Source organism: Methylobacterium sp. GC_Met_3 (assembly GCF_026540775.1).
Classification (GTDB): Bacteria; Pseudomonadota; Alphaproteobacteria; order Rhizobiales; family Beijerinckiaceae; genus Methylobacterium.
Map to the genome: position 1 here is coordinate 1 of NZ_JALNUL010000009.1, position 57671 is coordinate 57671.

Below are 57671 nucleotides of genomic sequence, written 5' to 3' on the forward strand. Positions count from 1 at the left end.
TGAGTCCTCGATCTCCGGATCCGGGATGGTGGCCATTAGACGCCTCCTTCAGGGCCGCTTTGCCTTCAAGGCTTCCTCGACGAGGCGGCGGATGGCTTCAGATCGGCTGGCAGGCCGATCTCCGTTTCGCCCGACGCTGCCCTGATGCCCTCCATCTGAGCGACGAGGTTGTCGATAACCTCAGTCACGACTGTGGGCCAGGGTAGGTTGCGCGCGTGAAGAAACTCTGCCGCTTTCACGACGGCCTCAAGTTCATTCATGGAAAGCGCCTGCCCCGAGTCCCTTGCGTGAAGCACCCGCTGGGCGAGCTTTACCGACAGGCTTAGAACATCGCGCACGCCAGCAGGCTGAGCATCGTCGCTCACTTCAGATAGCCCTTCGCCTTCAGGTGCTCGGTGAGCCAACCCGTCAACGCGCGCAGCCCAACTGACGCTCAGTCGTTCGGATCTGAGCTACCTGCTTCCGCTGGCGCGCCGACAGGGGAACATCCGCCTCGTCGTCGAACTGACAGCCCGCGTTGCCGAACGCCTGGATGGCTTGCGGGGTGCGGAAGCAGTAGCCCGCGGCTTTGAAGATCGCGTTCCGCTCGGACCACAGCTCCTCGCACGACGACGAGGTGGATCCGCTGGGCGCGCTTCGACCGCTCGCCACCGTGCGGCAGCAACCGACGTACCGGGCGCTCACCCATCCGGTCTGGCCGGAAGGCAGCTGGATGTCACCCAGCCGCCCTGGCGGCCGAGTTCGGTGAAAAGGGTGTCGGGCCCGAGTCGCGCGAGGCGGACGCCTTGGGTGCCGCTCGGTAGGCTGCGCAGCGCCAGGAAGTTGTCGCCGTAGGGATCGAGTCCGACGGGATAGCTGAAGGCTTCTTGCTGAACCTGGGCCAGCGCCGGCGTAACACACCCCAGCAGCAGGGCGAGCGCACCGCCGGCCCAAAGGCCGAAGCGAGGCTGTTTTTGACCCCGTGCTTCCGCAGCGCTTCCGCGATCCAGTCGAGGGTGCATCGCGGGCCGTGCTAAGTAATTGAGAAGATTGGCGCACCCGACACGATTCGAACGTGTGACCTTTGCCTTCGGAGGGCAGGGGAATGGTTTCTCCGCATGCTACCCCAATTATATTTGCGTTGACGAAACAGTGTCTTAAGACCTATGACCCTTGCCTGAAGTTCCGGTAAAGGGCGGCGAATTACCCCCGCCGTGCTACCCCGGTGCTACCCGGAGGCTCGGGCGTTGGCGGATCGGAAGCTCACGAAGTCGGTCGTCGAAGGGCTTGAGGTCAGGCCCACGGACTATGTCGTTTGGTGCGCCAAGCTTCCGGGCTTCGGTTGCCGCGTGCGGCCGTCGGGGTCGAAGTCTTTCATCGCCTTCTATCGTGTCGGTGGCCGGAACGCGGCCGTGCGGAAGGTCACGATCGGGGCGTTCGGCAAGGTCACGGTTGAGGAAGCTCGGAAAGCCGCAACCGAGATCCTAGCGAAGGCCGAGCTTGGGGAAGACGTGGCCGAGACCCGTACCCGTCAGCGGGCCGAGATGACCGTCGCTCAGCTATGCGACGAGTACCTGATCGAAGGCGTCGAGACGAAGAAGGCGAGCACGCTCGTCACTGACCGCGGTCGGATCGAGCGCCATATCAAGCCGTTGCTCGGGCGGAAGCGCCTCAGTGAAGTCACGAGTGCCGATATCGAGCGGTTCGTGAAGGACGTGGCGAACGGGAAGACCAAAGCCGACGTAAAGACCGGCAAGCAAGGCCGGGCTCGGGTCACGGGCGGCAAGGGAACCGCTACGCGAACCGCTCGGCTTCTCGGCGGCATCTTCACCTATGCGGTGAAACGGAAATACATCGCAGCCAACCCTCGGCAGGGCGTGAAGCTCTACGACGACAAGAAGGGCGAGAGGTTCCTATCGGAACCCGAACTGAAGCGCCTCGGCGAGACCCTGCGCGAAGCCGAGACGGTCGGACTCCCGTGGCAGTTCAACGAGGGCAAGGCCGAAAAACACCGGCCGGTGAACGCCGAGCATCAGCGCGAAGTTATTTCGCCGTTCGCGGTCGCGGCGATCCGCCTGCTAATGCTGACCGGCTGCCGCCTCGGTGAAATTCTTGGGCTCCGATGGACCGAAGTCGACCTTGAAAACGGCCTTCTTCACCTTCCCGACTCGAAGACCGGCGCAAAACGCATCATGATCGGTGCCGCGGCCGTCGCCGTGCTCGGGAGCATCCCCCGCACCGGCAGATACGTGATCGCGGGCGCCAATCCTGACCGGCCCCGGTCGGACCTGAAGAAGCCATGGGCGCGCATCACCGCCCACGCCGATTTGGACGGAGTCAGGCTTCATGACCTCCGGCATTCGTACGCGTCGAAGGGAGCAGCGTCGGGCATGGGCCTTACGATCGTCGGCAAATTACTAGGGCACCGTTCGACGGCCACGACGGCCCGATACAGCCACTTCGCCGACGATCCGCTCAGGCGGGCTTCTGACGCGATCTCAGAGGCTATCGCGGCGGCGATGGGTGCTCCGACTCAAACCGCCGCCCGCGAGGCGAACGATGGCTGAACTTCCACCGAACTGGGCCGGCTTCTTTGCCACCATTGAAGGGCGTGAAAGCGCCTTCTCGGCCCCTATGATCGGCGGGAAGCCGGCCTGGGTAGGCGAGGGAATTGGGCCGGGCGCCGAGCAAAACTTCGGCATTCTGGTCGAGCTTCTCCGAAGCGACGCCCCGCTAGCCCGCGAGGTACGAAGCTGGCTAGCCGATGTTTTTGACGAGAAAGCTGAGAGTGAGTTCCAAGTCAAAGCACTTGTACGGCGGCGCCGCGGCAAGCCGCCCACTGCGCCGGAGCAGTATATCGAGGTCACTCGACATTTTCGAGAATTGATCGAGAAGGGCATGAGCCGGCAACGCGCCTTAAAAGTAGTGGGATTGAAGGCCAAGATCACGCGAAGCACGGTCGAGAAGGCCATTGCGAGGGTCAGTGAGGCCGAAAGGATCGGCCATGCTGACGCCTGGGGCCATGATGTGTAATTTCGCGATTAAACCGGACTACACTTTTCGTGACGCGTCCGAGGAAGCGTGAGACATTAACGGTCATCGGGCGCCACCGCGGCCCTTACCGGGGATGACTGGATATGACGACCACAGAAAGCTTCCTTCGTCGCAACGATGCCGCCGCGTACCTGAAGGGGCGGTATGGGGTTGGAACGGCGGCGACCTTGGCAAAGCTCGCCTGTCTTGGCGGCGGCCCGCTGTATCGGAAGCTCGGACGCTTCCCGGTCTACGCCGCTGCTGATCTCGACGCATGGGCGCAGTCTCGGATATCAGAGAAGGTCGCGAGCACGTCGCAGCTGGCGTAATCTGCCCTCGATCATTTATATCCGCCAATATCTACTGATACGACGGATATAACTGACAGTATCCATTTAATTTAACAATTGCCAATATCGCACATTAGATCTATCAATTGATCCGCAGCGCGTTGCAGAGATCTAACATTACAAAATTTTGACGGCCCGAGCATCCCGCCGGGCGCAATATGGACGCACGCCAGTGCGCCGAGGGGGAGCCCATGAATGAAGCACAGCGCGAAGAAGTGATCAGCTTGGCCGAGTACCTCGAGGAACAGGCCGCAAAAGGATGCGACGGCGTGGATATCGGTCTGACCGATGCCGGACTTGCCGCGAAGGCTCTCAGAGTCATGGCCGAAATTTTTGGTCAAGGACTCGTCGCCCCATCACCCGAGACGGGGTAATGGAAAAACAAATCAACGGAGTTGAACTATGAATCATCAATCTTCTATCGAAGCATACTCGCAAACCATCGAGTCCCTGACGCACATGTATCTTGGTGTCACTTCTAAGTATTATACGGAATCGGTGCGGGCGGATAGCATCATGAGCAAAAATCAGGGCAGCCAAATGCATGATATCCGTTGCGAGGTGGCGCGTTTGGCGCATCAAAGTTTCAATGAAAAAGCTGAAAGTGCTAGTCATTTTAACGCCCGCGTTATGATTTTTCAAAACACCGTCAAAATCTTTGGGTTTGGTCACATCGTCGTAGCGAGGGCGAGCAAGGCTATTTCGAGCGACTCTTTTCGGCTGTGTCGCTCTTCTGGCCGGATGAACCCTTTCTACTAATGCAATCATAAACTAATATATCACGGCACTTCAGCATCGCAAGCGCTGGAGTGCCGTGATTGAAATGTTGAAAATATTTCGACCAATTTATATTTAGAGGTCAACCCGTAAATTAGTATGATTAATATCAAAATTCTTCTCTATGGAACTAGCAGACGTTCCGAGAATCAATACGGCAAACAAATACCAACTCAGACTCAACTTTGAGTTAACCATTATGACGGATGCGCTGGCCACCTTGTCCCCCTTTACCTCGGCCGCCCCTGCGCTCGTCGCTCAAGGCTACTCGCCACTGCCGATCGCCCCCGGCGCGAAATTCCCCGGCTCGCTCGGGCTCGACGGCGAACCCCGCGCGATGCGAGGTTGGGATCGCTTTTGCAAAAAGCCGGTGCCGCCGAACATTATTGCTGGCTGGTCGCGGCTTCGCGCCGCCGGAGTCGGCGTCGCGCTCGGCCGGGGGTTAATCGCTGTCGATATCGACCGTGACGATATGGTCGATGCGATCCTCGCGGTCTTGCCGCCCTCGCCGGTGATGAAGGTGGGCCGTAAAGGCATCACGGCTTTTTTTCGAGAGGGCTCGACGCCGGTTGCCTCCCGCAATTTTCACGGGTTTCTCGATCTCCTCTCGACGGGCAAGCAAACCGTGCTTCCTCCGTCGCGGCACCCGAGCGGCATCGATTATGCCTGGGCGACGGAGCGCACCCTTCTCGACATGCCACTGTCGGAACTGCCCGAGTTCCCGGTCGCCGGTATTGAGATTATCGAGTCCGTTCTCGTTCGTTTCGGTTGGGACCCGAAACCCGTTAAGATCGAGCGTGCGTCGAGCCCCGCCGGGTTCGCCCCCCTAGCGCCCGGCGGCGATTTTGGCGGCAACCTCAACGACCTCAACAACGCCGCACTCGCAAACCTCGACGCATGGGTGCCTCACCTCGGCTTGCCGAAGACGTACCCGCAATCGGGAGGCTGGCGAGCAGTCCCACGCTGGCGGCCGTCGAGCACGGGAAAGTCTGAAGCCGCTCGCGACTCCAATCTCGGCTTTCATTCATCCGGCATCAAAGACTTCGTGAACGAGCAGGGCTATCGGCCGCTTCAGGTTGTCGAGAAGGTTTTTGTCGGGCTGGACCGGCACGACGCTGCCCGTTGGCTCGCCGAGCGGATCGGCTACAGCCTGCCCGAGGCCGAGCCGATCATCGAGCTTGTTGCCGGATCGAAGGCGCCGAGCCGCCGGGGCGAGGTAGCGCCGCCGGAGATGCCGGAACGCCGCCCCCTCGCCGAGGTCAAGGCGTCCTTGGCATCGGCGTTCGACGAGTTCGCGAGCCGGACCGTCGTCGAGCATCGTCACAAGCGTGCGGCATATGATGAGGCCATTGCGGCCTATGACGAAGCCATTGCCGAGAACGCGCGCGGCTGCTCCGGCGGGCGCCTGGCGTTCACGCCCTTGCCGCCCGAGCCCGTTGCGCCCGTCGTGACCGCGCGGTGCCTCGGCGCCGAGACGGGGGCGGGGAAGACTCGATCCTTCGAACGCGCGAGCGCCGCAGCGTCGCGGTCTGGGTTTCGCGTCTATGGGGCATTCCCTCGTCACGAGGTTAGTGAGCAGGTCGTGAAGAACCTGCGGAATAGGCATGGCGTCGCCGCGTTGTCGCTTCGGGGGCGTCATGCTCCCGATCCCGAGATGCCAGGTCGTCTGATGTGTTGGGCGCCGGAGGCTGCGAAGCTGGCCGAGGAAGCCTGCCTCCCGGTCTATGATACGGTTTGTGCCGCGCGCGACGGCTCCCGGTGCCCGCACTTCGGGTCGTGCGGCTACATCCAACAGCGCGCCGCCAAGCCAGACTTGTGGAACATTCAACACTCGAGTCTTGCCACGCCTCGGCCGGAACACGTCGAAGCCCCGAACGGTCTCGTGATCGACGAGACCCTGAACGTCATCCCTAGCGTAAACGAAACTCAGCGGCTCGGAGTGGACGTGCTGGCCCATATGCCGACGGAGGTCGAGAACGACCCCGCGCTTTCGGCGAGGCTCGCCGACATGCGATCGAAGCTCGTGAAGGCGCTCAGGGGCTCACCTGAAGGGCATCTTGCCCGCCAGACCCTAACAGGTGCCCGGATCACGGCCGAAGGCGCCAGCGGGGCCGCGAGGGCAGAGCGGCGGCGCGTCCGCACGTTCGGCATGTTTCCGGGGATGGACCCGCGCCAGCAGGCCGTCGTCGCCAAAGAGGCCGCCAAGGTGAACGGCGAGACGATGGCCGCGTCCGGTCTTTGGCAGGAGATCGCCGAGTTCCTTCGCCATGACGTTCCGGTCAGCGGGCGCATGAAGATCGTGCTCGACGGAAAGACGAAGGGGGCTGGTGTCGAGTGGCGCTCCCTCAAGCGCATTCACGACAGCTGGCTCACCGGCCCGGTTTTGCTGACCGACGCGACTCCGGTCGGCAGGGCGTATGTCGAAGCAGCGCTCGGGCGGGATGTCGTGGTCGAGGTCGCGCCCATGCTCGCGGTCGACCGAAACCCTCACGGGCGGATAATTCAGGTTGTGCGCGCGCCGACCTCGACAAACAAACTCGGGCTGAAGAGCGACAAGCCGACAGCCGATGGCCGCCGGAACCGCGAGGGGGTGCACCGCTACATCCTCCGCGAGGCCGCAAGGGCGTGGCCTCGGACCGTCGTCGTCATCGCGTCCGGCAAAATGGAGGCTTGGCTTCGCGGCCATACGGATTGGCTTGCGAACGTGGATTTCGAGCATTTCGGTAACGTGTCGGGAATTGACCGCTGGCGAAAGGCGGCGACCCTCATTGTCGTCGGGCGCCATGGCGTCCCGAGCCGGTCGTTAGAGGCCGATGCGGGCGTGTTGACGGGCATTCCGGCTCAGGCCCTACCGACGGGTCCGCGCGGCGAACCCTGGCTTCAGCGCGTCCCTGGCGCGATCCGGCTTGTCGACGGGTCGACGCACGTAGTCGAGCGGGAATTTCACCCCGACCCGTCGGTGGAGATGCTGCGGTTTCGCTCGAACGAAGGCGAGACGTTGCAGGCGATCGGCCGCCTGCGGTCCGTGTGGCGAGATGGCATAGAGCCGTGGGAGGTTCATATCCTGAACGATCAGCCCTTGCCGATCGAGGTCGACGAGGTTCGGCAGTGGGCCGACGCTGCGCCGGGGGCCTGGGCGGACCTGATCCCCGACGGCGTGCTGTTCGAGAATCGGGCCGATATCCTCAAGGCGTGGCCGGGGCGGTTCTCGGAAGATCAAGCCCGTGGTCGTGTGGCCGAAACTTCGGGGGTTTCTCCTATATGGGACTCTAATAGGGGAAATCCCCGGAGTTTGCGGGCAACCTTCCGGCGTAAGGGGAAGGCCGAGGTTGTGGCCCACCTACTCCCCACCGGCCCTCGAACGGCGGCGGCGTTCGATGCTTGGCTTATCGCGAGGGGCTTCGAGGGCGTGGCCGAAGTCGTGGTCGAAGGCGAAGGCCGCCCCGTGGATCGCGTGCTAGTTTCGGCTGTAGTTCGTTCGATGAACGAGAACGAACATGCCTCGCCAAACGACGTATGGGCTCGCGTCGAAGCTCGGCTCGGACGGCCCGCGAACGCGACTGAACGGGCGGCCTTGCCGCTTGCAGCTATGAACGAAGGCGATCAGCAGTTCGTCGATCGCAAGGTCAATGACGATGGGCTTCCGCTCGACTTCGGCAATGAACGGTTCGAGGCGGCATAGGCTGTCGAGTGGGCCAAGGCGAACCGGCTGGCGGGGCGTGGGTGCGGCCGTCCTTCGAGTGGGTCGGGCGTCTCCTCGCCGAGCGCGCTGAATGCTTTGCGATGAACTGCTCGATGCGGCCTGATGCGATCGAGGTTGAGAACTTGTTCGGCAGACGATCCGCTAATGCAACAGCGTTGCAAACCTTCTTAACTGCAAAATAGGGTTTGGGTCCTTCCACGGGGGTACCGGTTGAGGGTAACGCGCGAGCTCAGACTTCCGCCAAATACAACAGAATTTTACTAGATTTCTGACTCCCAGACAGAATTTTTCGCAATCTTCACAGCTTGCGCTGGCCGGCAGTTCGAGCGGGGTCCGATAGCTGCCCTTGGCTGACAGGTGCCCGTCTGCTCCGTATGCCGTATTAAAAAAGCTGACCGGATGGTTGCGACCGAACCCAGCCACCAGGACCGTTGTCTCCGCTTCGCGAAAGCAGCCGCTCCCCAGCCCTCGAGCAAACACGGTTAGAAGCGTTAACCGTATGGTGGCTGGGCCATCGGCGACAGCCAGTCCCCGCGAGGGGCGCCCGTCGGCCCATGCGACACCGGCCTCCAGCCTTTTTGCTTGAGTGTGAGGTGCCGCTGGGGAAAACTCGCCTCAACCAAGGGTGGAGACAACATGCCAGGATCGACGTTTCAAACCAATCCTGTAGACCTACCGAAGGTCCTTGATGACTGCCACCGGGGCGTCATCCAGCTCCCGGATTTTCAGCGTAGCTGGGTGTGGGACGAAGACCGTATCAAGAGCGTGATCGCCTCGATCTCCCAGGCGTTTCCGATCGGCGCCTTAATGTCGCTCGACACGGGCGGGCCGGTGAACTTTAAGCCGCGTCCTGTCGAGGGCGCTCCAACGGAAGCGCATGACGTCGTTCCGCAATCGCTCCTGCTCGACGGCCAGCAGCGCATGACGTCGCTCTACCAAGTGACGCTGCGTGGGAAGGTGGTGGAGACCGTCACCCCCAAGAAGAAGCGGGTCAAACGCTGGTTCTACATCGACATCCGCAAGGCGCTCGACGCTGACACGGACCGCGAAGAAGCCATCATTGGTATGCCCGAGAACCGGATTGAGCACGGCGATTTCGGTCGCGCGGGCGAGCTGGATCTCTCCTCGGCGGAGCAGGAATACGCCAATCTGATGTACCCGGTATGCCAGGTGTTCGACTGGGACAGCTGGCAGGACGGCTTCGATGAGTATTGGGCCGGTGACGAGCACAAGGCCGTCAAGGCCGCCTTCCGCACCTTTAAGAAGGAAGTACTCGAGAACTTCAAACACTACCGCGTGCCGGTGATCGCCCTCGATCGCTCGACCTCGAAGGAGGCGGTCTGCGTCGTCTTCGAGAAGGTGAACACCGGCGGCAAGGCACTCGATGCCTTCGAGCTAGTTACAGCCATGTACGCAGCCTCCGGCCATGAGCTGCGCAAGGACTGGTACGGCGACGAGAAGACCAAGGGGCGGCACCGCCGCCTGGTAGATACACTGCGTTTGGCAGATACCGAAAAAGGCATCCTGGCCGGGGTATCGAACACCGATTTCCTGCAGGCGGTGTCGCTCTTCTACACGCGCGATAGACGTCGGGCGGCGGTCGAGGCCGGCAAGGAAGGCAAGGAGCTGCCCGCGGTCTCCGGCAATCGCCAAGCCCTGCTCGATCTGCCTCTGGAGGCCTACATCCGCTACGAGACGCAGGTGGAAGCCGGCTTCGTCCGGGCGGCTAAGTTCCTGCACATGCTGCACATCTACCGCATCTTCGACCTGCCCTATCAGTCGCAGATCGTGCCGCTGGCGACGATCCTCGCAGATATCGGCGACGCCTGGGAGCACGAGGCCAACCGGGCAAAGCTGTTCCAATGGTACTGGAACGGCGTCTTCGGCGAGCTGTACGGCTCGACTGTCGAGTCCCGGATCGCCCGCGATTTCGTCGAGGTGCCAGTTTGGCTGAGGGGTGGCAAGGCGCCATCGACGGTCAGCGAGACGATCTTTCGCGCCGACCGCCTTAAGACCATGCGGATGCGCCTCTCAGCCGCCTACAAAGGCGTGAACGCGCTCCTGATGCGGAAAGGCGCCGAGGATTTTCGCTCCGGCCAGAAATTTGATCACACCGTGTTCTTCGGCGAGAATGTCGACATCCACCACATCTTTCCGCAGGCCTGGTGCAAGAGCAACGGCATCAGTCCAGCCGTCTACGACTCCATCATCAACAAGACGCCGCTGTCGGATCGCACTAACCGGATCATCGGCGGTGCGGCGCCATCCGAGTATCTGGCCAAACTTGAGAAGGGCAGCAGCACCGCCCCATCGATCGCGGGCGCAACGCTCGACGGCCATCTGCGCTCCCACCTGATTGATCCGGCGCAGCTCAGGAGCGACAATTTCGAGGCTTTCATGGAGAGTCGGCAGAAGGCGCTCCTTGAGATTATCGCGCAGGCGATGGGCAGGACCGCTTACACCGGCAATGTCCCCGAGGAGGGGCTGGACGTCGAAAGCGACGCCGAGACCACTGAGGCCGGGCTCACGATGGCACTGCAGTCAGCCGCGTGAGATGTGCGGAAGCTTGTATCAAAAGGCGTTCCGCCGACAGCTCATGCCTTCCAAGTGTCCTTGAGCCGCCGCTCTCCTACAGCTGCATTCGGCTGGCGCGCGGCGATCGACCCCGGCCTGCCCGATGCGACTGCCAGCTGGCGCTGATGCGGTTGCCTGGGCAGCGGCCTGACACGAATCCTCGACCGTCCGCTTCCGCTTCCGCTTCATGTTTCAGCGGAAGCGGACTGGCAGATATCCACCCATCTGAGCCATTCCCATGGGCGGTCGGCGGCGGCCGATTCTGGCCGAAAGCCGTCTAGCTGGTTTCGGTAGCGCGATGCGCCATACCGGACACACAAGCATCGCCGCTACCACCATTAGGGGCGCTCGTTTGCCGAAGTTTGAATAGCCGACAGAGCTCCAGCCGGTTTCGCCAGTGGACCTGCGGTTCAATCGATCACCAGGAGAACAGTCGTTTACTGCACACTATGAGAAATTTCATTTCACCGCCAACCAAGCTTAAACCCCATAGGTTGCAAGGAAGTCGTCGAACTCCGGCCGTTCATTGGCCTCAATCGAGCTGTAATCATTCTCACCGCCGCGGAATTGAGATCTCAGTCGGCGGGGAAACTCGCCGTTTCCGGCCAGAAGATCGACGTATCGACCGATCCATTCAAACTGCGCTTCACCTTTGAGAACAGTATTTATTTGATCAGTTACCGCTGTAGCAGTATCTTCATTGATAATTTTGTTCGCAGCAATCTTTACTTCAGATGCAACGATCCGCATGTCCTTGCGGCCGCTTACTGGGAATATGAAAGCCCCATGCTCGGCCAGAAATCCACATAGCTTAGGCAGATTTGGGAACCAGTAAAATACTCCCACCCCACCGCCAATACCGCCTGGCGCATCACCCCAACAGTAGAAGCCCCAACTCTCGTCCGTTAGATGCATGTTAGTCAGGATACTCTCAGAAGTCTCATCCGCTTTCTCAACACGATCCACTAGCCATTGATCATAATCTTGCATCAGATTTCCTAAGTTGTCCATTTTAATAGCTTACTACTTTATCAGAGATCTTTATGCGGCTGCCCGCCCCTGCACATCGCGCAGAACGCTCACGAGCTCGTGGACTTCAGCATCACTAAACAGGCCAGAGACACCGAGCGGGTTTCGGTCAGTGAAGGGCGATGCGTAAAGGAGGCGGGGGTCCATCACGCCGCGCGCGGTCAGGTGATCGATTACCATCGTAATGAACTCATGCTGGTTCGCTGTGAGGGTTTTGCCCGCGGAGAAGCCATCAAGCGCCTGTTTGGCTGCTGATCGGTCGAGTCCGACCATGGAGCGAACAAAGATCCCTAGTCCCCCCTCCTGGCGCACGCGATTGATGTCCTCAGTTGATCCCACACTGGCCTCGGAGAAGATGCGTTCCAACTCATCTAAGTCAGTTTTGGTGAGGGGGTCATTGCGGCGGAGCTTGAGCACCGCCAAGTGGCTCTCATTGTCTTTGAGAAACTGCCGCGCCTTTGCACGGAACCGGCCCATATCGGTCCCGATCGGCCCACCGTTGATCGTAACGCCTGAGGACATCCCGATCTCGTCCTCGAAATCGGTGTAGACTAGCGAACGGCTGCCGACTTCGATGAGCTTGATGAGGCCTCGGAGGCGGCGGCGCACCGTTTCCAGCATCGGCGCCTGGACGTCCTGCCAATAATCGTCTGTCTGCACCTCGAGAATGAGCGGCAACTCCGCGGCCACCATCGGCACGTTCTGCAGCTCTTCGAGCAGCCCGGCAATCTCGATGATGCGCCTCTTCAGGCCGTCAAAAGCCTTTTGTTGTCGAAGCAGCGCTAACTGCGTGCGCAGCACGAGCAGATCGAACTGCTTGGCCTCCAGATCGTCGTCCACGAGCGCAGTCGGCAGGCCGGCTACCTCAGCGATGAGCTCAGTCTTCGCTGTAAGGTCCAGGCCTTCCCAAGCAGCAGGCTCCGCGTACTTCTCGACGAAGCGTCGCTTCGGCCGTACAATGAAGTTGTCGACGCTCATCCCGGTAACCTCTGCCTGGAGGCGCACGGCTGTATCCTGCCGCAGCACCTTATGAGGTTCATCACGTGCGGATTCGGCATGATCGATGGTGTCGATCAATTCCACTCGGGAGGTGAACAGCCGCTTGCTCAGCGACTCTGCGGTGCTGCCATCTACCTTTTCAGGGTTCTGATTGAAGAACTCGAAGTTCTGACAGAAATCAAAGACGTAGAAGAACTCTTTATGCCGACCTGGCCCAAAAAGGTCTGGACACAAGCGCGTACCGCGCCCAATCATCTGCCAAAACTTGGTCTTCGAGCGCACGATTTTGAACAACACGAGATTAACGACCTCCGGCACATCAATGCCGGTATCAAGCATGTCTACAGATACGGCAATGTGCGGCGCCTTTTCCGGGATCGAAAAGTCATCGATAAGGGACTGCACATACTCGGTCTTGTAGTCGATAACGCGCGCAAATGAGCCCTTCAGGTGTGGGTAGTTCGTGTCGAAGCGCTCGATAATGAAGTGAGCGTGCTCGCGGTTCTTGGCAAAGATAATGGTCTTGCCGAGCCGGTCACCGTTGGCGACCTTCAGGCCGTGCGTCATCAGGTGCTCCAGCACCTTGTCGACCGTGTCGGCGTTGAAGAGCCATTTGTTGACAGCACCTGGGTCGACGTGGTCCGGGATGTTTCCATCCTCATCCCATTCCAGCGCGTCCCAGGTCTCCTTCTCCTCGTCGCTCAGGTCATCGTAGGTAATGCCCTCACGCTGGAACTTGAGCGGAACGGAGATGGCGCGCGGCGGTACGAGATAGCCATCGTCGACGGCCTCATCAAGGGTGTAGGCGTCCGTTGGAATACCTCGCTGCAGAGCAAACAGCCGGTAGGTATCCCGATCAACTTCGTCCTTAGGCGTTGCCGTGAGCCCGACAAGCAGGCTGTCGAAGTAGTCGAAGATGGCGCCGTATTTCCGGTAGACCGAACGGTGGGCCTCATCGATCACGACCAAGTCGAAGTGCCCCACGCCGAACCGGCGCTTGCCGTTCTGAGTCTCGTCAATCAACCCCATCATCGTCGGATACGTCGACACGTAGATCCGGCCCTGAGCATCCTTGTCGGTCACCAGATTGACGGGTGAGGATGAGGGCAGAAATTTCTTGAATGCATTGATGGCCTGCCGGACCAGCGCCACCCGATCGGCCAGGAACAGCACGCGCTTCGCCCAGCTGGCGCGCATGAGCAGGTCGCATAGGGCGATGACCGTCCGCGTTTTGCCAGCGCCGGTCGCCATAACGAGCAGGGTCTTCCGCGAGTTGTCGCGCTCGAAGGCCTCAGTCACACGCCGGATGGCGCGCTCCTGGTAGTAGCGCTCGACGATAGCCCGATCGATCGGCTCATTTGCGAGGGGTTTCTGCAGGGTCCGGCGCTGGATCGCCAGCTGCAGCTCGTCCTTGGTCAGAAAGCCTTGGACGGGGCGGGGTGCATAGCGCGCATCGTCCCACACCCAGTGATCGTAGCCATTAGTGTAGAAGATCACCGGGCGCTGGCCAAACATCGCTTCCAGACAGTCAGCGTAGAGCTTGGCCTGCTGCTGACCGACACGAGCATCGCGGCGGGTACGCTTGGCCTCGACGAGGCCGAGCGGCTTCCCGTCGTCGCCCCAGAGAACGTAATCGACGAACCCATCTCCGGAATTGTTGGGCATCCCGGTCACGGGGTATTCCCGATCCTCGGGCCGGCTTAGTGCCCAACCAGCTTCGTGCAGCAGCAGATCGATGAAGGCATCGCGGGTCTGCGCTTCGTTGTAGTCGTGGGTATCTGCAGCGGCTTCGTTGGCGCGGCGTACTGCAGCAACTTCGGCCTGCAGTTGGGCAATCTGCGCCTCAAGCCGCGTGCGTTCGGTTTCGCTGACGAGCCGCTGCTGCTCGGCCTCCTCACGGGCCTTCGCGTTCTCGGCAAAGCGGCGTGCAATCTCTTGCAGCTGTCGCAGCGTGGCCGTTGCAACCTGCGCCGTGCGCGGCAGGGCGTCCGGCGAGAACGTAAGCTGAGGGTCAGGCTTTTGGCCCCGCGCGTAAGTCCGGGTTAGCCAGTAGGCGACGTGGAAGAGCTCACGGAGCGCCGTGACGGCCGTCGCCAAAGCGACCGGGCGGGTCTCGTGAACGGCGGCATTGCCCACGTCCTTGATGATCCGCGATTTAGCGACCAGAGCGGGGCCGACCAAGTTCCGGAAGGTCGGCTCATGAATGCGCGCCGACAGCGTGCTCTCGTAGGGGTCCCTCAGGCTACGGTCATGGTCGTAGAGCCACTTGACCGTCACTTCGAGGGCGAGGCGAGCATAGAAGCAGGCTGCGCGCGGATCTGTCTGCGCTAGGCTTTCAGCCTTGACGGCATGAGCGTAAACGTCAGGAAACTCGGCGCGGAGGTATTCAAACTGTGTCATGATCTAACCAGCAGCTCTCTTTGGCATCTCGTCGTGATAGAGTTGAGTTTCAGCATATTCTGAACCATGTCTATTGCGAAAGAATTTCTGCTGAAAAGCTGTAAAAACATTATTTAACTCGTCGCGGTGCGCAAATTGCTTTTCTTTGATAGAATCACTTGCGGCGACATACGCTTCAAACACACGCTGAAGTTCAATAGGAGGAAGTATAATTTGCAGAGACCTTACATCAGATTGATTTATACTTGACTGGTTGACGGCATCTTTCCCCATCATTGCAATTTGCCTGCGGATGAAAGCTGTCTGCAAAAATTTAATGCAAAAGACGGGACTTATTCTACTTTTATCCAAGCGAAGTCGCATCATATTAGACTCAAAAACTGTTTTCTCCTCTAGCTCAGGAACAAGTGCCGATTTTCCAAGGTATTCTCTGCTGTTAACACGATTAATGACAATATCATTTTGGCAAAGGCGATATTTTTCCAACTCATTCGTATTCACAACTAAGCGACGTAGCGTCGACTGATCATTGACAACCCCATCATAGAAGTTGTTGATACGCATAATTCTAGTGCCATCACCATAAAAATCCGCCGATTTGTACAGCCCGTTTGTGGGACCATCAATAATCAGCTCACCAAGACTAACGCTAGGAAATTTTTTGGGATTATTGTTCGGATCCCCGAAGAGGTTGGTAAAATGCGCCGATAGTAGTTCTTCAAGCAGGGCGATCGCCTCGGCGCGGTTTCTTCGTAGATCATCAACATGATCCAAAATATTAGCAATGCGTTTTTGTTGAGAAATTATAGGTAGGGGTATTTCCAAACTCAAGCATTGTTCGATGCTTAAGTTTGCGATGTTGGTGGTCTGCCGTGCGCACTTTCTCACTTGAGGCTGTGCTATATCTGAGGAAAACCATCTATACAAATAACGGCCGTCAATTTTATCCCCGATAGGGCGAAGAGCAGATATAAACCCCCCCAGTGTGGCTGGCCAATCCAGCTCAGGAACCCAGCAACATTTACCTACCAAGTTCCAACTGTTTGCTGTTGAAACGAGAATGTCGCCAACACGAAGTAGTTGGTCCTTTCGCCTCACAAAGCGAGATGGTAAACCCCAGACATCGGAGATATCCAGATCCCTTTGTATGTTCTTTGTGCGCATGCAAGCGACAACGTCGTCTTCGTCGATGGATATAACATCCTCCGGCTTGAAGGTTATGCCTCGCACAAACTCTGCAACATCGCCCAACTTATAGGATCTAGAGGACATAGCCATTACAACAATTCCTCAAGCTGATTTATACCAACAGATATCTTCAGTTCTACGCTTTTCAATCGCGCAATGATAGCTGGTACATCTACAACAATTTCTTCAACATGATCAATATCTTGATATCTAGTTAGCGATAGATCGTATTTCTTGTCACATATTTCTTTCTTTGAAATACAAAAACTCTGTCCGGTTTTCGGTCTTGTAAGTTCGGCATCGTTCCGTTCTTCCCACCTCATAAGCAGATCGGGCAAATTATTTTTGTCGTGATCCTCTTCATTTAGTGAATTTAGTGGCACTGGGCCGAATTTATCCTCCGGCAGAAGAAGTTGTCTCTTATCGTCTAGCGAGCGACCATCGGCTGTAACATCATAGAACCAGACGTTGTCGGTACCGCCGACGCCAGTTTTCGTAAAAATCAGAATAGCTGTCGTAACACCCGCATACGGTTTAAAAACGCCTGAAGGTAATTTTATAACGGCTTCAAGTTTATGCTGTTCGACTATCATTTTACGAATTGATTGATGCGCCTTTGACGAGCCGAATAACACACCGTCTGGCACGATTACTGCCGCCCGCCCTCCGACTTTCATGAGGCGGAGGAATAGCGCTACGAACAGCAGCTCTGTCTTTTTAGTTTTGACAATCTGCTGCAGGTCTTTGGCACAAGCCTCGTAGTCGAGAGATCCGGCAAAGGGTGGATTAGCTAGGATCAGGCTGTATCGACCCGCGTCGGAGGCATGGTCTTCGGCCAGCGAGTCACGATAGATAACGTGCGGGTCCTCCACACCATGCAAGATCATGTTCATCGACCCGATGCGCAGCATCGTCGGATCGAAATCGAAGCCGTTGAAAGCCTTCTCGTGAAAGTGCTTGCGTAGCGACGGATCGCGCATGACCTCGGGATGTCTCTTCCGAAGGTATTCTCCTGCTGCGACCAGGAAGCCGCAGGTGCCGGCCGCGGGATCGCAAATTACGTCGGCGGGCTTTGGCTGGGTGAGCTCGACCATGAGCTGAATGATGTGACGGGGCGTCCGAAACTGTCCATTCTGACCGGCACTGGCGATCTTGCCGAGCATGTATTCGTAGACATCGCCCTTGGTATCCCGGTCCTCCATGCGGATTGCGTCGAGCTTCTCTACCGCTTTGGCCAGGAGGGCCGGCGTAGGCACACCGAGCCGTGCATCCTTCATATGCTGGCCGAACGATGAGCCCTCGCCGCCGAGCGTCTGCAGGAACGGGAACACGTGCTGATCAACGACCGCGAACATCTCGCGGGCCTCGAACGACTTGAACCGCGACCAGCGCAGGTCAGCGTAGAGACGACCCTTTTCGTCTTTCCCGTCTGGGAAGATGCGCCGCTCAATTGGGATCCCAAGGGTCGACGCCTTGCGCTCTTCAACGGTTTGGAGCTCATCCAAGCGCTTGATGAAAAGGAGATAGGTAATCTGCTCGATGACGGACAGCGGATTTGAGACGCCACCGGACCAGAAATCGCTCCAGATGCTATCGATCTGGGATCGAATTGTTCCTATTAGCACTTCACCCAACTCCACATGATTTTATAATGCATACAATTAGTTTTTGTATTCGTCAGTGTCACATTTATCTCTCACACATCATCTTATACCATCGTCTGAGTTATGGTGCTGGAGATATTTATCAGAACATCTTCCATCCGGCGGCGGAGTATGGCAATCTCACATTGCAGCCGCTCGTGCTCACGCGCGAGGTCGAGAATGTTGTCCTGGGCAGCGAGGTCCAGCATAGGCACAGGCAGCTCCTTGATGTCTCCCATAGCGACGTTGGGGATTGAGGTACCCCCGGCTTGGCGCTGCAGCAGAGCCTGCACCATCGGGGATCCGAGGTAGCGAGCCAGCACTTCCGGGCTCTTAATCGGGCCGCCCTTGCGCAGCCGCAGGATAAGAAGGGACTGCGCGGGCACAACAGGCGTTGCATCATCGCAGTTGGCCACGTCACCCCTGACCAGCCCGACCTTGCCGATCGTTCCTTTGACCGACAGCAGCACGTCGCCCTCGCGCAGCATAGTGCTCTCGATCTTACGCGTCGCCGTTGTCGGCGCCTGTCCCATCCTCTGTGGCGGGTGCAGGTAGCCGTCCTGGATGTCGGCTAGCATCGCCTCTCGGATCTCCATCATGCTCTGTTCGCCGGACGCTTTCGGCAGCGCCTGCGGCCGGAAGATCTCCGCAACATCCGCAAGCCGGACCGTATCTCGACTCTCCAACAGGTTCTGGCTGGCCTGCGCCTCAGGATCTAGGACGTAGCGGTCAACAGAGAGATTGAACCCGGACTCGCGGATCTGCGCATAGGGGATGTCAGCGGCGTGTTGGTTCGGCGTAACCGCCGTCAGCAGATCGAGAGCCTGTACTGGATCCTTGACCCCGGCAGCGTCTATAAAGCGCACACCGCGTGTGGTGTGGTCGTCAGCGCCGGCCTGATCAAACACCAGGACCGACATGACCACGCTGCTGCGCGGGTAGGTGCCGCGTGGCAGTGCCATGACGGCTACCAAACCATGCTGCTCAATCAACACCTGCTTGAGAGCGGCCTCCCGACTGTTCGTCCGGAAGAGAAAGCCGTTGCCAACCACCACGAAACAACGGCCTTGCGCGAGGCGCGAGCCCCAGAGCGCCCCATAAGCTTCACTGGTCAGCGTGTCGTCAGCCCGAAAACCAACCGCTCCCACGGTTGAACCAGTGGCGCTGATCTTCGTGCCGAGCGGCGGAAAAAGCAGCGCTTGGCCGAACTCTGGCGCTCGCGCGGTCTCACCGCTGAAGTCGGAGAGGTTGCGCACCTCGACCGTAAGCGGCCTGGAACAGGCGCGTGCTAGGGTGCGGATGAGGGTAGCCAGAGCCAAGTTTTCGACGTCGAGGTGCACTGGCCCTGTCTGGGCGAGCTGCCAGGCCACCTGCGTGGCGTAGGACAGGCCACATCGCGCGACTGCCGGCCTCTCCGGCCGGAGCAAACCGGCAAGCAGGGCTGCGCTCTGTGTGGAGGTCCACGACTCGGCCACACCCATCTCTAGGATCATCGTGGCTAGATCGTCGGCGGTTAGCCCAAGCGACAGCGCTGAAAGCATCGCACGCCGAAATTGCTCCAGAGCGGTCTGCCCCAAGGGCTTCCAAAAGGTCTTAACTTCGGAGGCCACCGGGTCGGGCACAAATGTCCGGACCGCGTGCTCCCATTTGGCAAGCATGTAATCGACTGATACATCAGTGAATGGCAGGAGATCCCCCCGGCTCGCTGGTGACGCCTGCGACCAGGCCAGCAAGACGGCTGCGAACGGTGCGGAGTTGTATAAATTCAAGCCAGCATCTCGGATGACTGCATGCAGCGACCACTTTACCTGATCGAACGGCGTCATGTTCTATACTTTCCTTCTTAGCGCCGTCCGTAGGCGGTGATCAGCATATCGTCGTCGCTGATGACCACCACACCACCCTTGTCACGAACCTTCAGAAGCAGGCCACGTTCGCGATCCAGCTCCCCGATGCGCCGGTCCACTTCTCGACGGTCGAGCACGTATTTGTCCTGCTCGCACCGACCATGGGTGAGGGCCAGCTCGACCATGGCGCCGTCGATGCCGCGCTGATTCATCCGGGTGTGCATGTGTCTCGTCGTGATCAGCATGATGAGCTCCTGTTGACCTTCATATGCCCATTCGTGACTGATTAGTCAATGATTGATTTTTGTGATGGCGCCAGATTTTTGGGAGAATCGAGTTTGAGCGTGCAGGACAGCTCACACCGAGAAATCCCCCCATGGAGCGGCTCAATGATGCGTTAGCTCAAGCGAGCGGATTGGCAATGAAGGTGTCGGTGCCGTTCTCGCGGTGCTTGACCTGATCCGGATCTTCGGCCCGGAGCTGCTCGGCCGCGGCCTGATCCGGGGCCTCGACGGGCATCCTTCAGGCATCTCAGCTAGTCACTGCGACCCTCCAACGGCGGGCGGAGGGGGTCATGAGGCTGCCTCCGGGGTAGGTACCTCGAAGATGGGCTCGGCGGCGTCAGCAGACAGCGGCGCCTTGGCTTTGAACCAAAGGTCGCGCCGAATCGGCAGGCCGAGCTTGCCACGGACGGTCAGGAGTTCCGAGAGGCGGACATAGCCGACTTCCAGGTAACCGAGGCCCAGATCGCAGAGGCCAAAAGCAATGTCGGGCTCGCTCGGGTCGAGCTCAGTCAGTGATCCGCCCCATTAGAGAAGGCTCTAAAAGAGAGGATTGCCGGCCCGGCCGTTCTTGGCGTGACTGCTGAGTAGCGACTCGATCAGCCCCGACAAGCGCAGTTAGGATGGGTCTACTCGCGTCATCGAAAACAACTGATGCGAGCCCTTGATATGCCCGAAACGATTCTCAAAGACTACAGCACGCACGCTGAAGTCGCTGACCTTCTCGGCGTGAGCGTCACGACATTGCGCGAGAGGGAGCGGAAGGACGAAGGCCCGGCCGTTGTTCGGTTCAGCGAGCGCAAGGCTCTTTACCCCAATATCGAACTCGTGAAGTTCCTAAAGTCTCGCACCGTCGGGGGTGTCGCGTGAACGCTCTCTCACCCCGCCCCGCAAAGGCCGGCACGCCGCGCCCGAACCATACCGTCGAACCAGCCTCACGCCATCTCGCTTGGGTTGCAAGCGACCTCGACAAGGCCGCGAAGGCGCTCGCCGGGCGCGAGTTCATCGTCGCATCCGACAAGGCCGAGCTTCGTCGCCGGATCGCCAGCGCGACTGCCACGATCGCGAAGGTCTCAGCCGAGCTTGCTTCGCCCGACTCGGGCCTGCTCGTGCGCGGCGCCGGCAGCGATCACCCCGCCGTCGACGGAGGACTTCGCTCGTGAGTATTCTCGATGCCGTCTTTGGGCGCCGCGCACGTTCGGCTGTCCCCCTCGCATCTGACGAGATCGTCGCCGAGATCGAGATCCGGCGCGGAACCCTCGTTTCGGCGAAGGCTCGCGTTGGGGCCGCTGCAGCAAAGCGCCGGGCTGCCTGCGATGCCCTCGATCCGACCGGGATCGTGGCCGCCGAGTCCGACGCCACCCTGGCGCAGGCAGAAGTCGAGACCGCCGAGAACGCGGTTCGGGCGCTTGAAGCGGCGCATGGTGACGCTCTCGCCCGCGAGGCGACCGCCGCCCTTACGGCACGCCGCGCGGCGGCAGACCACAAGGCTCAGTCCGAGGGCGCGAAGCTGCTCGCCGCCTATGATGGTTTCGCCGCGCAACTCGCCGCCGTTCTGGCCGCGAAGGAAGCCCTCGATCGGGAGGTCAGCGAGACCAACCGCGCATTGAAGGAAGCGGGCCGGCGCGACGAGGCGATCGCCTCGATCGACCGCCGCTTCCGCTTCCAGCCCGGCAAGCAAGATCCGGATCGGGTCGAGTACGTCGACGAGCTTCAGGAGAAGGTCGGCGATGAATGGAGCCGTGCCACTCAGCTTCGGCGCTCGAAGGACGGATCGATGGAATCGATCTACCCGACTCGGACGATTACGCGCGAGGTCCGCCGCCCCGGCCGGAAGCGGCCCGACAACCACCTTCCGTTGCTCGGCGAGATCCGCCTTCCTCCCGGCCGGATCGGCGGCAAGTCGCATTGGCCGCGCGAAGCTTAGTCGCGGCATTATCGCCCGCCCAACGGCACGCCCGGCGCTCTCAGCACCGTCGGCGTGCCGGCATGATCGAAGTCGAGGAACGAGAAATGTTTGAGAGCGACATGCGGATCGAGGTCGAGCGCCGGCTTCAGAAGGCGTGCGACGACCGCGCCAGGGCTGGACTCCCGCCGCCTGTGAGCGTCGACGCGCTCCGAGCGATCGTCCGTAGCGACCTGATCGAAGAAATCGAGGCTCGGCGCGCGGCTCAGAGAACCGCCGCCGCGAAGCCCGGCCCGGCTTCACCCAAGGCCACCATCGTCTCGCCGCCGACCCTGACCCGGCAAGCGCCGGCCTCCAAGCCCCCGACGCCGCCTCCAGTGCCGAAGCTCTCGGCCATGGAACTGATCGCGAAATACACCGAAGGAATGGATCTGCGGGAGCCGGTATTTCCCTCGCTTCGCGCGCCGACCCGTGCGCCGTCCCCGAAGTCGGTTGTCGATCAAGACGAGTTGGCGGCCCGTGCGATCCTCGACGCGGCTCGGGTCGCACGAAACCGATAGTCGGGCGCCCTCAACATCAGCCGCGAGCGCGCGATACGTTTAGCCGTCGATTAGAGCCCTATGGGGCGAGTTCGCGCGACGGCGGCGGGGAGATTGCCGCTCTTGGGGCCGAAAGCAGCTCACGGGCCTTCCTGGGGGCGATCGGCGTCTCACCGCTTGGCGGCTTCAACCAACCGGGCGTTCCCTAGCTCATAGGCGAGCGTATTCAGAAGACCTTTGCTCCCAACGGAGATGGCACCCGTAATTTAGAAGGCTGTATAACGGATTATCGCGACAATAGCAGGGATCGCTGGTCGTAGCTCCTACGGCGACCCGGCGGACTTCCCTGATGACCGCAGGGCATTTCCCCCGATTGATAGCTGCTGCAATCCATTTTTTCTCGCCAACTTCTTCATTATAGATTGCCGTCTTTTATTTGTTTAGCTTCCCAAGCTTCAAAATCTCTAATTGATTTCGCAAAATCCTCCCTTTCACGGCGTTCTTCAGCAATTTTTTTATCTTCTTCAAGTATAAAAATAATGGACTGCCTGATTATTGGAAAGAAACTCAGACATGTCTCCTCACTTAGTTCATGAATAGCGGGACTCATAATCGAATAAATCCTAGAATTACTAGTCAGATAAGCGGGTAAATGCTCATGAAGAGCTTCAATTTTCTCAGACATTCTTTTCGCACGAAATTCCTCTTCCTCGAAATACAGTTCGTCCTTCCGGTCATTGAATCTGTTTTCAATTATTCTCTCAAAAATTCTTCTCAGATAAACAAACGATCCAATGCCCACGCCATGGGCCGCTAACCCAATAGCTTTATGAAATTCGCTGCTATCTTGCTTATTCAATAATCCTTTGTAGTTTTTGCTTTGATCGTTCGCAATGTCAGCGAGAGATGGGTATTGACCTATTTTTTGAACCGTAAGATTATTGATCATAAATATAAAATCTAGCACATGATAATCGTCTCTAGCGCAAGTCAATTTAACGGTATCACTTCTCGATACTCTATTAGCCATATTCGACCACGCCATGTCATTCGACAAATAGTGCCCTTTGATCGTGAATGTTGTTGTTTTGTGACAGTAAGGACAATGTCCATCGGCTTTAGATTTACTTTTAGAATATAAAACGTTCACATCTTCTGAAGGAAAGGATAATTTTATTGGAGTATATAGAGGAGTATCAAGCAAAAATTTCTGAATGTTCGAAGAATTGTTGGTGCTGCTCACTTCGGCTGCTCGATCCTGAGAGGTGCGGCCGCCGCTCCGTGCGACGAACGATTAGCCAGCCACAATGCCGCGATCTTGATCTTGAAGGCAACTAACTGCGTTGGATCGAATGATCATTCGCATACGATCTCATACCGGCTCGGCAAACCGCAACAATAGGTTAGGCCTTGGCCGCTATGGCCCTTGAAACCAGCCTTCGAGCCCCGCAGTCCGAGATCGGAAAGGCGTTCGGGATCGAACGCTACCAGACCGGCAATCTGCCGCCCCTGCCGAGGATCTTCCCGAACACCGCCGCGCCGATCGTCCGCATGCACGACGGCGTCCGCGCCCAGTCAACGATGCGTTGGGGTCTGCCGTCCCCTGCCTTCGCTCTGAAGGGTCGGAAGGTCGACCCCGGCGTCACGAACGTGAGAAACACGGCCTCGCCGCATTGGCGCCGCTGACTCTCGCCCGAGCATCGGTGCCTCGTGCCGCTCACGAGCTTCAGCGAGAACGAGAAGGCCGTCGACGGATCGTACCCGCCCGTGTGGTTCGCGCTCGCTGGGGATCGCCCTCTGACGTACTTCTCCGGCATTCGGGTCGAGGGTTGGGCCTCGGTGCGCAAGGTAAAGGACGGCGAGACGACCGACGACCTGTTCGCCTTCCTGACGACCGAGCCGGAAGCCGTGGTCGGCGTGGTTCATCCGAAGGTGATGCCGGTGATCCTCACAAAGCCGGAGGAATGGGCGACATGGCTTTCTGCGTCGTGGCCCGAGGCGAGGTCAGTTCAGCGCCCGCTTGCGGACGGAGCCCTGATCGTGATCGCGCGGTCCCTGCAGCGGGAGGGTTGACTCAGGGCCGGCAGAACTAGGGTCAGGGCGAGTTCAGGTATCGCTATCCGCCGGGGCTTGCTCCAAACAGCCGGATACGTTTGGCCGTCAATTAGAGCCCCGTGGGGCGGCTTCGCGCCATGGCCGCGGGCCCTTAAAACTCTCGGGCCGTCCTGGGGGCGATTGACGCCTCGCTGCTCGGCCTCGGCAAGGCCGTGCTCGCGTTCCCGCTCGTCACCCCTCACGCGATCCCGGCGGCGCTAATGATGCTCGTCGCGAGCCCGGTCGGCCTGACGATCGCCGCCCTGCCCCTGAGGGTTGTAAACCGCGCATTTCCCCCACTTTTGGGTTGAGTCGTCGCCCGGTGTTTGAGAGAGTAAACCGCGATGAGCAAGCCCCCGATCAAGACGACCTTCAGTCCACTTGGCCAAGTTATCCGTGCGACTCGCGGCGACCGGCTGCTCGCCTACGCTATCGACATGAGGCCGAGCGGCCCTCGGTCGCAATGGAAGCTCTTCGAGGCCGACAAGACCCCGGCGTTTGCATCGACGAAGTTCGACACGACCTCGCACCTAAATGCCTTACGGATGATCGTGAGCGTCGCCGACAAGTATGAGGCCCGCACGGCCGCCGAGCCTGCTCAGTACGGGCATGAGACTTCCGCCGCTCCCCTCGACGCTTCCAAGGCTTGACCACCGTCCTGGCGGTTCTGCTCGGCCCCCAAGAACTTGCGTATCTTTATGTACCGACCTGACGACGGACCCGAACGCCGAAGTCGGCGAGGTTCACCCGAAGGCGATGCCGGTGATCCTCACGAAGCCAGAGGAATGGGCGACGTGGCTCTCTGCGCCGCGGTTTGAGGCGAAGGAGCTTCAGCAACCGCTTGCCGATGGGGCGCTGATCGTGGTCGCACAGGGCGAGCGGCGTGACAGATGGGACCTTGCCCTACCGTGCGTTCTAGGCCGCCCTGACGGCCCGCGCGATCCTCGAAGCTGCTTTGCCGCGCGGAGATAGCGGCGGCTCTGTACGCACCCGTCAGACAATCTATCGTCGGGGGCATGACCGCCCCGAACGAACACATCACGAAGCATCTTGCCCTCGCCCTGTCGGACGCGGCGCGAACGAGGGCAGGGGGCTTGATTCGAGCTAACTAGCAATGACCGCCGCGAGATGCAGCTTTCGGTCCGCGTGCTACCCCGGTGCTACCCGCGGCGATCCACGCTCGACCAATTACGAGCTAAGTCGTTAAAAATATTGGCGCACCCGACACGATTCGAACGTGTGACCTTTGCCTTCGGAGGGCAACGCTCTATCCAGCTGAGCTACGGGTGCAGGCCGCAGCCATTCCCTAGCCCAACCGCGCCGTCAGCGCAACGGCGACCGGACACCCGGCGGCTCAGAGCAGGGCGGTGGCAGAAGCCCGACGCTGCGACAACCTGAAGATGTAGATGGCGTAGCCAGACGCGCGACGCTGTGCTGTATGGGTCCGACGCAGGGCCGCAGGGCGCAAGGCGTCGTCGGCAGGTCGGCAGCGCGGTCTCGGTTTGCTTGTGTTCCCCCAACTCGGCGGCGCGGCCGCGGATCACGGCAGACGATCTGGCTCGGCGCATCGCCGGTCTGGGGCCGGGCGAGCGCCTCGCCGTCCTGGGTGTCGGCCGCGCAGCCATCGGCACCCTCGTGTCGGAGAGCACCGAGCGCGGCGCCCTGCTGGTCGCGGACGCGGATCGGTCCGGCGCCGCGGCGCTGATCGACCGGCTCCTCGACGATCTGGCGGCCCTCGCCCTCACGCGCTGGCCTTACTGGCATGGCCGCGACGCCTCCGCGGCCCCGGTCAGCGCCGATCCCTGGTTGAAGGCGGCCTCGAAGCGCGCGCGACTCGGCCTGACGCCGCGCTTCCACCGGATGACGCGCGAGCTTGAGCTCCTGCGCCTCGTCGGGGCGCGTCGGCGCGAGGCGATGATCAGCGCGTTTAAGGCCGACCTGAGCGCGGCGATGGTAGGGTCGTAGCCCGGACGCGTGGCCGCAGATCCCGCCCCGGTGTTGCCGCTTCGCCCTTGTAGGGCCTCCGGGTTTCCCGGCCCCTGGGCGGGTCGGAGGCAGGACGGAGCGGGCAGGGGTGGCACTGGGCGGCCGGGCGAACAATTTCGGGACGCTGCGCCTGCTGTTCGCGGCCCTGGTGATCCTCGCCCACGCCCCCGAGCTGGTGGACGGGGACCGGTCGCGCGAGCTGCTCACCCGGGTGTTCGGCACCCTGTCGTTCGGCGAGGTGGCGGTCGACGGCTTCTTCCTCGTGAGCGGCTACCTGATCACCGCGAGCTACCGGGCCAAGCGCTCCTTCGCCGACTACCTGATGCGGCGGGTGCGGCGGATCTATCCGGGCTTCGTGGCGGCGTCGCTCCTGTGCATCGCGATCGTCGCGCCCCTGGCCGGGGGCGACCTCGCGGCGGTCTCGCTCCCCGAGACCCTGGTGCGGCTGGCGCTGCTGCTCATGCCGGTGGTCCCGGGCGCCTTCGCGGACCTGCCCTATCCGCTGCTCGACGGCGCGATGTGGACGATCCCCTGCGAGTTCGGCTGCTACCTGCTGCTCGGCCTCGTCGGCACCGCCCGGGCGCTCCGGCGGCGGGGCCGCTACCTCGCGATGCTGGCGGGCTTGAGCGGCCTCCTCGTGCTGCGGTGGCTGTACCTGCCGATCGGGCATCCGGGCGACGGGCTGGGTTCCCTGTCGGAGATGATCCGGCTCGGCTTCGTGTTCGCCTGCGGCGGTGCCTTCCAGCTCTTCGCCGACCGGATCACCTATACCGGCCGGGGCGCGGCCTGCGCCGCCCTGCTGCTCCTGCCGCTGCTGTTCAGCCCGCCGCTCGCCGAGCCGGCCTTCGCGCTGCTCGGCGGCTACCTGATCTTCTGGTTCGCCTTCGCGGTCCGGCCCCTCGCCCTGAGCCGCGCCACCGCGCAGGTCGATCCCTCCTACGGGCTCTATCTCTACGCGTGGCCGATCCAGAACCTGCTGATCGCCTGGGTGCCCGGGCTCTCCCCCTGGACGGGGGCAACCCTGACGCTGGCGGCGGCGCTGCCCCTCGGGATCCTGAGCTGGTATTGCGTGGAGCGGCCGATGCTCCGGCGCCCGCGGGGCTCGACTGAGCCGGAGCCGAGCGACGCGCTGGCCATTCTCAGTCGCTAAGCCTGCCGCATCGCGCGTCGCTCCCCGAGACCAAGCCCTTTCAAAACAAAGCGCATTTCCCTCCCCCTTGTGGGGAGGAGAGCGCGTCGGTGCAGAGGCGTAAACATTGGAACGCGCGGTGGGGAGGAGATCCGGTAACCGCCCCCGCCCTCGCGCGTTGGCGACGAGCCAGCAGGGCAGGGGGCCGGACATGTCCCAGACCATCGATCGCGGGACCCTCGACCGGCTCATCGCCCTCGGCCGGGACCGCGGAGAACTCTCGGCGGACGACCTGCGGGCCGCGCTGCCGGTGGAGCACCTGGATGTCGATGCCCTCGTCCTGGTGATGCTCGAACTGGAGGCCGCCGGCATCAGCGTCGAGCCCGAAGCCTTCGGGCCGCCCACCGACAAGCCGCTCACCACCGCCCTGACCCTCCCGCCGCGGGATCCCGGCCCCGTCCCGCTGGTCCGGGCGGCGCAGAGCGGGGACGCCGCGGCCTCAACGACGGAGTCCGGATCGCGGCCGGCATCGCCGCCGCAGGCGGATCCGGACGACGGGGCGGGGGTCAACCGGGCCGTCGCCCTGGCGGGCCTCGCGACGCTGCTCGTCCTCGGGGCCGTGCTGCTGCTGTTGTGAAGGGGAGGCGGAACGGATCGGCCGGCGGGCCCGTTGGCCGGGGGCTGTTCACGGAAGATCCGGCACCATGCGCCAACCCCCTGACGGAAACACCCCTGACGGCACCTTGGCCCTGCTGATCGCAGCCCTGCGCGAGGGCACGGCCCATGTCGAGGCGCTGCTCACGCTCGCGCGGACCGAGGTCGACGGCAACATCCGGGCGATCGTCTCGCTGGTCGCCATCGTGGGGACGATCCCGATCCTCCTGATCGTGACCTTCTTCCTGGGCCTCGACGGGGTGGTGAAGCTGCTGGCGCTGCCGCTGGGCTCGGAGGCGACGGCGGCGCTGATCGTCGCCGCGCCCTTCCTGGCCATGGCGCTTTGGCTCGGCTGGCTCGGCACACGCCGGATGGCGCTCGCGAACCTCGAACCCTGGCGGACGTGGCGTCAGGCGAAGCGGACCGTCCGGGACGTGGCCGGGACCGGAGCCTGACGCCGGCTCTCAGCGTCCCCGTGTGCCGGTGGCTTTGGGGCGCAGGTGCAGGAAGCTGCGCTCGCCCGTGGCCGCCTCGGCGACGTGCTGGATCGTGTCGAGCAGGTCGGCCACCGCCAACGGTCCGATAGGCCGGAAATCGGCCTTCGGCGCGACCCAGCGCTTCTGCGTGCGTCCCGCGGCGATCTGCGCCTCGCTCAGCGCGTCGAAATCCCGGTGTCGCGTCACGGATCGTCCCTCCAAGCTCGGCTCGCGATGGGAAAATCTGCCCGAACTATGGTTGATGAAGCGTTAACGCAGGGCTCTCCGGGCCCCGCGCGACAGGCCAGTCGGGTGCGGCGTTTCGGCAGAGCAAAGAGCCGCGCAGCGGCACCATAGCCCCCAGCTTGATCCACGACACCAACCCCTATAGTCAGCAAAAACTGAGGTTCATCAATAGATTAGTGTGATTATAAACTGCAGCCGCCGGGCAGCGAGTTATCCCGATGCCGGATCCCGGGCGTAGCCCATGGCGGCAGGACAGGCCATCGGCGTCCGTGTCACCGATACCCTGGCGGCCTTGCGCCCGCTGGCACCGTTCTTCTGCCTGTACGTGACCTTCGGGGCGACGCTCGGCTTCCTGTCGGGCGGGGCGCCGCTGATCCTGCGGGCGCGGGGTGTCGAGCTGGCCGAGGTCGGGCTCCTGCAGCTCATCAACCTGCCGGTCGGGCTCACCTTCCTGTGGGCGCCGCTCCTCGACCGCCTGCACCTGCCGGTGCTCCCGCACCGCATCGGCTGGATCGCGGCCGCGCAGGCGGCGACGGTGCTGCTCCTCGTCCTCCTCAGCCTCGGTGCGCAGTGGCCGCTCGCGGCGCTCCTCGTCCTGGCGGTGGCGGCCTGCGCCTGCGTGGCCACCATGGACATCGCCCTCGAAGCCCTGGTGGTCGAGACCGTGCCGGGGGACCAGCGCGCCTTCGTGGCCTCGGCCAAGCTGTGCGGGGCCTCGCTCGGCGGGATCCTGGGCGTCGGCGTGCTGGTCGGCTCCTACGACCGGTTCGGCTGGCACGGGGCGGTCCTGGCCTGCGCGGCTTTGGACGCCCTCTGCCTCGTGCCGATCCTGTTCTATCCGGAGGAGCGCCGCCGCGGGGCCGGGGGCCGGCCGGAGCTTTGGACGGGGTCGCTCGCGCGCCTGCGCGTTCTGGGCGGGCGGGTGCTGGCGCTCGGGGCCTACTTCGCCGCCGCCTACCTGCTCTCCGGTCCCAACACCCTGGCGCTGCTCGATCTCGGCGTGCCCCTCGGGCAGGTCGGGTTCCTGACCGGCACCGTCCTGCCGGCGGTCAACCTCGTCATGGCGCTGGCGGCGGGCGGGCTCGCCGCCCGGTTCGGCACGGTCCGGCTGATCGGGTTCGGCGCCGTCGGCGTCCTCGCCTCCGGGGCCCTGATGGCCGGAGCCTGCGCGGGCCGGATGGCCGATCTCGCCCTCTTCGCCGCGGTGCTGAGCTTCGTCGCGGGCGGATTCCTCGGCGTGCCGGTGTTCAACATGATCTACCGCTGGGCGCAGGGACCGAGCCCCGCCACCGACTACGCGCTGCTGTTCGGGGCGGCCTTCTTCGCCGCGATGCCCCTGCGGGTCGCCGCCCCGGCGCTCGCCGGCTGGATCGGCTGGCCGGGCTACTTCGCCGCCACCCTGCTGCCCTACGCCGCCGCGGTGGCGTGGCTCGCCGTCGCGGTGGACCGGACCCTGCGGACCGACCGGGCGGGCACGCGATGATCGCCGAAGAGGTCGCCGCGCAGGTTCCCGATTCCCTCGCCGCCTACCGGGACGGCGTCGCCGATGGCCCCGGCGGCCCGGGGACGATGCCGCTCCAGGCGCTGCGCGACCCGCGCGTGTTCGACGCGACGCTCGACGCCTTCGCGGCGGGGCTCGACCCGGCGGCGGGGCTCGACCCGGCGGCGGGGCTCGACCCGGCGGCGGGATGCGCCCCGTGCGACCGGCGCGTCCTGGTCTCGTACTGGAGCCAGTTCTACCTCGCGGCCCTCGCCACCCCCGCGCTGACCGCCCTGGTGCGCCTCGGCCGCCCGCTGCCGCTCGCCTTCGACGCGCTGAGTCTCGAACGCGACGCCGCCGGCCGGCCCTGCCGCTTCCGCCTGCCCGCGGAGGGGTGCGGATCCTGCGCGGCCCCCGGCCTCGCCGGGCTGGTGGAGGCGCATCTGCGCCCGTTCGTAGAGCTGTGCCACGAACGGTGCGGGATCGCCCCGCGGATCCTCTGGGGCAACGCCGCGGTGATCCTCGACTACGTCGCGCGGGAACTTGAAAGCTCACGCGGCGACGGAGCGGAGGCGGCCTGTGACGACGTCGCGGCCTGCCTCGGATGGCGCGCCGGCCCGGCCTGTTCTAAGAGCCCGCTGGCGCAGGCGCTCTGCCCGGGGGCGTCGGGCTGCCGGCGGCGGCGGGTCTGCTGCCTGCGCCACCGCCTGCCGGGAGTGCCGTCCTGCGGCGCGCTCTGCCCCGTCGCGTGCGCCGCCCAGAGTTGATCCGAGCCGCGATGCTGAAGGCCTTCCTCGCCTATTACCGGCCGTACCGGACCCTGTTCCTGGTGGATTTCGGCTGCGCGGTGCTGTCGGGTCTGCTGGAGCTCGGCTTCCCCATCGCGGTGAAGAGCTTCATCGATTCCCTGCTGCCCCGGCAGGATTGGGGCCTGATCGTGCTCGCCGCCGCCGGTCTGGCGCTGGTCTATGTCGCCAATGCCGGGCTGATGGTGGTGGTGACCTATTGGGGCCACGTGCTCGGCATCAACATCGAGACCACGATGCGGGCCCGGGCCTTCGACCACCTGCAGAAGCTCTCCTTCCGCTTCTACGACGGCCAGAAGACCGGCCACATCGTCGCCCGGGTGACCAAGGATCTGGAGGAGATCGGCGAGGTCGCCCATCACGGGCCCGAAGACCTGTTCATCGCCATCATGACGCTGCTGGGCGCCTTCGCGCTGATGGTCACGGTGCACGCGCCCCTGGCGCTGATCACCGGGGCGATCCTGCCGCTGATCGCCTTCGTGTCGATCCGCTACGGCGGCCGGATGACCCGCAACTGGCAGACGCAGTACGGAAGGGTCGGGGCGTTCAACGCCCGGATCGAGGAGAATGTCGGCGGCATGCGGGTCGTCCAGGCCTTCGCCAACGAGCCGCACGAGCGCGCCTTGTTTGCCCTCGACAACGCCCGCTACCGTGACACCAAGCTCGAAGCCTATCGGTTGATGGCGGCGGGGCTGTCGATCAACTATCTCGGCCTGCGCCTCGTCCAGATCGCGGTGCTGCTCGGCGGCGCCGCCTACGTGGTCCGGGGCGACCTGACACCCGGGGGGTTCGTCGGCTTCCTGCTGCTGGTCGGCGTGTTCTACCGGCCGCTGGAAAAGATCGGCGCCGTGGTGGAGACCTATCCCAAGGGGGTCGCGGGCTTCCGCCGCTACCAGGAGCTGCTCGCCACCGAGCCCGACATCACCGATGGGCCGGGCGCCCGCACGGTCGGCGCCCTACGCGGCGATATCCGCTTCGAGGGCGTGGGCTTCGGCTACGGCGCCGGCCGCCCGGTCTTTTCCGGCCTCGACCTCGCGGTGGCGGCGGGCGAGACCGTGGCGTTCGTCGGTCCCTCGGGGGTCGGCAAGACCACGCTGTGCGCCCTGCTGCCGCGCTTCTACGAGGTCGCGGCGGGGCGCATCACCGTCGACGGGATCGACATCCGCGCCATCACGCTGGCCTCCCTGCGGCGCCAGATCGGCATCGTGCAGCAGGACGTGTTCCTGTTCGCCGGGACGATCCGCGAGAACATCGCCTATGGCCGCCTCGACGCCACCGAGGCCGAGATCGACGCGGCCGCCCGGCGCGCCCGCCTCGGCGAGCTGATCGACACCCTGCCCGAGGGCCTCGCCACGGTGGTGGGCGAGCGCGGGGTGCGCCTGTCGGGCGGGCAGAAGCAGCGCATCGCCATCGCGCGGGTCTTCCTCAAGAATCCGCCGATCCTGATCCTCGACGAGGCCACCTCGGCACTCGACACCGAGACTGAGCGGGAGATCCAGCGGGCGCTGGCCGACCTCGCCCGCGGGCGCACGACCCTGGTGATCGCCCACCGCCTCGCCACCATCCGCGACGCCGACCGGATCGTGGTGCTGGGGGCGGGCGGCGTGGTCGAGACGGGCCGCCACGCGGCTTTGCTGGAAGCCGGGGGCGCCTATGGCCGCCTGCACGCGGCCCAGTTCGGGGCCGATTCGGTGCAGGCCGCGGAGTAGGGCGCGTCCCGCCCTACGGCGCCCGGGTTGCCGTGGAGTCGCGCAGGACCAGGCGGGTGGGGAACAGTGCCCGGGCGAGGTCGTCCGGGGCCCGCGTCCCCGCGATCACCGCCGCCAGCGTGGCGAAGGCGAACCGCACCATGGCGAGGGTCGGCACCGCGATCGAGGTCAGGCTCGGGATCGTGTAGGCCCCCTGGGCGAGGTTGTCGAAGCCGACGACGCGGACCGCCCCCGGCACCGCCACGCCCCGGTCGTGCAGCGCCTTCAGCACCCCGAACGCCACCCGGTCGTCGGCCGCCACGATCGCGTCCGGGCGCGCGGAGCGGTCGAACAGATCGAGCGTCGCCCGGTAGCCGCCTCCGGAGGTCCAGTCGCACGGCACCACGAGGTCGTCGCGCGGGGGCAGGCCCGCCTCCGCCAGGGCGTCGCGATAGCCCCGGAACCGCTCGCTCGCGGTGTGCAGCCGCCGACCGTCCCCCTTGAGGAAGCCGATCGCGCGGCTGCCGGTCCGCGCCAGGTAGGCGACCGCCTCGTGGACGGCGTCGCGGTCGGCCCGCACGGCGCAATGCGCACCCGGCACGTCGAGGCCGAACACCACGAACGGAAACCGTTTGGCCTGCAGCAGGGCGATCAGCGGATCGTCCCGCCGCTCGGCGAAGACCACGAGGCCATCGACCCGGGCCTCGCTCACGAGGCTCGCGATCCGGGCCGGGCTGCCCGGGTCGTCGCTGCGGCAGCGCCGGTGGATCAGCGTGTAGCCGTGCTGGTCGGTGACCTGCGCGAAGGCCTGCAGGACGAGGCCCGTGTCGGTCTCCGGCAACGGGTCCGACCCATCGTCGGTGGCCTCGGCGCCTAGAGCGCTCTCCGCCGAAGTGGATACCGGTTCGGCGCAAGAGAGCGCGTCAAAACAGAGGCTTAGAGCCGTGCCCGATTGCAACGCGATCGGGCACGGCTCTAAGCAGGACACGCAGGCGATGCTGCGGCTCGGCTTCTTGCGCAGCGCGCGCGCCGCGAGGCTCGGCACGAAGTCGAGGTCGCGCATGGCCGCCTCTATGGTCGCGCGGGTGGTCCGGGCGACCTTCTCCGGATGGTTCAGGACCAGCGACACCGTCTGGAAGCTGAAGCCGGCCCGCCGCGCGACGTCCTTGATCGTCGTCTGGCCCATCGTCACCTCCGGCCGGCCGGGACGTCGCTCCCGAAGGGAACGCAATCGGCCGTCCCGATCCAGTCTAGGACCGGCCGGATCCGAGATAAAGCCGCGCGGATACGCAAGCGATTGATCGGATACAGAAACTCTTTAAGTCCGCCCGGATCGGAAACCGGTATCGTCCCGCCCCTATCGACAAGAAGCCCGCCGCGGCCGGGGCCGGGCGGGCTGAAGGTGGTCTCGTGTCTCGGAGTCAGCGGGACCCTAGGGCTCGCGGGGCGGCGCCGCATCCCCCATCCGGGGGAGGCCGGCCGGACCGTCGCTCCGGTCGCCGTCAGCCCCCGAAGGCGCGGGGCGGCAGCCCGACCACGCCGACATCGACCTCGAACAGGGCCCCGGCCTCCGGCACGCCCTCGGCCCCCCGCGACGCCGAGGTGACGAACAGGCGGTCGAGCCCGTCGCCCGCGAAGGCGCAGCTCGTGATGTTGGGGGCGGGCAGCGCGACCGCCCGGATCAGGCGTCCGTCCGGATCCACCCGGCTGATCCGGGCGCCGCCCCAATGGGCGATCCAGAGGCAGCCTTCGGCATCCGTGGTCATCCCGTCGGGCCAGCCCCAATCGTCGGGGAAGCGCAGGAACGGCCGCTTGCCCGAGAGCGTCCCGTCCGCCGCGAGGTCGAAGGCGTAGACCGTCCGGGCGGCACTGTCGCTGTGATAGATGATCCGGCCGTCGAGGCTGAAGGTCGGGCCGTTGGCGACCCCGTATTCGCCGTCCATCCGCTGCCAGGTCAGGTCGGGGTCGAGCCGGTGCAGGGAGCCCGAGACCGCGGTCTCGGCCTGGTGCATGCTGCCCGCCCAGATCCGGCCGGCGAAATCCACCTTGGCGTCGTTCAGGCGGTTGTCGGGATAGTCCGGCTCCGGATCGCCGACCGGCACGATGCGGTCGGCCTCGAAATCGTAGGTCGCGAAGCCGCTCTTCAGCCCGACGACGAAATCCCGCCGGCCGGCGCGGGGGATGATCCAGCCCAACGGCTCCGGGAAGGGCCGACGGCCGGTCTCGTCGTTGGCGAGATCGAGCCAGTTCAGGGCCGGGGCCTCGATGTCGACCCAGAACAGCGTGCCCCGCTCCGGCACCCAGATCGGGCCCTCGCCGAGCCGGTCGCGCGCGATCTGGCCTCCGGAACGGGCGACGATGCGGATCCCTGATTCCATGGCTTCGCCCTTCGGTCAGGCCGCGCGCGGGGTCCGGCAGCCCCAGGCGGCGTAGAACAGCACGTAGAGTTCGCAGGCCGCGGTGATCAGGAAGGAGTTCTGCAGCCCGAACCGGTCCGCCGCCCAGCCCTGCACCACCACCAGGGAGCCGCCCGCGATCGCCATGATCAGCAGCCCCGCCCCCTTCTCGGTGAGCGGCCCGAGGCCGCGGATGCCGAGGGTGAAGATCGTCGGGAACATGATCGCGTGGAACAGCCCCACCGCGATCAGCGCCCACATCGCCACCTGCCCCGTCGCGAAGGCCGCCACCAGCATCACCGCGCAGGCGCCGACCGCCGCCCCGGCGAGCACCCGTTCGGCCGGCCGGCTCTGCATCAGGTAGCTGCCGACGAAGCGGCCGATCATCATCCCGCCCCAGAGCAGGAACAGGTAGCGCGCGGCCTGGGCGTGGGTCAGGTCGCCGATCTCGGGCTGCGCCACGAAGCTGATGAACAGGTTCGACACGCCGATCTCGGCGATCAGGTAGATGAAGATCGCCGGAACGCCGAAGACGAGGTTGCGGTGGCGCCAGAGCGACCCGCTCACGCGCCCGGCCTTGACGGGCGCCGCACCGCCGATGGCCGGCAGCGGGAACCGGGCGATCACCACGGCGAGCACGATCAGCAAAGCCGCCACGATCAGGTAGGGCAGTTGCACCGACTGCGCGTCGGCCAGCCGCTCGGCCGGGGTCAGGACGGTACCGGCCGCGGCGTTGCCCGAGGTGGAGCGGCCGAGGATCAGGTAGCCGCCGAACAGCGGCGCCAGGGTGGTGCCCAGGGAGTTGAACGCCTGCACGAGGTTGAGCCGCGCCGAGGCGCTCTCGGCCGGGCCGACCACCGCCACGTAGGGGTTGGCGGCGACCTGCAGCAGGGTGATGCCGCTCGCGATCACGAACAGGGCGGTCAGCGTGATCGCGTAGGAGACCTCACGGGAGGCCAGCACCATCCCGAAGGTGCCGGCCGCCATGATGCCGAGGCCGATCACCAGGGCGCGCTGGTAGCCGACCCGCGCGATCAGCTTCGCCGCCGGGATCGAGGCCACGAAATACGCGATGAACCAGACCGACTCGATCAGCGTGGTCTGGGTATAGTCGAGGTCGAACACGCTGCGCAGGTGCGGCAGCAGCGTGTTGTTGATCACCGTGATGAAGCCCCACATGAAGAACAGGCTGGCGAGCAGCGACAGGGCCGGGCGGTAGGCCCCCAGCTCCTGCGCGCCGGCCGCGGCCGTCCGGGCCGCCGCCGGTCCGACGCTCGCGATCGGTGCCGCCATCCCGCGTTTCCTCTTCCTGTAGGCCACCGGTTCGGTGCACCGTGTTGCTCGTTACATTTGTCTGAGTATATACGGGATTCGCGGAGGTCAACCGCGCCCACCCGCGTGCGCCAGCGTATGATCTGTGCGTAGGGGGATCCATCCGGGGAGGGAACGATGCGCGGCGTGGGACCTGTAACGCTCTGCGCCGGTGCGATGATTCCGGCCCTGGCCCAGGCGGCTGAGCCGACCAGGACCGTGTTCGGCACCCTCCCGGACGGCCGCACGGTCGAGGAGGTGACGCTGACCAACGGCCACGGCATCACGGCGCGGATCCTGTCCTGGGGGGTGCTCCTGCGGACGCTCGAGGTGCCGGACCGGACCGGCAAGCCGGCCGACGTGGTGCTCGGCTACGACGACCTCGCGGGCTACCTCGCCAAGCCCAATTACTTCGGCGTGAGCGTCGGCCGCTACGCCAACCGCATCCGGGCGGGCCGCTTCACCCTCGACGGGCAGAGCTACCGGCTCGCCACCAATGACGGCCCGAACGCCCTGCACGGCGGCGCGGCCGGCTTCGACAGGCGGCGCTGGACGATCACCGCCGTGACCGGCGGCGCGGCCCCCGCGGTGAGCCTGCGCTATGTCAGCCCGGACGGCGAGGAGGGCTATCCCGGCACGCTGACGGCGACCGCCACCTACCGGCTGGACGACATCGACACGCTCACGGTCACCTACGAGGCGACCACCGACCGGCCGACCATCGTCAACCTGACCAATCACAGCTTCTTCAACCTCGCGGGCGAGGGCTCGGGCCGCTCGATCCTCGATCACGTCCTGACCATCCCGGCCGAGCGCTACACGCCGGTGGACGCCACCCTGATCCCGACCGGCGTGCACCTTCCGGTGGCGGGTACGCCCTTCGACTTCCGCAAACCCATGGTGATCGGCGCGCGCATCCGCGACGGACGGGACATCCAGATCGTGCGCGGGCGCGGCTACGACCACAACTGGGTCGTGACCGACGCGCCCACGGCCGAGCCGCACCCAATGGCGCGGGTCGAGGACCCGGAAACGGGCCGAATACTGGAGATTGCCAGCAACCAGCCGGGGGTGCAGTTCTATGCCGGCAACTTCCTCGACGCGACCGCGGTGGGCAAATCCGGCCTCGCCTACCGGCAGTCGGACGCCTTCGCGCTGGAGCCGGAGCTCTTTCCCGACACGCCGAACCAGCCGGCCTTCGGCTCGGCCCGGCTCGATCCCGGCCAGACCTACCGGAACGTGATCACCTACCGCTTCTCGACCAGCCCCGCCCATCGGACCCACAAATGACCGATCCCAAGACCGCCCGGCCCAAGACCGCCCGCCCGCTGCGCTCCCGCGCGTGGTTCGACAACCCCGACAATATCGACATGACGGCGCTCTATCTGGAGCGCTACCTGAACTTCGGCCTCAGCCTGGAGGAGCTGCGCTCGGGCAAGCCGATCATCGGCATCGCCCAGACCGGCTCCGACCTGTCGCCGTGCAACCGCCACCACCTCGTCCTGGCCGAGCGGATCCGCGAGGGCATCCGGGAGGCCGGCGGCATCGTGCTGGAATTCCCGGTCCACCCGATCCAGGAGACCGGCAAGCGGCCGACCGCGGGGCTCGACCGCAACCTCGCCTATCTGGGCCTCGTGGAGCTGCTCTACGGCTACCCGCTCGACGGCGTGGTGCTGACCACGGGCTGCGACAAGACCACCCCGGCCTGCCTGATGGCGGCCGCCACCGTGAACATCCCGGCCATCGCGCTCTCGGTCGGACCGATGCTGAACGGCTGGTTCAAGGGTCAGCGCACCGGCTCCGGCACCATCGTCTGGAAGGCCCGCGAGATGCTGGCGGCGGGCGAGATCGACCATGACGGCTTCATCAAGCTCGTGACCTCGTCGGCGCCCTCGACCGGCTTCTGCAACACGATGGGCACGGCGACCACGATGAACACGCTGGCCGAGGCCCTGGGCATGATGCTGCCGGGCTCGGCGGCGATCCCCGCCCCCTACCGCGACCGGCAGGAGGTCGCCTACCTGACCGGCAAGCGCATCGTCGCCATGGTGGCGGAGGATCTGAAGCCCTCCGAGATCCTGACCCGCGACGCCTTCCTCAACGCTATCGTGGTCAATTCGGCGATCGGCGGCTCGACCAACGCGCCGATCCACCTCGCGGCGATCGCCCGCCACATGGGCGTCGAACTCGACATCACCGACTGGCAGACCTACGGGCTCGACGTGCCGCTGCTGGTCAACCTGCAGCCGGCCGGCGCCTATCTCGGCGAGGATTACTACCGCGCCGGCAGCCTGCCGGCGGTGGTGGCCCAGCTCATGAGCCGCGGCCTGATCCGCGAGGGCGCGCTGACGGTCAACGGACGCACGATCGGCGACAATTGCCGCGGCGCGACGATCGAGGACGCGGACGTGATCCGGCCGATCGACCAGCCCCTCAGGGAGGCGGCCGGCTTCCTCGTGCTGCGCGGCAACCTGTTCGACGCCGCGGTGATGAAGACCAGCGTGATCGGCGAGGAATTCCGCAACCGCTACCTGTCGAACCCCGAGGATCCGGACGCGTTCGAGGGGCCGGTCGTGGTGTTCGACGGACCGGAGGATTACCACCACCGGATCGACGACCCGAGCCTCGGCATCACCGACGAGACCCTGCTGGTGATGCGGGGCGCCGGGCCGGTGGGCTATCCCGGCGCGGCCGAGGTGGTGAACATGCGCCCGCCCGCGGACCTGATCCGGGCCGGCGTGCACGCGCTGCCCTGTCTCGGCGACGGGCGCCAGTCCGGCACCTCGGCCTCGCCCTCGATCCTCAACGCCTCGCCGGAGGCGGCGGCCGGGGGCGGCCTCGCGCTGCTGCAGACCGGCGACCGGGTGCGGGTCGACCTGCGCCGGGGCACCGCCGACATGCTGGTGGATGCCGACGAGCTGGAGCGCCGCCGGAAGGCCCTGGAGGCGGCGGGCGGCTACGCCTACCCGGCCTCGCAGACGCCCTGGCAGGCGATGCAGCGCGCCACCGTCGGGCAGATGCACACCGGCGCGATCCTGGAGGGCGCCGAGCGGTTCCAGCGCATCGCCCAGACCAGCGGCCTGCCGCGCGACAACCACTGATCGGATTCGAAAGGTCCGGGACCTTTCGCGGGGGCAGGGCGGAGCCCGCTGGGTTCGGGCAAAGCCCGATATCGGGGCTCTGCCCCGATACCCCGCCAAAGGGCTCGCCCTTTGGGAGCCCCGGATCTCACGGCCGCAGCGCCAATTCGGTGTCGGAGAGGGCGAGGCGAACCAGCTCGGTCATGGTCCGGCGCGCAGCCTCCGGGTCGCCCGCCACGATCGCCTCGTACAGGGCGCGGTGATCGGGCATCGGGTCCCGGGGCATGCTCTGGCGGCGGTGCTTGAAGATCGTCGTCCACGTGACCGCCGCCGCGATGGAACTCGACAGGGCGATCAGCGGCCCGTTGCGGGCGGCCTCCAGGATCGCGGTGTGGAAGGCCTGATCGGCGGCCCGGCCATCGTCCGTGCTGAGGCCGTGGCGGCCCATCTCCTCCAGGGAATGGCCCATCCGAGCGAGGTCGAGGCCCGAGCGCCGCTCGGCCGCGAGCGCCGCCGCGGCCGGCTCCACGATCATCCGCAGCTCGAACAGATCGCGGATGAACGTCTCGCTCGGCTCGGATTCGAAGGTCCAGGCCAGGATGTCCGGATCGAGTAGGTTCCAGCGGCTGCGCTGGCTCACCCGCGTCCCGGTGCGCGGGCGGCTCTCCACGAGCCCCTTGGCGCTCAGGATCCGAATCGCCTCGCGATAGGCGGTTCTGGAAACCTTGAGTTGCTCCGAAAATTCGATCTCCCCGGGCAGCACGTCGCCCGGCGTGTAACGCCCGCTCAGGATCGCCACCCCGAGATCGCGCGCCACCGAGCCGTGGATGCGACGCGAGCCTGACGCAAGCGGGAGCCTGATATCCTCGTGTCCGCGAACCTGTCTCACCCACGACCTCCAGTCCGAGCCACGGGACGGGCCAGGATCTGAAGATCGTACCCGGAAGTTGTAGGATCGCAAGCGCCAACACCCATAAGCGATATAGATGAGGCGCTTGCGGCCCAGATCGAAAAGATCTAACCTATTTGTATGAGTAAACAACCTCAAGGCAATGCGGCAATCCGTGGCACCGCCCTGATCGGCGAAGCGGACGTGACCACGCCGGAAACGTTCCGGGCCGTCGATGCGGCGAACGGCGCGGTCCTGGATCCGGCCTTCGCATCCGCGGGCGCCGGAGAGGTCGCGGCTGCCTGCGCGCTGGCGGAGGCCGCGTTCCCGAGCTTCTCGGAGACCGATCCCGGGACGCGGGCGGACTTCCTCGAAGCGGCCGCCGCGGCGATCGCCGATCTCGGCCCAGCCCTGATCGAGCGCGCGATGGCCGAGACCGGGCTGCCCCAGGCGCGCCTGGAGGGTGAGCGCGGCCGCACGATCGGGCAGCTGCGCCTGTTCGCGAACCTCGTCCGCTCGGGCGACTGGGTGGAGGCGACGATCGACCCGGCGCAGCACAAGCGCCAGCCGCTGCCCCGGCCGGACCTGCGCCGGCGCCACGTCGCCCTTGGGCCGGTGGCGGTGTTCGGGGCCTCGAACTTCCCGCTGGCCTTCTCGGTGGCGGGGGGCGACACGGCCTCGGCGCTCGCGGCGGGCTGCCCGGTGGTGGTGAAGGGTCACCCGGCCCATCCGGGGACCGGGGAGCGGGTCGCCCGGGCCCTGCGCTCCGCGGTGGCGGCGAGCGGCCTGCATGCGGGCGTGTTCTCCTACCTGCCGGGGCCGTCGAACGCGCTGGGCACCGCCCTGGTGGCGGATCCGCGGATCAAGGCCGTGGGCTTCACCGGCTCGCGCGGGGGCGGGCTGGCGCTGATGCGGGTGGCGGCCGGCCGGCCGGAGCCGATCCCGGTCTATGCCGAGATGAGCGCAGTCAATCCCGTCCTGCTCCTGCCCGCAGCCCTGCGGGTCCGGGGCGCGGCCCTGGCCACGGGCTTCGTGCAGTCGCTCACCCTGGGGGCGGGGCAGTTCTGCACCAATCCGGGCCTGCTAATCGGGATCGCCGGCCCCGAGCTCGACGCGTTCGCGGAGGCCGCCGGTGCGGCGATCCGCGCGAGCGCGCCGCACACGATGCTGACGGCCGATATCCGCGCCCGGTTCGAGGGTGCCGTCGCCGCGATGGCCGAACGCCCGGGGGTGACGGTGGCCGCCCGCGGTGAGAAGGCGGGACCGGGGGGGGCACCCGCCGCGCTGCTGCGCACGGAGGCGCGCCACCTGCTGGCGGAGCCGTCGCTGACCGAGGAGATGTTCGGCCCGGCGGGGATCCTGGTGGCGGCCGCCGACGCGGCGGAGATCGCCCGGGTGATCGAAGCCCTCGGGGGGCAGCTCACCGCGACGCTGCACCTCGACCCGGCGGACGAGCCGCTGGCCGCGGAACTGGTGCCGCTGCTGGCGCGCAAGGCCGGGCGTGTCCTCGCCAATGGCTGGCCGACCGGCGTGGAGGTCTGCCACGCGATGGTGCATGGCGGCCCGTTCCCGGCAACGTCGGACGGCCGCACCACCTCGGTCGGCACCCTGGCGATCGAGCGGTTCCTGCGCCCGGTCTGCTACCAAGACCTGCCCGAGGCGCTGCTTCCACCATCCCTGCGCCCGGACAATCCCTGGCATCTCGCGCGCCGGATCGACGGCATCTTCGAACCGCAATCGGGCCACTGACGGGCCGCGGCGCGGTCCGCCTCGGCCGCGCATCGGGACGGTCCGCAGAGGCCGCCGAAAAACGGACGCCCCGGGGGGGACTTTCGATGGGACGATCACTCCTACAATTCGAGTCTGCGGATGGGCAGCGGGGCATCGCCCTGCTGGCGAACGGCGTGGCGCGGCCGGTGCTCGGTGTCCGGACCGTGCTGGAGCTGGCGCGGAAGGCCCTCGCGGCGGGGGACGATCTGGCCGCCACGGCGGAGCGGTCCGGGCTGTCCGAAGTCCTTGATCTGGCGTCCGTTCGGCTTCTGCCGCCGGTGGACCGCGCGGACCCCGCACACCTGCTGCTCAGCGGCACCGGGCTGACCCATCTCGGCTCGGCCGAGGGCCGCGACAAGATGCATCGCGCCGCCGCGGCCGATCCGGCGCCGACCGACTCGATGCGGATGTTCCGGATGGGCGTCGAGGGCGGCAAGCCGGCGCCCGGCGCGACCGGCGTACAGCCCGAATGGTTCTACAAGGGCGATGGCAGCGCCATCGTAGGGACCGGCGAGCCGCTGGTCTCCCCCGCCTTCGCGCTGGACGGCGGCGAGGAGCCGGAGATCGCCGGGATCTACCTGATCGACGCCGACGGGACCCCGGTGCGCCTCGGCTTCGCCCTGGCCAACGAGTTCTCCGACCATGTGACCGAGCGCGGCAACTACCTGTGGCTCGCGCATTCGAAGCTCCGCCCGGCGGCGCTCGGTCCGGAACTCTGGCTCGGCGCGCTGCCGCCGGACGTGCGCGGCACCAGCCGCGTCCTGCGCGACGGCGCCGTGTTCTGGGAGAAGCCGTTCCTCTCCGGGGAGGCGAACATGTCTCACAGCATCGCCAACCTGGAGCGGCACCACTTCAAGTACGCGCTGTTCCGCCGGCCCGGCGACGTGCACGTGCATTTCTTCGGGACCGCCACCCTGTCGTTCAGCGACGGGATCGCGACCCGGCCGGGCGACGTGTTCGAGATCGCGGCGGCGCCGTTCACGCTCCCCCTGCGCAATCCCCTGGCGGTCGCCCCGGCCGCCGACATCCCCATGCGTGTGCTGTGAGATGACGAATCCGATCCGCATCGGGCTGGTGGGCGTCGGCAAGATCGCCCGGGACCAGCATCTGCCGGTGATCGGCGCCTCGCCGGATTACACGCTGGTGGCAGTGGCGAGCCGCCACGGCGAATACGCGGGCGTGCCCAATTACCGGACGCTGGCCGAGATGCTGGCGGGGCAGGGCGACCTCCAGGCCGTCGCCCTGTGCCAGCCGCCGCAGGCGCGGTTCGAGGCCGCCCTGGCGGCGATCGAGGCGGGGCTGCACGTCTTCCTGGAAAAGCCGCCGGGGGCGACCCTGGCCGAGGTCGGGCTCCTCGCCGAGGCCGCGCGCCGGCGGGGGGTGAGCCTGTTCGCGAGCTGGCATTCGCGGTTCGCGCCCGGGGTCGAGCCCGCGCGCAACTGGCTGGCGACGCGCCGGATCCGGTCGGTGTCGATCGCCTGGATGGAGGACGTGCGGCACTGGCATCCGGGCCAGGACTGGATCTGGGACGCCGGCGGGATGGGCGTGTTCGATCCGGGGATCAACGCCCTGTCGATCGCCACCCACATCCTGCCGCCGTTCTTCCTCACCGGCGCGATCCTTGAGGTTCCCGAGAACCGGCAGGCGCCGATCGCCGCCGACCTGCGCTTCACCGACGCCGCCGGCACCCCGATCCACGCCACGTTCGACTGGCGCCAGACCGGTCCGCAGACCTGGGACATCCGCGTCGAGACCGAGGACGGCACCCTGGTCCTGTCGCGGGGCGGCGCGGCCCTGACCCTCGACGGTCGCGACCAGGCGCTGCCGCCCGAGGCCGAGTATCGCGGCCTCTACGACCGATTCGCCGCCCTGATCCGCTCCGGCGCCAGCGACGTCGACCTCAATCCACTGATCCACGCCGCCGACGCTTTTCTGCGCGGCGAGCGCCGCAGCGTGGAGGCCTTCACGGACTGACCGGGGAGGGCCCCTGCGGGACACGAACGCGACAGAGCCCAGAAGGCCGCGCGGTTAAGGGGGAGTCATTATGGTAAGGAAGCAGACACGGTGGGCAGCGTTCGCGCTGTGCGCCGCAACGATGACGGCTGGCGTCAGCGCGGCCGAGGCTCAGGTCGCGGCCACGGCGCCGGACGGGGGGCCGACCCTGGTCAATCCGGGCCCGAAGGCCAGCCCGGCGCGCAAGGCGCAGTACCGGGCGAACCGCGCCCGGCGGCGGGTGATCCGTGAGGGTCGGAGCTTCGCGGGCGCGAGCAGCGCGGCAGCCTCGAGCATCGCGCAGGGCGCCACCGCGGCCCCACCGTCGCTGCCGCCCGGCACCGTCGACCTCGGGCACGGGGTCACCGCGATCCTGAACTACACGGGCGAGTTCGCCACCAACCCGTCCGGCGGCCGGCGCCAGGGCTCGGACTATGCCGGCCAGGTGTTCTTCGGCCTCGACGCCGATCTCGACCGCCTCGCCGGGGTCGAGGGCGGCTCGGTGCATGCCATCGTGACCGAGCGCCACGGGCGCAGCATATCGAACGACTTCATCGGCAACACCACCAGCGTGCAGGAGATCCAAGGCGGCGGCCAGACCGCGCATCTCACCGCCCTGTCGTACGAGCAGAAGCTGTTCGACAACCGCCTCGACATCGAGTTCGGCCGCGTCCTGGCCAACCCGAACTTCCTGGCCTCGCCGTTCTACTGCAACTTCCAGAACAACGGCATCTGCGGCGCGCCGAAGGGCGCGTTCAAGATGACGAACATCACGTGGTGGCCGATCGCCACCTGGGGTGCTCACGCCAAGGCCTGGGTCACCGACAAGGTGTTCGTGCATGCCGGCGTCTACGAGGTGAATCCACGCGATCAGCAGGACAACCAGAACGGGATCGACTGGTCGACCCGCGGCGCCACCGGCGTCGTGGTGCCGGTCGAGGTCGGCTACTCGACCAATTTCGGCAACGACCCGCTGCCGCGCAACTACGGCCTCGGCGCAATCATCGACCAGTCGGACTACAAGGATCCGGTTCAGGACGTCCGCCGGGGCTCGTACCTGCTCAGCGGCCTCGATCCGCTGACCCGGTTCGGCCGGTCGGCGATCTACGCCCGGTTCGACCAGATGGTCTGGCGTCCGGATCCGACCGGCGTCCAGGGCCTGACCCTGTTCGGGGCCTTCCTCGCCGGGACCGGCGGGCGGCAGTTCGAGGATTACTTCCTGAACGGCGGCGCCGTCCTCACCGGCACCTTCGCGGGCCGGCCCTACGACACGATCGGCTTCGGCTTCTCGTGGGAGCACTTCTCGCCGTTGGGTACCGCCAATCTCCGGGCGGCCCGCGCCAAGGTCGGCCTGGGCTACGGCGGTGTTTCCTCGTCGCAGACCATCCTGGAGGTGAACTACGGCATCCAGCTGACGCCGGCGATCCGCCTGATGCCGAACCTGCAATACGTCATCACCCCACAGCTGCAGGAGCGCTACTTCGCTCAGCCCAAGCGCGTCCCCGACGCCTTCGTGGTCGGCGCGAAGATCTCGGTGGACCTGTTCACCCTGGCGGGCTTCGCCAAGGGCCCCGGCAGCCTCTGAGGCACCGCCCCCGCGGGCCGGCCCCGGCCGGCCCGCGGATCAGCGAACGACACGGCCGCGCGGGTCCTCCGCGCGGCCGTTCTCGTTTCCAGTCGGCTGGAGCCGTGCACGAAAAAGGGCCAGCCGCGATGGCTGACCCCGATCGTCCGACCTCCGCTGCGACGCGGAGGGTTCCGCAGGCCTCACTCGGCCGCGGTCATCTCGGCGGTGAAGTGGCCGCACCAGTCGTTCGTGGACACCACCGGCCACAGGCCCTTGGACTCCGGCTCCGGCTGGCTGACCGGCGGATTGAACCGGCACAGGCCGGCATCGGCCTGGGGTGCCGGGCCGTTGCCGGTGTGCTCGTCGAAGAACTTGCAGCTCTCGCAATGGGCGTTGGCCATGTTCCGTATCTCCCGATGAGGATCGGCTCCGCGCCGCTCTGTTGCGAATTAGAATAACTATAATCTGGAAGTCAAGGGTGAGGACCAGATCCGGGCCCCTGGCCGTCGGTCGGAATGGTCTGGCGCGCGGAGTCTGACGCGACGGGTCTGGGGCTCGACGGGCCGGCCGATCCGGCGGTGGGGCCAGCCCGATTCCGGCGTGGCCGGGCGCCCGGCGCGGACGGCGCGCATCCAAACGAGAACCTTCTCCGTGGGCCGCCTCGGACGATAAAATCGAACTCCTCTCCCGGCGATCGGTAGATCTGACCGGCGCCCAGGGTCCTGACCGGGTGTCATCGCCCGATCCACCGCGAAAAACTCCGGTCGATCGCGAGATAGAACTTCACCACCGCGCCCGGATTACGGGGAGAATGTTTTTCTCCACCCGATGAATAGGGAAAAGCGTTTCATTGACCTGCGACAGGCCGGCCATCAATTCTAGCGCTCCGTCCGGATGCCCGGCGGCGGCGCCGTCGCGTCCCGACCGGACCGGACCGTCGCACCGGCCCGCCCGAGGGCACCTGAGCAAGGCACCAGAGCATGACACGACCGAGACTCGTCGGGCTGAGCGCGAACGTGCAGCGGCCGTCCAAGACCCGCGCGCTGGTCGATGCGGTGCTGGGCGAGGCCAGCGCACAGGCCGACCTCGACGTCCGTATCCTGGACTTCGTCGATGCCGGCCCCGGCCTGGGGGCGGCCTGGACCCGCGATCAGCTTCCGCCGGCCGCCCGGTCGGTGCTCGATGCGATCGAGGCGGCGGACGGCCTCGTCGTTGGCTCACCGGTCTACAAGGGCGCCTATACCGGCCTGTTCAAGCACCTGTTCGACCTCGTCGATCCGGGGGCGCTGGCCGGCAAGCCGGTCGCCATCGTGGCCACGGGCGGCGGCGCGCGCCACGCCCTCGTGGTCGAGCACGCCTTCCGGCCGCTGTTCGGCTTCTTCGGCGCGCTCCAGATCCCCACCGCGGTCTACGCCTCGGACGCGGATTTCCACGCGGGCGTGCTGACCGAGGCCGGCGTGCAGGCCCGGGCGGCGGAAGCCGGCGCCCAGCTCGCCGCGCTCCTCGTCCACCGGAACGCGACGGCCCCGCTCACCCTCGCGGCCGCCGAGTGAGGTCTGCGATGCTCGACCGCCGCACTCTGCTCACCGGCTTGATGGCTCTTCCGGCGGCCCTTCCGGCGGGCTTCGCAGCCCGGAGCGCCCGCGCGGCCGAGCCGGGCGTGCTCCGGATCGGCTACCAGAAGAACGGCATCCTGGTGGTCGCCAAGCAGCAGGGCATCATCGAGCGCCGTTTGGCGCCCCTCGGCCACACGGTGCGCTGGGTCGAGTTCTCGTTCGGTCCGCCGCTGCTCGAGGCCCTGTCGCTGGACGGGATCGATTTCGGGCAGACCGGCGATGCGCCGCCGATCTTCGCGCAGGCCGCGCGGTCCAACCTCGTCTACGCGGCCGCCCAGGAATCCGGCAGCTCCGGCATCGGGATCCTGCTGCCGAAGGGCTCGGGCATCCGCGGCCTCGCCGATCTCAAGGGCAAGCGCGTCGCCTTCGCCAAGGCGTCGAGCGCCCACAACCTGACCATCGCGGCCCTGGAGAAGGCCGGGTTGACCTATGCCGACATCAAGCCCGTGACCCTGGCCCCCGCGGACGCGGCGGCGGCCTTCGCCCGGGGCAGCATCGACGCCTGGACGATCTGGGACCCGTATTTCGCCATCGCCGAGGCGGGGGAGGGGGTGCGCGTGCTGACCCGCGCCGCCGACATCGCCCTGCAGAACAACTTCTTCCTGGCGAGCCGGCCCTTCGCCGAGAGCCGTGGGCCCGTGCTCGCCGCCACCATCGACGCCCTCGCCGAGGTGGCGACCTGGTGCACGCAGAATCGCGGCGCCGTCGCCGAGCTCCTGTCGCAGGGCACCGGCGTGCCGCTCGCCGCGACCCGCCGGGCGGTGGACCGGACCGACTACATGATCGGGCCGATGACCGAGCGCGTGATCGCCGCGCAGCAGCAGGTGGCCGACCGCTTCCATGCCCTGAAGCTGATCCCGAAACCGATCCGGATCGCCGACGCGGTCTGGGCCGCCCCCGCCCGCAACGGCTGAGATCCATGACCGACCGCCCGTCCCGTACCCTGCCTCTGCCGCACCCCGCCGGCCTCGCCCCGAGCCGCCGCCTGCTCCTCTCGGCCGGGCTCGGCCTCGCGGCGGCCGCGGTGCTGCGCCCCGCGCGCGCCGCCGGCAGCATCCGGATCGGCTATCAGAAATACGGCTCCCTCGTGCTGCTGAAGGGCCGCGGCACCCTGGAGAAAGCGCTTCAGCCGCTGGGCACCACGGTGTCGTGGTCGGAATTCCCGTCCGGGCCGCCGCTCTTGGAAGCGCTGAATGCCGGGGCGATCGATTTCGGCTCGGCCGGGGAGGCCCCGCCGATCTTCGCGCAGGCCGCCAGCCCGGAGTTGCGCTACGTCGCCGCCGAGCCGCCGGCCCCAAGGGGCGAGGCGATCCTCGTGCCGAAGGACAGCCCGGTGAAAACCGTGGCCGACCTGCGCGGCAAGACCATCGCGCTCAACAAGGGCTCGAACGTCCACTTCCTGCTGGTGCGCGCCCTGGAGCAGGCGGGCGTGCCCTACGACGCGGTGAAGCTCGCCTTCCTGGCCCCGGCCGACGCCAACGCCGCCTTCGTGCGCGGCTCGGTCGATGCCTGGGTGATCTGGGACCCGTTCCAGGCCGCCGCCGAACGCGCCACCGGCGCCCGGGTCCTGGTCGACGGCCGGGGGGCCGACGGCAAGGGTATTGCCCCCAACCGGCAATTCTACCTGTCCCGGCGCGGCTTCACGGATTCGAATGCCGAGATCGTGTCGGCCGTGCTCAAGGCGCTCGGCGAGATCGAGGCTTGGGCCGAGGGCCATGCCGAGTCCGTGGCGGCGGAACTCGCCCCCTCGGTGGGCATCCCCGCCCCGGTCCTGAGCGTCGCGCTCGGCCGCCTGTCCTACGGCGTCGCGCCCCTCGACGCGGCGACGATCGCCGACCAGCAGAAGGTCGCGGACGCCTTCCATAGCCTCGGCCTCCTGCCGAAGCCGATCCGGGTCGCCGACGCGGTCTGGACGCCGCCCGGGGGCAAGGCCGGAACCCAAGCGGAGGCCCGCTGATGCCCGCATCCAAGTACGAACGCCTGCGCGATGCCGCGATCCCCTGGCTGCTGCCGGCCGCCATCCTCCTCGGCTGGCAGGCCGCGGTCTCGGTCGGGCTCGTCTCCAACCGGTTCATGCCGGCGCCCCTCGACGTGGCCCGGGCTGGCTGGGAGGCCGGGCGGACCGGGGAGCTCTGGACCAATCTCGGGGTCAGCACCCTGCGGGCGCTGGCGGGCTTCGTGGTCGGCGGCGGGATCGGCTTCGCGCTGGGCCTCGCCAACGGCCTGTCGCGCCTGTCGGAGCGGCTGACCGACACCTCGGTGCAGATGGTGCGCAACGTGCCCCACCTGTCGCTGATCCCGCTGGTGATCCTGTGGTTCGGCATCGGCGAGGAGGCCAAGCTGTTCCTCGTGGCGCTGGGCGTGTTCTTCCCGATCTACGCCAACACCCTGCACGGGATCCGCTCGGTGGATCCGGGCCTCGTCGAGATGGGCCGGGTCTACGGCATGTCCCGCACGGAGCTGTTCACCCGGGTGGTGCTGCCCGGCGCCCTGCCGTCGATCTTCGTGGGCCTGCGCTACGCGCTCGGCATCATGTGGCTGACCCTGATCGTCGCCGAGACGATCTCGGCCTCCTCGGGGCTCGGCTACATGGCCATGCAGGCGCGCGAGTTCATGCTGGTCGACGTCGTGGTGCTGGCGATCCTGATCTACGCGGGCCTGGGCAAGCTCGCCGACGCCCTGACCCGCCAGCTCGAGCGCGCCTGCCTCGCCTGGAACCCCGCCTACAGGAGCGCCTGATGCTGCTCGACGCCGTCCACCGCGAGGTTTTGTCCGACCCGCGCACCGAGTCCCGGCAGGCGGGAGCGGCGGCGATCCCGCGTGCGCCCGCCGAGCCGGGCCAGCGCGGGATCGCCGTCACCGTGCGCGACCTGCACAAGAGCTTCGACGGCCATACGGTCATCGAAGGCCTGAACCTGTTCCTGCCGGCCGGCGGCTTCACCGCGGTGGTCGGCCGGTCCGGTTGCGGCAAGAGCACCCTGCTGCGCCTGATCCTCGGGCTGGAGACGCCGACCGGCGGCCGGATCGACCTGGACGGGACGGTCGGCAGCCCCCGCCGCTCCGAGCCGCCGAAGCGGATCATGTTCCAGGAGCCGCGGCTCCTGCCCTGGGCGCGGGTCGTCGACAACGTCGCGGTCGGTCTCTCCGGCCACGGCACCCGGGCCGAGCGCCGGGAGCGGGCGCAGGCCGCACTCGTCGAGGTGGGCCTCGCCGAGAAGGCGGGGCAATGGCCCGCGACCCTGTCGGGCGGCCAGCGCCAGCGCGTGGCGCTCGCCCGGGCGCTGGCGAGCCGGCCGGGCCTGCTCGCCCTCGACGAGCCGCTCGGGGCGCTGGACGCCCTGACCCGCATCGGCATGCAGGACCTGATCGAGCGGATCTGGCTGGCGCAGGGCTTCACGGCGCTGCTCGTGACGCACGACGTCGCCGAGGCGGTGGCTCTGGCCGACCGGATCCTCGTGGTCGACGACGGGCGCATCGCCCTCGACCTGCGGGTCGACGTGCCGCGCCCGCGCCGGCGCGGGGATCCGGATCTCGCGCGCCTCGAAGGCCGCATCCTCGATCACCTGCTCGGCGGCTCCGAAACGCCGGCATGACCGGGTTTCCAACGGGCGAGCCCTTTGGCGGGGCATCGGGCTTCGCCCCAACCCAGCAGGGCGCTGCCCTGCACCCGCAAAAGGTCGTAGACCTTTTGAAACCTGAATTCTGATCCGCAAGGAAGATCTCGATGACTGCATCGCAAGACGGGCGGCAAGACGGGCGCGCAGACGTCCTCTGGTTCCTGCCGACCCACGGCGACGGGCGCTATCTCGGCGCCCAGGAGGGGGCCCGGGAGGTCTCGCTCAGCTATCTCCGGCAGATCGCGCAGGGCGCGGACGACCTCGGCTATTACGGCGTGCTGCTGCCGACCGGGCGCTCCTGCGAGGATTCCTGGATCGTCGCCTCGGCGCTCGCCCCGCTGACCAAGCAGCTGCGCTTCCTCGTGGCGGTCCGGCCGGGCCTGATGGAGCCGTCTGCTGCGGCCCGCATGACCTCGACGCTCGACCGGATCTCGGACGGGCGCCTCCTGATCAACGTCGTCACCGGCGGCGATCCGGTGGAGCTCGCGGGTGACGGCGTGTTCCTGTCCCACGACGAGCGCTACGCCGTCACCGACGAGTTCCTGACGATCTGGCGCGGCCTGCTTTCGGGCGAGACCGTGACCTTCCAGGGCCAGCACCTGCGCGCCGAGAACGGCCGGCTGATCTACCCGCCGGTGCAGAAGCCCTACCCGCCGCTCTATTTCGGCGGTTCGTCGGCGCCCGGCATCGCGGTGGCGGCCGAGCATTGCGACGTCTACCTCACCTGGGGCGAGCCCCCGGCGCAGGTCGCGGAGAAGATTGCCGCCGCACGGCAGGCCGCCGAGGCGAAGGGCAAGACCTTCTCGTACGGCATCCGCCTGCACGTGATCGCCCGGGAGACGGAGGGCGAGGCCTGGGAGGCCGCCGAGACGCTGATCTCGAAGCTCGACGACGCCACCATCGCCAAGGCGCAGGAGACCCTGAAGCGGCAGGATTCCGTCGGCCAGAGCCGGATGATGGCGCTCCACGGCGGCAGCCGCGACAAGCTCGTGGTCTCGCCGAACCTCTGGGCCGGTGTCGGCCTCGTGCGCGGCGGCGCCGGAACGGCCCTGGTCGGCTCGGCCGATCAGGTGGCCGACCGGATGAAGGAGTATATCGATCTCGGGATCGACCGCTTCATCCTCTCGGGCTACCCGCACCTGGAGGAGGCCTACCGCTTCGCCGAGCTGGTCTTCCCGAAGCTGCCGTTGCGCGCCACCACCGGGCGCCCGGCCACCAACGCCCGCAACGACGGCCCGTTCGGCGAGATCATCGCCAACGACCTCGTGCCGGCCCGGCGCGTCGGGGCGCATTGACCCGGAAAATCAGCCATGCCCTTCAGTATCGGGCATGGCTGATCTGCATTCGCGTCACCGGAACGTCACGGTGAGGCCATTCTTGGCGTCCATCCGCCCTGTCCATCGTCGCGCGACGCGTTCGCGCGTCAGGACGCGTGAAGGATGTCCATGACTTCGACCAAGACGGCCCTGTTGGCCATCGCCCTGTGCTTCGGCTCCGCCGCGGCCTTCGCCGAGTCTTCCCCCGGCCGGGAAGCCCTCAAGCAGCACTGCACCGGCGATTACATGGATTACTGCAGCGCCTACGCGCCGGGTGGCCCGGAGGTCGAGGCCTGCTTCAAGACCAACCTCAAGAACCTCTCCCCCGGCTGCTCGGCGGCGATCACCGCCTACAAGAAGGAGCAGCGGGCGACCAAGCGGGTCAGCGAGGCGCGCTGAGCGGCGGGCCCTCGGATCCCCTAGCGCCCCGTCGGACAACAGGCGCGCGGCCCCCGTCTCTCCCTCTGCCCATGCGGAGGGACGGGGGCCGCGCGCCCGCATCCTCGAACGGACGTCTGCCGATCCCGGGGACCCGCGCGCCTGCGCTGACGGGCCAGCCCGCCGGGACCTCGACCCGGCGTCGCCGGAACGGCCGAAGGCGCATGTCGAGCGCGCGCCCTGAAGACCGCACGGTCCCGCCATCCGCCGACAGGTCATCGCGAAGTGTTGGCGGCGGCCGTGATGCGCCGTCCGGAGCCCAGGTCAGGCTACACCGCCGCACCGCCAGATGTCGTCCAGATGGCGCGGCCGGAATCTCTGGGCCACTCCCGCGCTCAACACGAAATTTTAAGCGTGCGGCCGCGATGACGAGGCGCTACTTCAGGCTAGCCTGATTCCAACGATCCCGCGTGGATCGCGCGGCGGCGCGGGGCCTGTGTCCCGGCCCCGTCGGAGCTTCTGAGATCCGGATCCCGTACCGATGACCACACCCGACAGGATCCCCGCCGGACGCGCGATGCGCGCGGCGTCGGCGCGTGTGTCGCGGACGATCCTGGGTGGGTGCGTCGCCACCATGATGATCGTGCTCGATCTCATCGTGTATTCGCAGCTCATCTTCTCCGGCCCGCTCGCCGAGAGCCGCACCGCCGGCGTGGCGGCGATGCTCTCGGCCTACGTCCTGGGCGGACTCGTCTTCGCGGTGCTCAAGCGGGACGTGGTGGTTTCCCTGTCGTTCTTCGGAGCGGCCGCGATCGTGCAGGCGGCGATCGCCGCCAGGGTCGCGGAGCAGCTGCACGCGGCGGGCGTGACCGATCCGGATGCGGTCGGCCAGATCGTCCTGCTCGCCTGCGGCGCGGCGACCCTGCTGACCGGCCTCGTCTTCGTGGCGCTCGGCACCCTGCGGGCCTCGCTGGTGATGCAGCTGCTGCCCTACCCGATCCTGACCGGCTTCCTCGCCGGCGTCGGCCTGCTGCTGCTGCGCAGCGGCGTGCAGATCGGCGCCCATATCGACGACGCGGTCGCGTCCCTGCTGGGCCTGTTCGATCCGGCAACGCCCAGCCTGCGCGATCCCGGCACGCTCGGGCGCATCGCCCTGACGCTCGGCATCGGCTTCTGCGCCTTCTATCTCCCCCGGCGCGTCCCGCACTGGAGCACCTTCCCCGCCATCGTCATCGCCAGCTTCGCGCTGGTGCATCTCGGCGTGTCGATGCAGGGCCTCGACACCGCCGCCGCGCAGGCGGCCGGCTGGCTGATCGACCCGCTGCCGCCGGGCCCGCTGCTGCGCGCCCCGGCGATCGCCAGCCTCCCGGGCTTCGACCCCGCCCTGCTCCTGCCGGTCCTGCCGAAGATCGCCACCGAGATCCTGGTCGCGGTCATCATCCAGATCCTCTACGTCGTCAGCGTCGAGCTGGATCTGCGGCGCGAATTCGGCATCGACCGGCTCTTCGTCGCCTCGGGCTTCACGAACGTCCTCGGCAGCCTGTTCGGCAGCCCGGTGATGGGTTTCGACCGGACCTCGACGCTGTACCTGCACAATATCGGCGGCGGGCAGTGGCTCGGGCGGTGGCTGACGCTCGCCATCACGGCGGCCCTGCTGCTGTTCGGCGCGAGCAGCCTGGGCCTGCTGCCGCGCCCGCTGGCCGGCGGCGCCCTGATCGCCATCGCGCTGGGGCACCTGTTCAACCTCTCCCGCGCCCACAGGACCCTGCTGCCCTGGGAGGTCGCGGTGGCGGCCTGCGTGTGCGCGGCGACCGCCCTGTTCGGGGCCACAATGGGCTTCCTGACCGGCATCCTGATGGCGATGCTGATCTTCGCGGTCCAGTACGCCCAGATCCCGACCATCCGCCGGGCGATCTTCGGGGCGGAGCGGCGCAGCAGCATCATCCGCGCGCCGGAGACCGCCGCCCGGCTGCACGAGGCCGGAACCCGCACGCGGATCTACACGCTGCAGGGCTTCCTGTTCTTCCTCAACGGCCAGGCGATCCACCGGCGGGTCGCCGCGGAGGCCCCGACCCTGCGGGTGCTGATCCTGGACTTCCGGGACTGCGTCGGGCTGGACAGCTCGGCCCTCGTGGCGTTCCGCAAGATCGGGCAGCGCGCCGAGGCGCGCGGCTTCGACGTGCTCCTGGCCCATCTCGGGCCGACGATGCTCCGGCAGTTCGCGCGCAACGGACTCACGGCCGGGCCGGGGATCCGCACCCTGCCGACCCTCGACGAGGCCCTGCGGGACGCGGAGGCGATCCTGCTGGCGGAGGCGGGGATTCCCGAGGCCGGCGCGGGCGCGCCTTTCGCCCGGCACCTGTCGGATCAGCTGGGCTGCACGATCGAGCCCGGGGAGCTGGCGCCCTACCTGACCGTCCGCGACCTCGAGACCGGCGCGACGCTGATGCGCCAGGGCGAGGCGGCCGACGCCCTGTACTTCCTCGAACAGGGCCTCATCTCGATCGAGATCGCGGTGCCGGGGCGCCCGCATATGCGCCTGCGCACCACGGCGGCCGGCACGGTGATCGGCGAGGTCGCGCTGGTGCGGGGCGGCCAGCGGACCGCCACGGCGGTGGCCGAGACCCCCTGCCGGGTCGTCGGCATCGACCGGGACGGCCTCGCCCGCATGGAGCGGGAGCGCCCCGACCTCGCGCTGCGCGTCCAGCGCTTCCTGATCCTCGAACTGGCCGGCAAGCTCACCGACACGAACCGGCTGCTCGAGGTCGAGCTGCACTGAGCCGCGTCCCCGGTTTCGGTGTCCGGGCCGCCGCGCTCCAGTTCTGGTTCCGAACAGTCGAGACCTTTCGCGGGTCCAGGGCAGAGCCCGGGTCGACGTCTCAAGGCCAAGCTCTCAGGGCTCCGCCCTGAGCTCCCGCCAAAGGGCGAGGCCCTTTGGAAACCCGGGCCGAACAGGCTCTAAACGCGCCGTTAACCAAAATCAGTGATTTGCCAGATCTTGGTAACTTCGCGCCGGCTATAACGGCCGCTGCGTAAGGATGGCACTTCATGCGGCTGATCGTCGGCACATTGATCGTCTTCGCCTGCGTCTTCGGCAGCTACGCGGCGATGGGCGGCCACCTGGCCGTCCTGTGGCAGCCGTTCGAGTTCGTCATCATCCTCGGTGCAGCGATCGGTGCCTTCATCATCGGCAACACCGGGCCGGTGCTCAAGGCCGTGCCCGCCATGCTGGGCACGCTGGTCAAGGGCCCCAAATACACGCAGCAATCCTATGTCGAACTGCTGGGAATGCAGTATTCGTTGTTCAAGCTTGCGAAGTCGAAGGGTGCGATGGCGCTCGAGCCGCACATCGAGGATCCGGGCGAGTCGACGCTGTTCAACGCCTTCCCGACCTTCGCGGCGAACCATCACGCGGTCGAGTTCGTCTGCGACTACATGCGCATGGTGACGCTGGGCGCCAACAACGTCCACGAGATCGACGCCCTCATGGATGAGGAACTGGAGACCCACCACCAGGAGCAGGAGCGTGTCGTTTCGGCCATGCAGGCGCTCGCCGACGGAACACCGGCGCTCGGCATCGTGGCCGCCGTGCTCGGCGTGATCAAGACGATGGGGGCGATCAAGGAGCCGCCGGAGGTGCTGGGGCATCTGATCGGCGGCGCGCTGGTCGGCACCTTCTTCGGCGTCTTCGTCGCCTATGGCTTCTTCGGGCCCATGGCGCAGTCGCTCAAGGGCCTCTTCGAGGCCGAATCCAAATACTACATTTCACTCAAGGCGGGTCTTCTCGCCCATATCGGCGGCCAGCCGCCGGTGATGGCGGTCGAATTCGCCCGCAAGTCCCTGATGAGCGACGTCCGCCCGACCTTCAACGAAGTGGAAGCGGCCACCGCCGCTCTGCCCGCCTAGACCTGACTCCGTCTCCAGCAGGGACTTGATGGCCACGCCCACCCCGCCGATCATCATCATCAAGAAGGTCAAGAAGGCCGCCCATGCCCATCACGGCGGGGCCTGGAAGATCGCCTATGCGGACTTCGTGACCGCCATGATGGCGTTCTTTCTGCTGATGTGGCTGATCAGCATGACGACGCAGGAGCAGAAGGTCGGTCTGGCGGAATACTTCGCACCGGCGGCTTTGAGCCCGGCCACCAGCGGCGCGGGCGGAATCATGTATGGCAGAGCCCTGGACACGTCGGGCAACAAGGCTTCCACGCCCCGCGACGCGGAGCGGGGCTCCGCCGAGCAGGAGGACAAGGCGCGCCCGAACAATCCGGGCCGCGCCAGCGATCGCGAGGCCAGCCGCGCGGCCGCCGACGCGCAGGCCAATTACAGCGCCATCGCCAGCCTCCGGCAGGCCCTTCAGGACATGCCCGACATCGCCGAGCTGTCGAAGAACATCGTGATCGAGCCGACCAAGGACGGCGTGGACGTGTCCCTCGTGGACCAGGACGGCCGCTCCATGTTCCGCGAGGGCGCCGTCGACCCCTACGAGCGCACCCGTCGCGTGCTGGAGGCGCTCGCGCCCACCCTGCGCCGGCTGCCCAACCGCCTGACGGTCACCGGCCACACGGCCGCCGCGCGCCCGGGCTCGGCGCGGGCCGGCGAACCCTGGACCCTCACGGCCGGGCGTGCGCTCGCCGTGCGCGAGATCCTGGCGGGCGCCGGGGTGCCCAACGACAACTTCGTCTCTGTGGTGGGCCGCGCCGACACCGAGCCGGTCTTCCCCGACAATCCCTACATCGCGCCGAACCGACGGGTGACGATCACGCTGCTCAATGCGAGCCCGCCGGTGCCCGCGAACCTCTTCCGCTGACGACACGGCGCTGCGCCGCCCTGGAGTCGTGCCCGTGTCGTGACGCGCGCTCTCGCGCCGAACCGGTATCCGCTCCGACTGGGAGCGAGCGCGACGACGACGGGCACAGCGCGGTCGAGGCC

Annotated in this window: 51 protein-coding genes, 2 tRNA genes and 2 pseudogenes; 37 read left to right on the top strand and 18 right to left on the bottom strand. The window is 66.1% G+C overall.

The features are described from left to right. Positions 1-65: 65 nt before the first annotated feature. From OXS27_RS13570 to OXS27_RS13580, 3 genes are all read right to left on the bottom strand, one after another. Positions 66-365 (bottom strand): hypothetical protein, encoded by a 300-nt coding sequence (locus OXS27_RS13570; protein WP_267356635.1) that lies wholly within the window; start codon positions 363-365, stop codon positions 66-68. Positions 366-408: 43 nt separating this feature from the next. Then, entirely contained in the window at positions 409-651 is a 243-nt protein-coding gene (locus OXS27_RS13575) for a YARHG domain-containing protein (protein ID WP_267356864.1), read from the bottom strand. A 379-nt stretch (positions 652-1030) separates the two neighbouring features. Further along, positions 1031-1119, bottom strand: a tRNA-Ser gene (locus OXS27_RS13580). Between the two features lie 107 nt (positions 1120-1226). Between OXS27_RS13580 and OXS27_RS13585 the strand changes: the two genes are divergently transcribed. The 7 genes from OXS27_RS13585 to OXS27_RS13615 all read left to right on the top strand — a co-directional run bounded on the left by OXS27_RS13585 (position 1227) and on the right by OXS27_RS13615 (position 10395). Further along, positions 1227-2546 carry a site-specific integrase gene (locus OXS27_RS13585; protein ID WP_267356637.1) on the top strand — a complete coding sequence of 440 codons (1320 nt, stop codon included), beginning with the start codon at positions 1227-1229 and terminating at the stop codon, positions 2544-2546. Next, positions 2539-3012, top strand: a complete 474-nt coding sequence (locus tag OXS27_RS13590; protein WP_267356639.1) for a hypothetical protein — start codon at positions 2539-2541, stop codon at positions 3010-3012. Before OXS27_RS13585 ends, OXS27_RS13590 begins: the two co-directional genes overlap by 8 nt. A gap of 104 nt (positions 3013-3116) precedes the next feature. Continuing rightward, positions 3117-3341, top strand: coding sequence for a DNA-binding protein (locus tag OXS27_RS13595; RefSeq protein ID WP_267356641.1), 225 nt, complete (start codon positions 3117-3119; stop codon positions 3339-3341). A 212-nt stretch (positions 3342-3553) separates the two neighbouring features. After that, positions 3554-3736 carry a hypothetical protein gene (locus OXS27_RS13600; protein WP_267356643.1) on the top strand — a complete coding sequence of 61 codons (183 nt, stop codon included), beginning with the start codon at positions 3554-3556 and terminating at the stop codon, positions 3734-3736. Between the two features lie 28 nt (positions 3737-3764). Then, a complete protein-coding gene (locus tag OXS27_RS13605) occupies positions 3765-4121 on the top strand; it encodes a hypothetical protein (protein ID WP_267356645.1) in 357 nt (118 codons plus the stop codon). Between the two features lie 142 nt (positions 4122-4263). Then, positions 4264-7821 (top strand): bifunctional DNA primase/polymerase, encoded by a 3558-nt coding sequence (locus tag OXS27_RS13610; RefSeq protein WP_267356647.1) that lies wholly within the window; start codon positions 4264-4266, stop codon positions 7819-7821. Positions 7822-8478: 657 nt separating this feature from the next. Further along, positions 8479-10395, top strand: coding sequence for a DUF262 domain-containing protein (locus OXS27_RS13615; RefSeq protein WP_267356649.1), 1917 nt, complete (start codon positions 8479-8481; stop codon positions 10393-10395). 501 nt (positions 10396-10896) lie between these two features. Here OXS27_RS13615 and OXS27_RS13620 read toward each other — a convergent pair. The 7 genes and pseudogenes from OXS27_RS13620 to OXS27_RS13650 form a co-directional block, all read right to left on the bottom strand. Next, the gene (locus tag OXS27_RS13620) at positions 10897-11406 is read right to left on the bottom strand and encodes a hypothetical protein (RefSeq protein WP_267356651.1); all 510 of its coding nucleotides are present in this window, start codon (positions 11404-11406) and stop codon (positions 10897-10899) included. Positions 11407-11457: 51 nt separating this feature from the next. Next, positions 11458-14844: a DEAD/DEAH box helicase family protein gene (locus tag OXS27_RS13625; RefSeq protein WP_267356653.1), complete on the bottom strand. Its 3387-nt coding sequence runs from the start codon at positions 14842-14844 to the stop codon at positions 11458-11460. Between the two features lie 3 nt (positions 14845-14847). After that, positions 14848-16095, bottom strand: coding sequence for a restriction endonuclease subunit S (locus OXS27_RS13630; protein ID WP_267356655.1), 1248 nt, complete (start codon positions 16093-16095; stop codon positions 14848-14850). Between the two features lie 26 nt (positions 16096-16121). Then, entirely contained in the window at positions 16122-17657 is a 1536-nt protein-coding gene (locus OXS27_RS13635; RefSeq protein WP_267356866.1) for a class I SAM-dependent DNA methyltransferase, read from the bottom strand. 83 nt (positions 17658-17740) lie between these two features. Then, positions 17741-19501, bottom strand: coding sequence for an N-6 DNA methylase (locus tag OXS27_RS13640; protein WP_267356657.1), 1761 nt, complete (start codon positions 19499-19501; stop codon positions 17741-17743). A 17-nt stretch (positions 19502-19518) separates the two neighbouring features. Further along, the gene (locus OXS27_RS13645; RefSeq protein ID WP_267356659.1) at positions 19519-19767 is read right to left on the bottom strand and encodes a DUF4258 domain-containing protein; all 249 of its coding nucleotides are present in this window, start codon (positions 19765-19767) and stop codon (positions 19519-19521) included. A gap of 327 nt (positions 19768-20094) precedes the next feature. Continuing rightward, positions 20095-20319, bottom strand: a pseudogene (locus OXS27_RS13650) (DUF2958 domain-containing protein); the annotation flags it as partial. A 153-nt stretch (positions 20320-20472) separates the two neighbouring features. Between OXS27_RS13650 and OXS27_RS13655 the strand changes: the two are divergent. From OXS27_RS13655 to OXS27_RS13670, 4 genes are all read left to right on the top strand, one after another. After that, positions 20473-20673 (top strand): hypothetical protein, encoded by a 201-nt coding sequence (locus OXS27_RS13655; RefSeq protein WP_267356661.1) that lies wholly within the window; start codon positions 20473-20475, stop codon positions 20671-20673. Further along, on the top strand, positions 20670-20966 hold the full coding sequence (locus OXS27_RS13660) for a hypothetical protein (protein ID WP_267356663.1): 297 nt from the start codon (positions 20670-20672) through the stop codon (positions 20964-20966). Before OXS27_RS13655 ends, OXS27_RS13660 begins: the two co-directional genes overlap by 4 nt. Further along, entirely contained in the window at positions 20963-21730 is a 768-nt protein-coding gene (locus tag OXS27_RS13665) for a hypothetical protein (RefSeq protein ID WP_267356665.1), read from the top strand. Before OXS27_RS13660 ends, OXS27_RS13665 begins: the two co-directional genes overlap by 4 nt. Before the next feature lie 86 nt (positions 21731-21816). Then, on the top strand, positions 21817-22269 hold the full coding sequence (locus tag OXS27_RS13670; RefSeq protein WP_267356667.1) for a hypothetical protein: 453 nt from the start codon (positions 21817-21819) through the stop codon (positions 22267-22269). 394 nt (positions 22270-22663) lie between these two features. Here the strand turns inward: OXS27_RS13670 and OXS27_RS13675 are convergent, their stop codons facing one another. Then, the gene (locus OXS27_RS13675; RefSeq protein WP_267356669.1) at positions 22664-23491 is read right to left on the bottom strand and encodes a hypothetical protein; all 828 of its coding nucleotides are present in this window, start codon (positions 23489-23491) and stop codon (positions 22664-22666) included. A 176-nt stretch (positions 23492-23667) separates the two neighbouring features. On the opposite strand from OXS27_RS13675, the pseudogene OXS27_RS13680 reads away from it, so the two are divergent. From OXS27_RS13680 to OXS27_RS13690, 3 genes and pseudogenes are all read left to right on the top strand, one after another. Then, positions 23668-24321 (top strand): annotated as a pseudogene (locus OXS27_RS13680) (SOS response-associated peptidase family protein). Positions 24322-24686: 365 nt separating this feature from the next. After that, positions 24687-24992, top strand: a complete 306-nt coding sequence (locus tag OXS27_RS13685) for a hypothetical protein (RefSeq protein ID WP_267356670.1) — start codon at positions 24687-24689, stop codon at positions 24990-24992. Further along, positions 24952-25314, top strand: coding sequence for an SOS response-associated peptidase family protein (locus tag OXS27_RS13690; RefSeq protein WP_346732992.1), 363 nt, complete (start codon positions 24952-24954; stop codon positions 25312-25314). Before OXS27_RS13685 ends, OXS27_RS13690 begins: the two co-directional genes overlap by 41 nt. A gap of 241 nt (positions 25315-25555) precedes the next feature. On the opposite strand, the gene OXS27_RS13695 is transcribed toward OXS27_RS13690, so the two are convergent. Continuing rightward, positions 25556-25632, bottom strand: a tRNA-Arg gene (locus OXS27_RS13695). Between the two features lie 216 nt (positions 25633-25848). Between OXS27_RS13695 and OXS27_RS13700 the strand changes: the two genes are divergently transcribed. From OXS27_RS13700 to OXS27_RS13715, 4 genes are all read left to right on the top strand, one after another. Next, on the top strand, positions 25849-26307 hold the full coding sequence (locus OXS27_RS13700) for a hypothetical protein (RefSeq protein ID WP_267356672.1): 459 nt from the start codon (positions 25849-25851) through the stop codon (positions 26305-26307). Positions 26308-26416: 109 nt separating this feature from the next. Beyond that, positions 26417-27478: an acyltransferase gene (locus OXS27_RS13705; protein ID WP_267356674.1), complete on the top strand. Its 1062-nt coding sequence runs from the start codon at positions 26417-26419 to the stop codon at positions 27476-27478. Between the two features lie 190 nt (positions 27479-27668). Beyond that, positions 27669-28094 (top strand): RNA polymerase sigma factor region1.1 domain-containing protein, encoded by a 426-nt coding sequence (locus OXS27_RS13710; RefSeq protein ID WP_267356676.1) that lies wholly within the window; start codon positions 27669-27671, stop codon positions 28092-28094. A gap of 67 nt (positions 28095-28161) precedes the next feature. Continuing rightward, positions 28162-28566, top strand: coding sequence for a phage holin family protein (locus OXS27_RS13715; protein WP_243923733.1), 405 nt, complete (start codon positions 28162-28164; stop codon positions 28564-28566). Positions 28567-28575: 9 nt separating this feature from the next. On the opposite strand, the gene OXS27_RS13720 is transcribed toward OXS27_RS13715, so the two are convergent. Continuing rightward, positions 28576-28794 carry a hypothetical protein gene (locus OXS27_RS13720; protein WP_243923735.1) on the bottom strand — a complete coding sequence of 73 codons (219 nt, stop codon included), beginning with the start codon at positions 28792-28794 and terminating at the stop codon, positions 28576-28578. Positions 28795-29074: 280 nt separating this feature from the next. On the opposite strand from OXS27_RS13720, the gene OXS27_RS13725 reads away from it, so the two are divergent. Genes OXS27_RS13725 through OXS27_RS13735 form a run of 3 tightly spaced genes read left to right on the top strand, consistent with a single transcriptional unit; the run spans position 29075 to position 32828 of the window. After that, on the top strand, positions 29075-30316 hold the full coding sequence (locus OXS27_RS13725; RefSeq protein WP_267356682.1) for an MFS transporter: 1242 nt from the start codon (positions 29075-29077) through the stop codon (positions 30314-30316). Then, a complete protein-coding gene (gene fhuF, locus OXS27_RS13730) occupies positions 30313-31080 on the top strand; it encodes a siderophore-iron reductase FhuF (RefSeq protein ID WP_267356684.1) in 768 nt (255 codons plus the stop codon). Before OXS27_RS13725 ends, fhuF begins: the two co-directional genes overlap by 4 nt. A gap of 11 nt (positions 31081-31091) precedes the next feature. Next, positions 31092-32828, top strand: coding sequence for an ABC transporter ATP-binding protein (locus tag OXS27_RS13735; protein WP_267356686.1), 1737 nt, complete (start codon positions 31092-31094; stop codon positions 32826-32828). Between the two features lie 13 nt (positions 32829-32841). On the opposite strand, the gene OXS27_RS13740 is transcribed toward OXS27_RS13735, so the two are convergent. The 3 genes from OXS27_RS13740 to OXS27_RS13750 form a co-directional block, all read right to left on the bottom strand. After that, positions 32842-33993: a LacI family DNA-binding transcriptional regulator gene (locus OXS27_RS13740; RefSeq protein ID WP_267356688.1), complete on the bottom strand. Its 1152-nt coding sequence runs from the start codon at positions 33991-33993 to the stop codon at positions 32842-32844. 316 nt (positions 33994-34309) lie between these two features. Then, a complete protein-coding gene (locus tag OXS27_RS13745; RefSeq protein ID WP_267356690.1) occupies positions 34310-35185 on the bottom strand; it encodes an SMP-30/gluconolactonase/LRE family protein in 876 nt (291 codons plus the stop codon). A gap of 15 nt (positions 35186-35200) precedes the next feature. Next, positions 35201-36496 carry a sugar MFS transporter gene (locus tag OXS27_RS13750; RefSeq protein ID WP_243923747.1) on the bottom strand — a complete coding sequence of 432 codons (1296 nt, stop codon included), beginning with the start codon at positions 36494-36496 and terminating at the stop codon, positions 35201-35203. A gap of 156 nt (positions 36497-36652) precedes the next feature. On the opposite strand from OXS27_RS13750, the gene OXS27_RS13755 reads away from it, so the two are divergent. Both OXS27_RS13755 and OXS27_RS13760 read left to right on the top strand, forming a co-directional pair. Further along, the gene (locus OXS27_RS13755; protein WP_267356692.1) at positions 36653-37804 is read left to right on the top strand and encodes an aldose epimerase family protein; all 1152 of its coding nucleotides are present in this window, start codon (positions 36653-36655) and stop codon (positions 37802-37804) included. After that, on the top strand, positions 37801-39615 hold the full coding sequence (locus OXS27_RS13760) for an IlvD/Edd family dehydratase (RefSeq protein WP_243923749.1): 1815 nt from the start codon (positions 37801-37803) through the stop codon (positions 39613-39615). Before OXS27_RS13755 ends, OXS27_RS13760 begins: the two co-directional genes overlap by 4 nt. A gap of 127 nt (positions 39616-39742) precedes the next feature. Here OXS27_RS13760 and OXS27_RS13765 read toward each other — a convergent pair whose 3' ends face one another. Then, a complete protein-coding gene (locus tag OXS27_RS13765) occupies positions 39743-40411 on the bottom strand; it encodes a FadR/GntR family transcriptional regulator (RefSeq protein ID WP_267356695.1) in 669 nt (222 codons plus the stop codon). Positions 40412-40624: 213 nt separating this feature from the next. Here OXS27_RS13765 and OXS27_RS13770 point away from each other — a divergent pair, with 213 nt between their 5' ends. The 4 genes from OXS27_RS13770 (at position 40625) to OXS27_RS13785 (ending at position 45830) form a co-directional block, all read left to right on the top strand. Continuing rightward, complete coding sequence (locus tag OXS27_RS13770; protein WP_267356696.1) at positions 40625-42232, top strand: aldehyde dehydrogenase (NADP(+)); 1608 nt, start codon at positions 40625-40627, stop codon at positions 42230-42232. A gap of 86 nt (positions 42233-42318) precedes the next feature. Then, complete coding sequence (gene araD1, locus OXS27_RS13775; RefSeq protein WP_267356698.1) at positions 42319-43299, top strand: AraD1 family protein; 981 nt, start codon at positions 42319-42321, stop codon at positions 43297-43299. A 1-nt stretch (position 43300) separates the two neighbouring features. Next, the gene (locus tag OXS27_RS13780; RefSeq protein ID WP_267356700.1) at positions 43301-44227 is read left to right on the top strand and encodes a Gfo/Idh/MocA family oxidoreductase; all 927 of its coding nucleotides are present in this window, start codon (positions 43301-43303) and stop codon (positions 44225-44227) included. A gap of 121 nt (positions 44228-44348) precedes the next feature. Next, on the top strand, positions 44349-45830 hold the full coding sequence (locus OXS27_RS13785) for a carbohydrate porin (RefSeq protein ID WP_267356701.1): 1482 nt from the start codon (positions 44349-44351) through the stop codon (positions 45828-45830). Positions 45831-46012: 182 nt separating this feature from the next. On the opposite strand, the gene OXS27_RS13790 is transcribed toward OXS27_RS13785, so the two are convergent. Next, positions 46013-46213, bottom strand: coding sequence for a hypothetical protein (locus OXS27_RS13790; RefSeq protein WP_243923758.1), 201 nt, complete (start codon positions 46211-46213; stop codon positions 46013-46015). A 579-nt stretch (positions 46214-46792) separates the two neighbouring features. Here OXS27_RS13790 and msuE point away from each other — a divergent pair. The 10 genes from msuE to OXS27_RS13840 all read left to right on the top strand — a co-directional run bounded on the left by msuE (position 46793) and on the right by OXS27_RS13840 (position 57549). Further along, positions 46793-47365, top strand: a complete 573-nt coding sequence (msuE, locus tag OXS27_RS13795) for an FMN reductase (protein ID WP_267356703.1) — start codon at positions 46793-46795, stop codon at positions 47363-47365. A gap of 8 nt (positions 47366-47373) precedes the next feature. Beyond that, positions 47374-48342: an aliphatic sulfonate ABC transporter substrate-binding protein gene (locus OXS27_RS13800; RefSeq protein WP_267356705.1), complete on the top strand. Its 969-nt coding sequence runs from the start codon at positions 47374-47376 to the stop codon at positions 48340-48342. A gap of 5 nt (positions 48343-48347) precedes the next feature. Next, complete coding sequence (locus OXS27_RS13805; protein ID WP_267356707.1) at positions 48348-49385, top strand: sulfonate ABC transporter substrate-binding protein; 1038 nt, start codon at positions 48348-48350, stop codon at positions 49383-49385. Further along, complete coding sequence (gene ssuC / locus OXS27_RS13810; protein ID WP_267356709.1) at positions 49385-50167, top strand: aliphatic sulfonate ABC transporter permease SsuC; 783 nt, start codon at positions 49385-49387, stop codon at positions 50165-50167. Before OXS27_RS13805 ends, ssuC begins: the two co-directional genes overlap by 1 nt. After that, on the top strand, positions 50167-51021 hold the full coding sequence (locus OXS27_RS13815) for an ATP-binding cassette domain-containing protein (RefSeq protein ID WP_267356711.1): 855 nt from the start codon (positions 50167-50169) through the stop codon (positions 51019-51021). The genes ssuC and OXS27_RS13815 overlap by 1 nt, the downstream gene beginning before the upstream one ends. 131 nt (positions 51022-51152) lie before the next feature. Beyond that, entirely contained in the window at positions 51153-52340 is a 1188-nt protein-coding gene (ssuD, locus tag OXS27_RS13820) for an FMNH2-dependent alkanesulfonate monooxygenase (RefSeq protein ID WP_243923777.1), read from the top strand. A 150-nt stretch (positions 52341-52490) separates the two neighbouring features. After that, entirely contained in the window at positions 52491-52760 is a 270-nt protein-coding gene (locus OXS27_RS13825; RefSeq protein ID WP_243923779.1) for a hypothetical protein, read from the top strand. 520 nt (positions 52761-53280) lie between these two features. Beyond that, on the top strand, positions 53281-55518 hold the full coding sequence (locus OXS27_RS13830; protein ID WP_267356713.1) for a cyclic nucleotide-binding domain-containing protein: 2238 nt from the start codon (positions 53281-53283) through the stop codon (positions 55516-55518). 269 nt (positions 55519-55787) lie between these two features. Further along, positions 55788-56645 (top strand): flagellar motor stator protein MotA, encoded by an 858-nt coding sequence (gene motA / locus OXS27_RS13835; protein ID WP_267356715.1) that lies wholly within the window; start codon positions 55788-55790, stop codon positions 56643-56645. 28 nt (positions 56646-56673) lie between these two features. Beyond that, positions 56674-57549 (top strand): flagellar motor protein MotB, encoded by an 876-nt coding sequence (locus tag OXS27_RS13840; protein ID WP_267356717.1) that lies wholly within the window; start codon positions 56674-56676, stop codon positions 57547-57549. Positions 57550-57671 lie beyond the last annotated feature (122 nt).

Coding starts and splice junctions, on each gene's coding strand:
- OXS27_RS13590 (WP_267356639.1), top strand. CDS start 2,539: ATGGCTGAACTTCCACCGAACTGGGCCGGCTTCTTTGCCACCATTGAA.
- OXS27_RS13595 (WP_267356641.1), top strand. CDS start 3,117: ATGACGACCACAGAAAGCTTCCTTCGTCGCAACGATGCCGCCGCGTAC.
- OXS27_RS13600 (WP_267356643.1), top strand. CDS start 3,554: ATGAATGAAGCACAGCGCGAAGAAGTGATCAGCTTGGCCGAGTACCTC.
- OXS27_RS13605 (WP_267356645.1), top strand. CDS start 3,765: ATGAATCATCAATCTTCTATCGAAGCATACTCGCAAACCATCGAGTCC.
- OXS27_RS13610 (WP_267356647.1), top strand. CDS start 4,264: ATGGAACTAGCAGACGTTCCGAGAATCAATACGGCAAACAAATACCAA.
- OXS27_RS13615 (WP_267356649.1), top strand. CDS start 8,479: ATGCCAGGATCGACGTTTCAAACCAATCCTGTAGACCTACCGAAGGTC.
- OXS27_RS13620 (WP_267356651.1), bottom strand. CDS start 11,406: ATGCAAGATTATGATCAATGGCTAGTGGATCGTGTTGAGAAAGCGGAT.
- OXS27_RS13625 (WP_267356653.1), bottom strand. CDS start 14,844: ATGACACAGTTTGAATACCTCCGCGCCGAGTTTCCTGACGTTTACGCT.
- OXS27_RS13640 (WP_267356657.1), bottom strand. CDS start 19,501: ATGACGCCGTTCGATCAGGTAAAGTGGTCGCTGCATGCAGTCATCCGA.
- OXS27_RS13645 (WP_267356659.1), bottom strand. CDS start 19,767: ATGCTGATCACGACGAGACACATGCACACCCGGATGAATCAGCGCGGC.
- OXS27_RS13655 (WP_267356661.1), top strand. CDS start 20,473: ATGCCCGAAACGATTCTCAAAGACTACAGCACGCACGCTGAAGTCGCT.
- OXS27_RS13670 (WP_267356667.1), top strand. CDS start 21,817: ATGTTTGAGAGCGACATGCGGATCGAGGTCGAGCGCCGGCTTCAGAAG.
- OXS27_RS13685 (WP_267356670.1), top strand. CDS start 24,687: ATGAGCAAGCCCCCGATCAAGACGACCTTCAGTCCACTTGGCCAAGTT.
- OXS27_RS13690 (WP_346732992.1), top strand. CDS start 24,952: ATGAGACTTCCGCCGCTCCCCTCGACGCTTCCAAGGCTTGACCACCGT.
- OXS27_RS13710 (WP_267356676.1), top strand. CDS start 27,669: ATGTCCCAGACCATCGATCGCGGGACCCTCGACCGGCTCATCGCCCTC.
- OXS27_RS13715 (WP_243923733.1), top strand. CDS start 28,162: ATGCGCCAACCCCCTGACGGAAACACCCCTGACGGCACCTTGGCCCTG.
- OXS27_RS13725 (WP_267356682.1), top strand. CDS start 29,075: ATGGCGGCAGGACAGGCCATCGGCGTCCGTGTCACCGATACCCTGGCG.
- fhuF (WP_267356684.1), top strand. CDS start 30,313: ATGATCGCCGAAGAGGTCGCCGCGCAGGTTCCCGATTCCCTCGCCGCC.
- OXS27_RS13735 (WP_267356686.1), top strand. CDS start 31,092: ATGCTGAAGGCCTTCCTCGCCTATTACCGGCCGTACCGGACCCTGTTC.
- OXS27_RS13740 (WP_267356688.1), bottom strand. CDS start 33,993: ATGGGCCAGACGACGATCAAGGACGTCGCGCGGCGGGCCGGCTTCAGC.
- OXS27_RS13745 (WP_267356690.1), bottom strand. CDS start 35,185: ATGGAATCAGGGATCCGCATCGTCGCCCGTTCCGGAGGCCAGATCGCG.
- OXS27_RS13750 (WP_243923747.1), bottom strand. CDS start 36,496: ATGGCGGCACCGATCGCGAGCGTCGGACCGGCGGCGGCCCGGACGGCC.
- OXS27_RS13755 (WP_267356692.1), top strand. CDS start 36,653: ATGCGCGGCGTGGGACCTGTAACGCTCTGCGCCGGTGCGATGATTCCG.
- OXS27_RS13760 (WP_243923749.1), top strand. CDS start 37,801: ATGACCGATCCCAAGACCGCCCGGCCCAAGACCGCCCGCCCGCTGCGC.
- OXS27_RS13770 (WP_267356696.1), top strand. CDS start 40,625: ATGAGTAAACAACCTCAAGGCAATGCGGCAATCCGTGGCACCGCCCTG.
- araD1 (WP_267356698.1), top strand. CDS start 42,319: ATGGGACGATCACTCCTACAATTCGAGTCTGCGGATGGGCAGCGGGGC.
- OXS27_RS13780 (WP_267356700.1), top strand. CDS start 43,301: ATGACGAATCCGATCCGCATCGGGCTGGTGGGCGTCGGCAAGATCGCC.
- OXS27_RS13785 (WP_267356701.1), top strand. CDS start 44,349: ATGACGGCTGGCGTCAGCGCGGCCGAGGCTCAGGTCGCGGCCACGGCG.
- OXS27_RS13790 (WP_243923758.1), bottom strand. CDS start 46,213: ATGGCCAACGCCCATTGCGAGAGCTGCAAGTTCTTCGACGAGCACACC.
- msuE (WP_267356703.1), top strand. CDS start 46,793: ATGACACGACCGAGACTCGTCGGGCTGAGCGCGAACGTGCAGCGGCCG.
- OXS27_RS13800 (WP_267356705.1), top strand. CDS start 47,374: ATGCTCGACCGCCGCACTCTGCTCACCGGCTTGATGGCTCTTCCGGCG.
- OXS27_RS13805 (WP_267356707.1), top strand. CDS start 48,348: ATGACCGACCGCCCGTCCCGTACCCTGCCTCTGCCGCACCCCGCCGGC.
- ssuC (WP_267356709.1), top strand. CDS start 49,385: ATGCCCGCATCCAAGTACGAACGCCTGCGCGATGCCGCGATCCCCTGG.
- OXS27_RS13815 (WP_267356711.1), top strand. CDS start 50,167: ATGCTGCTCGACGCCGTCCACCGCGAGGTTTTGTCCGACCCGCGCACC.
- ssuD (WP_243923777.1), top strand. CDS start 51,153: ATGACTGCATCGCAAGACGGGCGGCAAGACGGGCGCGCAGACGTCCTC.
- OXS27_RS13825 (WP_243923779.1), top strand. CDS start 52,491: ATGACTTCGACCAAGACGGCCCTGTTGGCCATCGCCCTGTGCTTCGGC.
- OXS27_RS13830 (WP_267356713.1), top strand. CDS start 53,281: ATGACCACACCCGACAGGATCCCCGCCGGACGCGCGATGCGCGCGGCG.
- motA (WP_267356715.1), top strand. CDS start 55,788: ATGCGGCTGATCGTCGGCACATTGATCGTCTTCGCCTGCGTCTTCGGC.
- OXS27_RS13840 (WP_267356717.1), top strand. CDS start 56,674: ATGGCCACGCCCACCCCGCCGATCATCATCATCAAGAAGGTCAAGAAG.